Annotated in this window: 51 protein-coding genes; 21 read left to right on the top strand and 30 right to left on the bottom strand. The window is 33.1% G+C overall.

Annotated elements, in window-relative coordinates:
- The 4 genes from OO775_RS08345 to OO775_RS08330 form a co-directional block, all read left to right on the top strand.
- Nucleotides 1-236, top strand: a 236-nt coding sequence (locus tag OO775_RS08345) for a hypothetical protein (protein ID WP_264846626.1), incomplete at its 5' end; no start/stop codon positions are given.
- A gap of 431 nt (nucleotides 237-667) precedes the next feature.
- Nucleotides 668-1,333, top strand: a complete 666-nt coding sequence (locus OO775_RS08340; protein ID WP_264846625.1) for a DUF6261 family protein — start codon at nucleotides 668-670, stop codon at nucleotides 1,331-1,333.
- Nucleotides 1,334-1,347: 14 nt separating this feature from the next.
- Nucleotides 1,348-1,716, top strand: coding sequence for a DUF2834 domain-containing protein (locus OO775_RS08335; RefSeq protein WP_264846624.1), 369 nt, complete (start codon nucleotides 1,348-1,350; stop codon nucleotides 1,714-1,716).
- A 97-nt stretch (nucleotides 1,717-1,813) separates the two neighbouring features.
- Complete coding sequence (locus OO775_RS08330) at nucleotides 1,814-3,016, top strand: glycoside hydrolase family 57 protein (protein WP_264846623.1); 1,203 nt, start codon at nucleotides 1,814-1,816, stop codon at nucleotides 3,014-3,016.
- Nucleotides 3,017-3,217: 201 nt separating this feature from the next.
- Here OO775_RS08330 and OO775_RS08325 read toward each other — a convergent pair whose 3' ends face one another.
- The 3 genes from OO775_RS08325 to OO775_RS08315 all read right to left on the bottom strand — a co-directional run bounded on the left by OO775_RS08325 (nucleotide 3,218) and on the right by OO775_RS08315 (nucleotide 6,190).
- The gene (locus OO775_RS08325; RefSeq protein WP_264846622.1) at nucleotides 3,218-4,246 is read right to left on the bottom strand and encodes an endonuclease/exonuclease/phosphatase family protein; all 1,029 of its coding nucleotides are present in this window, start codon (nucleotides 4,244-4,246) and stop codon (nucleotides 3,218-3,220) included.
- Between the two features lie 42 nt (nucleotides 4,247-4,288).
- Nucleotides 4,289-5,734 carry an ATP-binding protein gene (locus tag OO775_RS08320; RefSeq protein ID WP_264846621.1) on the bottom strand — a complete coding sequence of 482 codons (1,446 nt, stop codon included), beginning with the start codon at nucleotides 5,732-5,734 and terminating at the stop codon, nucleotides 4,289-4,291.
- A gap of 99 nt (nucleotides 5,735-5,833) precedes the next feature.
- Nucleotides 5,834-6,190 carry an SPOR domain-containing protein gene (locus OO775_RS08315; RefSeq protein WP_264846620.1) on the bottom strand — a complete coding sequence of 119 codons (357 nt, stop codon included), beginning with the start codon at nucleotides 6,188-6,190 and terminating at the stop codon, nucleotides 5,834-5,836.
- Nucleotides 6,191-6,354: 164 nt separating this feature from the next.
- On the opposite strand from OO775_RS08315, the gene OO775_RS08310 reads away from it, so the two are divergent.
- The 3 genes from OO775_RS08310 to OO775_RS08300 are packed head-to-tail and all read left to right on the top strand — an operon-like array spanning nucleotide 6,355 to nucleotide 8,817.
- Nucleotides 6,355-6,960, top strand: coding sequence for a coiled-coil domain-containing protein (locus tag OO775_RS08310; RefSeq protein ID WP_264846619.1), 606 nt, complete (start codon nucleotides 6,355-6,357; stop codon nucleotides 6,958-6,960).
- Nucleotides 6,960-7,640, top strand: coding sequence for a tRNA (guanosine(37)-N1)-methyltransferase TrmD (gene trmD / locus OO775_RS08305; RefSeq protein ID WP_264846618.1), 681 nt, complete (start codon nucleotides 6,960-6,962; stop codon nucleotides 7,638-7,640). The genes OO775_RS08310 and trmD overlap by 1 nt, the downstream gene beginning before the upstream one ends.
- A gap of 40 nt (nucleotides 7,641-7,680) precedes the next feature.
- Nucleotides 7,681-8,817, top strand: a complete 1,137-nt coding sequence (locus tag OO775_RS08300) for an AAA family ATPase (RefSeq protein ID WP_264846617.1) — start codon at nucleotides 7,681-7,683, stop codon at nucleotides 8,815-8,817.
- A 69-nt stretch (nucleotides 8,818-8,886) separates the two neighbouring features.
- On the opposite strand, the gene OO775_RS08295 is transcribed toward OO775_RS08300, so the two are convergent.
- From OO775_RS08295 to OO775_RS08280, 4 genes are all read right to left on the bottom strand, one after another.
- Nucleotides 8,887-9,330 carry a DUF1573 domain-containing protein gene (locus OO775_RS08295; RefSeq protein ID WP_264846616.1) on the bottom strand — a complete coding sequence of 148 codons (444 nt, stop codon included), beginning with the start codon at nucleotides 9,328-9,330 and terminating at the stop codon, nucleotides 8,887-8,889.
- A gap of 32 nt (nucleotides 9,331-9,362) precedes the next feature.
- Nucleotides 9,363-10,307, bottom strand: a complete 945-nt coding sequence (gene nusB, locus OO775_RS08290) for a transcription antitermination factor NusB (RefSeq protein WP_264846615.1) — start codon at nucleotides 10,305-10,307, stop codon at nucleotides 9,363-9,365.
- A gap of 214 nt (nucleotides 10,308-10,521) precedes the next feature.
- Nucleotides 10,522-12,144 (bottom strand): RagB/SusD family nutrient uptake outer membrane protein, encoded by a 1,623-nt coding sequence (locus OO775_RS08285; protein WP_264846614.1) that lies wholly within the window; start codon nucleotides 12,142-12,144, stop codon nucleotides 10,522-10,524.
- A gap of 4 nt (nucleotides 12,145-12,148) precedes the next feature.
- Nucleotides 12,149-15,337: a SusC/RagA family TonB-linked outer membrane protein gene (locus tag OO775_RS08280; protein ID WP_264846613.1), complete on the bottom strand. Its 3,189-nt coding sequence runs from the start codon at nucleotides 15,335-15,337 to the stop codon at nucleotides 12,149-12,151.
- Nucleotides 15,338-15,700: 363 nt separating this feature from the next.
- On the opposite strand from OO775_RS08280, the gene fumC reads away from it, so the two are divergent.
- A complete protein-coding gene (gene fumC / locus OO775_RS08275) occupies nucleotides 15,701-17,098 on the top strand; it encodes a class II fumarate hydratase (protein ID WP_264846612.1) in 1,398 nt (465 codons plus the stop codon).
- A gap of 326 nt (nucleotides 17,099-17,424) precedes the next feature.
- On the opposite strand, the gene OO775_RS08270 is transcribed toward fumC, so the two are convergent.
- The gene (locus OO775_RS08270) at nucleotides 17,425-18,048 is read right to left on the bottom strand and encodes an L-threonylcarbamoyladenylate synthase (protein WP_264846611.1); all 624 of its coding nucleotides are present in this window, start codon (nucleotides 18,046-18,048) and stop codon (nucleotides 17,425-17,427) included.
- Between the two features lie 110 nt (nucleotides 18,049-18,158).
- Here OO775_RS08270 and bshC point away from each other — a divergent pair, with 110 nt between their 5' ends.
- The 5 genes from bshC (at nucleotide 18,159) to metE (ending at nucleotide 25,089) form a co-directional block, all read left to right on the top strand.
- Nucleotides 18,159-19,763, top strand: coding sequence for a bacillithiol biosynthesis cysteine-adding enzyme BshC (gene bshC, locus OO775_RS08265; RefSeq protein ID WP_264846610.1), 1,605 nt, complete (start codon nucleotides 18,159-18,161; stop codon nucleotides 19,761-19,763).
- A gap of 17 nt (nucleotides 19,764-19,780) precedes the next feature.
- The gene (gene ung / locus OO775_RS08260) at nucleotides 19,781-20,446 is read left to right on the top strand and encodes a uracil-DNA glycosylase (protein ID WP_264846609.1); all 666 of its coding nucleotides are present in this window, start codon (nucleotides 19,781-19,783) and stop codon (nucleotides 20,444-20,446) included.
- A gap of 38 nt (nucleotides 20,447-20,484) precedes the next feature.
- Nucleotides 20,485-21,516 carry a ferredoxin--NADP reductase gene (locus OO775_RS08255; protein WP_264846608.1) on the top strand — a complete coding sequence of 344 codons (1,032 nt, stop codon included), beginning with the start codon at nucleotides 20,485-20,487 and terminating at the stop codon, nucleotides 21,514-21,516.
- A 227-nt stretch (nucleotides 21,517-21,743) separates the two neighbouring features.
- Nucleotides 21,744-22,700: a methylenetetrahydrofolate reductase [NAD(P)H] gene (metF, locus tag OO775_RS08250; protein ID WP_264846607.1), complete on the top strand. Its 957-nt coding sequence runs from the start codon at nucleotides 21,744-21,746 to the stop codon at nucleotides 22,698-22,700.
- 85 nt (nucleotides 22,701-22,785) lie between these two features.
- Entirely contained in the window at nucleotides 22,786-25,089 is a 2,304-nt protein-coding gene (gene metE, locus OO775_RS08245; protein WP_264846606.1) for a 5-methyltetrahydropteroyltriglutamate--homocysteine S-methyltransferase, read from the top strand.
- Nucleotides 25,090-25,192: 103 nt separating this feature from the next.
- Here metE and OO775_RS08240 read toward each other — a convergent pair whose 3' ends face one another.
- From OO775_RS08240 to OO775_RS08220, 5 genes are all read right to left on the bottom strand, one after another.
- The gene (locus OO775_RS08240) at nucleotides 25,193-26,368 is read right to left on the bottom strand and encodes a class I SAM-dependent methyltransferase (protein ID WP_264846605.1); all 1,176 of its coding nucleotides are present in this window, start codon (nucleotides 26,366-26,368) and stop codon (nucleotides 25,193-25,195) included.
- Nucleotides 26,369-26,391: 23 nt separating this feature from the next.
- Nucleotides 26,392-27,468: an AI-2E family transporter gene (locus OO775_RS08235; protein ID WP_264846604.1), complete on the bottom strand. Its 1,077-nt coding sequence runs from the start codon at nucleotides 27,466-27,468 to the stop codon at nucleotides 26,392-26,394.
- 67 nt (nucleotides 27,469-27,535) lie between these two features.
- Nucleotides 27,536-28,855: a tRNA (N(6)-L-threonylcarbamoyladenosine(37)-C(2))-methylthiotransferase MtaB gene (gene mtaB / locus OO775_RS08230; protein WP_264846603.1), complete on the bottom strand. Its 1,320-nt coding sequence runs from the start codon at nucleotides 28,853-28,855 to the stop codon at nucleotides 27,536-27,538.
- Between the two features lie 447 nt (nucleotides 28,856-29,302).
- Nucleotides 29,303-29,803 (bottom strand): porin family protein, encoded by a 501-nt coding sequence (locus OO775_RS08225; protein ID WP_264846627.1) that lies wholly within the window; start codon nucleotides 29,801-29,803, stop codon nucleotides 29,303-29,305.
- Nucleotides 29,804-29,806: 3 nt separating this feature from the next.
- Nucleotides 29,807-29,938: a hypothetical protein gene (locus tag OO775_RS08220; protein WP_264846602.1), complete on the bottom strand. Its 132-nt coding sequence runs from the start codon at nucleotides 29,936-29,938 to the stop codon at nucleotides 29,807-29,809.
- Between the two features lie 119 nt (nucleotides 29,939-30,057).
- Between OO775_RS08220 and OO775_RS08215 the strand changes: the two genes are divergently transcribed.
- Nucleotides 30,058-30,399, top strand: a complete 342-nt coding sequence (locus tag OO775_RS08215) for a hypothetical protein (RefSeq protein WP_264846601.1) — start codon at nucleotides 30,058-30,060, stop codon at nucleotides 30,397-30,399.
- A 22-nt stretch (nucleotides 30,400-30,421) separates the two neighbouring features.
- On the opposite strand, the gene OO775_RS08210 is transcribed toward OO775_RS08215, so the two are convergent.
- From OO775_RS08210 to OO775_RS08160, 11 genes are all read right to left on the bottom strand, one after another.
- The gene (locus tag OO775_RS08210) at nucleotides 30,422-30,919 is read right to left on the bottom strand and encodes a hypothetical protein (RefSeq protein ID WP_264846600.1); all 498 of its coding nucleotides are present in this window, start codon (nucleotides 30,917-30,919) and stop codon (nucleotides 30,422-30,424) included.
- Nucleotides 30,920-30,946: 27 nt separating this feature from the next.
- Nucleotides 30,947-32,527, bottom strand: coding sequence for a M14 family metallopeptidase (locus tag OO775_RS08205; RefSeq protein ID WP_264846599.1), 1,581 nt, complete (start codon nucleotides 32,525-32,527; stop codon nucleotides 30,947-30,949).
- A 9-nt stretch (nucleotides 32,528-32,536) separates the two neighbouring features.
- Nucleotides 32,537-34,957, bottom strand: coding sequence for a YfhO family protein (locus tag OO775_RS08200; protein ID WP_264846598.1), 2,421 nt, complete (start codon nucleotides 34,955-34,957; stop codon nucleotides 32,537-32,539).
- 7 nt (nucleotides 34,958-34,964) lie between these two features.
- Entirely contained in the window at nucleotides 34,965-35,237 is a 273-nt protein-coding gene (locus OO775_RS08195) for a DUF4834 family protein (RefSeq protein ID WP_264846597.1), read from the bottom strand.
- A gap of 139 nt (nucleotides 35,238-35,376) precedes the next feature.
- Nucleotides 35,377-36,180, bottom strand: a complete 804-nt coding sequence (locus OO775_RS08190) for a leucine-rich repeat domain-containing protein (RefSeq protein WP_264846596.1) — start codon at nucleotides 36,178-36,180, stop codon at nucleotides 35,377-35,379.
- 53 nt (nucleotides 36,181-36,233) lie between these two features.
- The gene (locus OO775_RS08185; protein WP_264846595.1) at nucleotides 36,234-37,481 is read right to left on the bottom strand and encodes a tetratricopeptide repeat protein; all 1,248 of its coding nucleotides are present in this window, start codon (nucleotides 37,479-37,481) and stop codon (nucleotides 36,234-36,236) included.
- Between the two features lie 36 nt (nucleotides 37,482-37,517).
- A complete protein-coding gene (gene gyrA, locus OO775_RS08180; RefSeq protein WP_264846594.1) occupies nucleotides 37,518-40,055 on the bottom strand; it encodes a DNA gyrase subunit A in 2,538 nt (845 codons plus the stop codon).
- A gap of 248 nt (nucleotides 40,056-40,303) precedes the next feature.
- Complete coding sequence (locus OO775_RS08175; RefSeq protein ID WP_264846593.1) at nucleotides 40,304-40,600, bottom strand: hypothetical protein; 297 nt, start codon at nucleotides 40,598-40,600, stop codon at nucleotides 40,304-40,306.
- Nucleotides 40,601-40,729: 129 nt separating this feature from the next.
- Entirely contained in the window at nucleotides 40,730-41,152 is a 423-nt protein-coding gene (locus OO775_RS08170; protein WP_264846592.1) for a hypothetical protein, read from the bottom strand.
- Nucleotides 41,153-41,219: 67 nt separating this feature from the next.
- Nucleotides 41,220-44,288, bottom strand: coding sequence for a protein translocase subunit SecD (gene secD / locus OO775_RS08165; RefSeq protein ID WP_264846591.1), 3,069 nt, complete (start codon nucleotides 44,286-44,288; stop codon nucleotides 41,220-41,222).
- A gap of 159 nt (nucleotides 44,289-44,447) precedes the next feature.
- The gene (locus tag OO775_RS08160) at nucleotides 44,448-45,596 is read right to left on the bottom strand and encodes a cysteine desulfurase family protein (RefSeq protein ID WP_264846590.1); all 1,149 of its coding nucleotides are present in this window, start codon (nucleotides 45,594-45,596) and stop codon (nucleotides 44,448-44,450) included.
- An 84-nt stretch (nucleotides 45,597-45,680) separates the two neighbouring features.
- On the opposite strand from OO775_RS08160, the gene OO775_RS08155 reads away from it, so the two are divergent.
- Nucleotides 45,681-46,187 (top strand): hypothetical protein, encoded by a 507-nt coding sequence (locus tag OO775_RS08155; RefSeq protein WP_264846589.1) that lies wholly within the window; start codon nucleotides 45,681-45,683, stop codon nucleotides 46,185-46,187.
- Here the strand turns inward: OO775_RS08155 and cmk are convergent.
- The 5 genes from cmk to OO775_RS08130 form a co-directional block, all read right to left on the bottom strand.
- The gene (gene cmk, locus OO775_RS08150) at nucleotides 46,180-46,917 is read right to left on the bottom strand and encodes a (d)CMP kinase (protein ID WP_264846588.1); all 738 of its coding nucleotides are present in this window, start codon (nucleotides 46,915-46,917) and stop codon (nucleotides 46,180-46,182) included. The two genes, OO775_RS08155 and cmk, sit on opposite strands and share 8 nt — an antisense overlap.
- Nucleotides 46,918-46,948: 31 nt before the next feature.
- Nucleotides 46,949-47,710 (bottom strand): murein L,D-transpeptidase catalytic domain family protein, encoded by a 762-nt coding sequence (locus OO775_RS08145; protein ID WP_264846587.1) that lies wholly within the window; start codon nucleotides 47,708-47,710, stop codon nucleotides 46,949-46,951.
- A gap of 137 nt (nucleotides 47,711-47,847) precedes the next feature.
- Complete coding sequence (locus OO775_RS08140; RefSeq protein ID WP_264846586.1) at nucleotides 47,848-49,290, bottom strand: hypothetical protein; 1,443 nt, start codon at nucleotides 49,288-49,290, stop codon at nucleotides 47,848-47,850.
- A gap of 4 nt (nucleotides 49,291-49,294) precedes the next feature.
- Nucleotides 49,295-49,777: a 5-(carboxyamino)imidazole ribonucleotide mutase gene (purE, locus tag OO775_RS08135; protein WP_264846585.1), complete on the bottom strand. Its 483-nt coding sequence runs from the start codon at nucleotides 49,775-49,777 to the stop codon at nucleotides 49,295-49,297.
- A 797-nt stretch (nucleotides 49,778-50,574) separates the two neighbouring features.
- Nucleotides 50,575-50,991: a hypothetical protein gene (locus tag OO775_RS08130; RefSeq protein WP_264846584.1), complete on the bottom strand. Its 417-nt coding sequence runs from the start codon at nucleotides 50,989-50,991 to the stop codon at nucleotides 50,575-50,577.
- 62 nt (nucleotides 50,992-51,053) lie between these two features.
- Between OO775_RS08130 and OO775_RS08125 the strand changes: the two genes are divergently transcribed.
- From OO775_RS08125 to OO775_RS08100, 6 genes are all read left to right on the top strand, one after another.
- On the top strand, nucleotides 51,054-51,248 hold the full coding sequence (locus tag OO775_RS08125; RefSeq protein WP_264846583.1) for a hypothetical protein: 195 nt from the start codon (nucleotides 51,054-51,056) through the stop codon (nucleotides 51,246-51,248).
- Nucleotides 51,249-51,431: 183 nt separating this feature from the next.
- The gene (locus tag OO775_RS08120; RefSeq protein ID WP_264846582.1) at nucleotides 51,432-51,809 is read left to right on the top strand and encodes a DNA adenine methylase; all 378 of its coding nucleotides are present in this window, start codon (nucleotides 51,432-51,434) and stop codon (nucleotides 51,807-51,809) included.
- Nucleotides 51,806-52,006: a hypothetical protein gene (locus tag OO775_RS08115; protein WP_264846581.1), complete on the top strand. Its 201-nt coding sequence runs from the start codon at nucleotides 51,806-51,808 to the stop codon at nucleotides 52,004-52,006. Before OO775_RS08120 ends, OO775_RS08115 begins: the two co-directional genes overlap by 4 nt.
- Nucleotides 51,976-52,560: a hypothetical protein gene (locus tag OO775_RS08110; RefSeq protein ID WP_264846580.1), complete on the top strand. Its 585-nt coding sequence runs from the start codon at nucleotides 51,976-51,978 to the stop codon at nucleotides 52,558-52,560. The genes OO775_RS08115 and OO775_RS08110 overlap by 31 nt, the downstream gene beginning before the upstream one ends.
- On the top strand, nucleotides 52,560-53,060 hold the full coding sequence (locus OO775_RS08105) for a hypothetical protein (protein WP_264846579.1): 501 nt from the start codon (nucleotides 52,560-52,562) through the stop codon (nucleotides 53,058-53,060). Before OO775_RS08110 ends, OO775_RS08105 begins: the two co-directional genes overlap by 1 nt.
- Nucleotides 53,061-53,153: 93 nt before the next feature.
- Nucleotides 53,154-53,597 (top strand): hypothetical protein, encoded by a 444-nt coding sequence (locus OO775_RS08100; protein WP_264846578.1) that lies wholly within the window; start codon nucleotides 53,154-53,156, stop codon nucleotides 53,595-53,597.
- Between the two features lie 42 nt (nucleotides 53,598-53,639).
- On the opposite strand, the gene OO775_RS08095 is transcribed toward OO775_RS08100, so the two are convergent.
- On the bottom strand, nucleotides 53,640-54,329 hold the full coding sequence (locus tag OO775_RS08095) for a hypothetical protein (RefSeq protein ID WP_264846577.1): 690 nt from the start codon (nucleotides 54,327-54,329) through the stop codon (nucleotides 53,640-53,642).
- Nucleotides 54,330-54,720: the final 391 nt, after the last annotated feature.

The raw sequence follows: 54,720 nt of genomic DNA, 5'->3' as shown, positions 1-54,720 counted from the left end.
ATTTCCAAGCAATGGCTATTGCTAAAAAATATGTTGGGAGAAATATTAGTAAAACGCCTCATTGGAAAATCGGAAAAAATATCGTTAATAATCGGGATATGTGGTTTGTTTATTTTACTAACAGAAAAGGTAAAGCCAAAGTTCTGGTTATTGACCCTGTAACGGGCATAGTAGATAAAGAACTACGTGTAGTTTTGGCGTTGGACTGCGACCCAACGTATCCAACAAGTCTTTAAAATCATAAATTAACGTGAGTTCGATATAAAAAAGGTTAAAATCTATCTGAAATAATATATTTCATCGTATGAAAATAGTTTAATCTAGAAAAAATAACATATTTCATCGTATGAAAAAGGTTAAAATCTATCTGAAATAACATATTTCATCGTATGAAAAAGGCTAAAATCTATCTGAAATAATACTTTTCATCGTATGAAAAAGGTTAAATTCTATCTGAAATAATACTTTTCATTGTATGAAAAAAGGTTAATATAGAAAAAATAACATATTTCATCGTATGAAAAAGGTTAATCTAGCAAAAACAACATATTTCATTGTATGAAAAAAAGTAATTTCATATACTATTTTTTTTATTAAAAATGATTGATATTAAATATTTTATACGTATATTTGTTGCAAATATTTTAATGTATTAAATTCAATTTTTATGAAAGTAAATTATAGACAATTATCCACCAAAGATTTAGCAGCATTAGCCGAACGTGTTATACAGACTGCTAAACAATCAGAAATTAGCGAAGTACAAAATCATTTGTTTTTAAAGAAATTAGAATCATCTTACACTCCTTATTACGAAGTAGTTTCTAAACAAACATTTAGTGGAAAAGGACAAAGTGTTGCCAAAGCTGATAAAGAACGTGATCAAGCCTTTCGCTCATTGAAAAAATTCCTTGAAGGATATATACAGCTCGACTCTGCACCCAATAATATAGATGCAATAGCTCTTTTTGAAGAATTTAAACTCTATGGTCTTAAAATAGATAAACTTAGTTATGCTGAGCAAACTATTCAGTTAAGTAAATTGATTCAAGCTCTTAATTCTATTAAAAATCAAGAACGCATTAAGAATTTATCGATAGAAACAGCTTTTGAACAATTAAAGAAATCGCATCAAAATTTCATAGAAATCTTTGACCAACAAGCACAAGCCAATTCAGAACTTCGAGAAATTAAAAGTGCTACAGAACTACGCAAAAAATTAGAAAAAGATTTACGTCGTTTTCTTGATTTAGTAACCCTTATGTTCGATGCCGAACAATGGATTCCTCTCTATAATAAACTAAATGAATTTGTAAAAGCCGCTAAAAAATAAATATATATAAGCATATGAAACCATCAATGAAAAACACTTCACGTATTTTTAATTTAGTAAATCTGTATTATGTAATTGCCTTTATAGGATTGATAGTTACTTGGAAGTATAATCTACAATATATGTCTGAGGGAGGGAATTTCTTCTCAGAACAATTAATTACTGATTTATCTGCAAATGCTGTTACGACTTCTTTTGCTGTAGATTTAACAATTGTCAATATTGCTTTTATTGTATTTGTATTTGCTTCATCAAAAAAATATCATATAAAATATCCTTTATTATACATTATACTTGGTACAATAGTTGCTTTGGCATTTGCCTTTCCTTTCTATTTGGCAGTTTTAACCAAAGCACAGAATAGATTACGTTCAGATGTATAAATAATAGAATTATCCCGAAATTTTTATAATACAACCAAAAAATATATATTAAGTTATAAAATATAAGTAAAATATGTTTAATTAAATCTTTTTAATTATGAAAGCTATTTGTTTTTATTTCGAAATTCATCACCCAGAACAACTACGCAAGTATCATTTCTTTGATATAGGTAAGCGTACAGACTATTTTGACTATTATATAAATAAAGCAGATATTGAGAAACTATCTAAAAAATGTTATCTCCCTGCCAACAACATCCTGATGGAACTAATCAAAAAATATAAAGGACGTTTTAAAGTAGCGTTTTCCATTTCAGGTAGTGCGATTGAACTTTTAGAACTTCACGCTCCCGAAGTTATTCTAAGTCTGCAAGATTTAGCCAAAACGGACTGCGTAGAATTCCTCTGCGAACCTTATTCACATTCCCTATCATCACTTTCTGACAATACCGATGAGTTCGAACGTGATGTAAAACACCATATAAAACGAATTAAAGAGCTTTTTGGAAAAAAACCGGTTGCTTTTCGTAATACTTCACTCATTTATTCAGACAAAATAGGTAAAAGAATTGCTAAACTCGGGTTTAAAACAATCCTTACAGAGGGAGCTAAACACATTCTTGGGTGGAAAAATCCAAATTTTGTACATCATCACCCCGATAATGATAAAATTAAGATACTATTGAAGAATTCTAAGTTAAGTGATGATATTTCACTCCGATTTTCAGACAAAAATTGGAATGAATATCCACTTACTGCACAAAAGTATGCACACTGGCTCAAAAGTAGCCTAACCGAAGGCGATGTCATAAACCTTTTTATGGATTATCAAGCCTTTGGAAAATATAATAAACCCGAATCTGGTATTTTTGATTTCTTAAAATACCTTCCACAATATATTTTAGACGATAAAGAATATGCTTTTTTAACCCCTACGGAAGTAGCTAAGAAATTCAAAGCCGAAGAAGCCATTTATGTCCCCAATCCTATCTCTTGGACAGATGAAGAGCGTGATATTACATCGTGGCTTGGTAATGAACTACAAGAAAATGCCTTCGAAGAACTATTTTCTATTTATGAGAATATAAAAAAATGTAAAGATGAAGAACTTTTGCGTGTATATAGCCGATTGCAAGCAAGTAACCACTTTTATTATATGCGAACCAAGTTACTTTCTACCGAATACATTCCTAATAATGACTCACCCTACGCCTCTCCGTACGAAGCCTATATCAATTATATGAATATATTGAGTGATTTTCAAGAGCGCGTACGAAATAGTACTTCCAAAAGTTCATAAATTAGATTAAACAATTATTTTTTGAAAGAAAAACATACATTTTTATACCATGTATAAATTGATTTATAGTGTATCCTACTGCACTTTGACTTCGATTAGGGTAATATTTACTACACTTCGAGTTGGCTAAGTGTGAGAATTTACTGTATTTTAACTTGATTCAGCGTAACAAAGCGGTTGTGATAAAAATTGGAATAAAAATTATTCAGCAAAACGAAATGTTGCTAAAATAGGATAATGGTCAGAGTATTTTATATCTGAAAAAGTTTTAAAACTTGATAGTTGCAATACGGGGTCAGTAAAAATATAATCAATTCGCAACGGAAAATAGCTAAAATTGAACGTTTGTCCAAATCCTTTCCCACAAACAACAAAACTATCTTGAAGTCCCCCCGATTTTATACGCCGATACAAGTACGAAAAAGCCGTATTGTTAAAGTCACCGCAGAGAATAATCTTGTAAGGACATGCTTTATAGTGTGCTTCAAGTAGTTCAACTTGAGATTGTTGCAGTGCAAATCGTTTTCCCAAATTTAACAACAAGCGCTTAGACCCTTCTTGCGATAATTCTTGCTCTTCTGGATTGATATGAAACGACTCGAAGTGTAAACTATACAAGCGCAAAGTGTCTTTTTCAATCAAAATATCTGCAAATATCCCATTGTTTTTGGTATGAGGAAAATTGAGCGAACCGCTGTGAATAATCGGATAATCACTCAGTATAGCCTGCCCAATGTTATCTTTGGCATTTTTGTAAATAATCTTTTTATATTTATAAAAGTCAAAACTATTACTTTCTTTGCGATAAAATTCTTGAATGGCTATAATATTAGGGTGTTCTTGGTCAATAAAATCAACAATTTTGGTATGTAGTGTAGTGTCAGTGTGCCAATTATAATAATTGAATACGCGTGCATTGAATGACATGAGTTTTATATCCGTATCTTGGGGATTATTTTCGCCTGAAAACTGAATAAATCGATTCAAAAAAGGAATACCCAACACAAACAACACTCCTGAAAATAGCCAAACTTTCTTGCTTTTTACAATCCACAATACCATAAAAAAGATATTGATAATCAGAAGTAAAGGCGTAAAAAGGCTCAATGACGAAAATGCAAAGTATTTCGGAGGAATATAGGGCAAAACGTACCCAAACAAGAGCAATCCGCCCAAAAACAGATTGAGCACAAAGATACATTTTTCTATAAAATGAAGTGATTTCCACATACGAATTTGTTTTACTTACTAATGATTAACTTTCAGACCAATTTATAACGGAATGTAAATGACGAACATAGCGCCCTTATTGAGTTCCGAAATCAGTTCGATGCGTCCCTGATACGACTGAACAATGTTTTTGACCATTGCCAAGCCCAGCCCTGAGCCAGTGCTTTTGGTAGTAAATTTCGGTTCAAATATTTTTTCTTGTAACTCTGGGGAAATCCCCATTCCATTGTCTCTAACAGAGAGAACTAACTCTTTGTTTTCTACCCGAAGTAACACTTCAATATAAGGCTTTGCCAGATTACTGGTTGCTTGTAGCGAATTTTTCAGTAGATTGGTTACCACTCGATTGATTTGATTTTTATCAACAAAAGCGATAATTTTTTTGACTTCACTTTGAAAGAAAACACATTCTTTATCAAAAATATCAATTGTGTTTTGTACTATTTTGACTACATCGGTATATTCACGTTGTTGTTCGGGCATTTGAGTAAAGGTAGAGAAAGCCGAAGCGATACTACTGAGTGTATCAATCTGTTGAATGAGTGTTTGCGAGAATTCGGTCAATTTCTGGTGTGCGTTGGGCGAATTTGGGTCAAATTTTCGTTCAAAACTCTGAATAGATAAGCGCATAGGAGTAAGCGGATTTTTAATTTCGTGAGCAATTTGCTTTGCCATTTCGCGCCAAGCTCGCTCCCGTTCATTTTTTGCCAGTGCCTGTTTATTCCTTTCTATTTCATCAATCATCGAATTATAAGCGGTGATTAATTGCCCTATTTCTGCGGAAGGATTTTCTAAAATAATTTTCTCATTGTGTTCAAGAAACTGCGTTTGAGTAAGTCGCTTCTCAATTGTTTTTAATGATTTAGTAATATAGGTCGAAATAAAATACGCCAATACCACAGCGATAATCAGTAGTACTACATATACCATAGACAAATTATACAACGAATTTCGCAAAGAGCTTTCGTTGAACGAATCGTTTTCAAAATTAGGTATATGCAGTATCAGAATGGGTTTAAACTGATTATCATTCACATACGAATACGAAGATTGATAACCTTTCTTATCAATAATAGTATGCTCTATGTATCGTTTATTCACAGCCGATTCCAACGCATTGAGTATAGAGTCTGGAATACAAATGTGGGCAAATCTTTCATCTAAAACAGCACGTGAACTTTTAAGTAAAGTCCCTTGTAAATCGTACAGATTAAAATTTACATTCTGAATATTCGATATTCGATAGATTTCATCTTTGAATATCAGTGGGATATATTGTGCTTCAACCGGAAATGTTGTTTGCAACAATGTATATTGTATCTGGGTTTTTATTTGCTTCTCTTTGTGCAAAAGGCGTTCTTTGTGATACTTGACCGATTGCTTCTTGTACTGCATCGTTGTAACCAAGGCGATTACAGCAAAAGCTACCACCACAAATAGAATCATACTGACCATTATCCGAAACCGAAGTGAAGTCTTTCGTAACATATCACCAAGATATAAGTTAATAGAATATCTGTTGCAAACAAAGAAGTTTTGTTGAAAAAACGCCCTTCTAACTCTTAGAGATAATTGCTCTTGATTTCTTTAATAAGGAGAAATTACAAAACAAGCAGGATAGTGCGCGCGTACTTTTGTTTGTGCTTTTTCGGCTTCAATCCGCGAGCGAAATTTGCCAACACGTACTTTATAGTTAGGCGTTTCGAAAGTTATAGAAACAGGCATATTGAGTTTAGCCGAGGCATTTTTCATTTCGTTATTCGCATCGGTTACATTGCCATTATAAATTTGAATTTGGAAGGTTTTTTCCAATTGTCCAAATTCTTTTTTAACTTCCATAAGCTCTTTAATTTGTGCACTTTGATTGATTTTCATTTCTTGCGAAAATACTGAAAAAAAGCAGACACTACTCACAAAAAACAAGCAGAAATAAATCGTTTTCATCAATAAAATAATTTAATTGGGGCAAATATACTAAAAAAATCAAATCAAATGATGAAAAAAGTTATTTTTGTAGCAAAATAACATTTTATATTTTTTTTAATTGAATTTATTTTTGTCTTTTAAGAAAAAACGTTACTTTTGCTGTTCGTAAAAATATTATTGATATGAAATTAAAAATTTTTATCTCAACACTTGTACTAACAAGTATGCAAACTTCTTGGGGACAAGAATCAACAGATACGCTTGCTGTGGCTGTAAATCGACCCAATACAATTGAAAATCAGTTTGATGATGTTATAGAGAAATCGAATAGTTGGCAACAATTCAAGGTGGTTCCCAAAATGAAATTGTACACCTTAAAGAAAAATATACAAGATAGCTTAAAAGCTCAACAAAATCTACTGCTTGAAAAGACAAATGCAATTACTGGTAATGAGCAACAGATAAAAGAACTCAATCAACAAATAGATACACTTCAAAACAATCTTAATGAACTCAAAAACGAGAAAGATAGTATCAACTTCTTTGGAGCGCTTATCAGCAAAGGGCTTTATTCAGTTATCGTCTGGGGAATAATCTTTGTACTTACCTCTCTGCTGGCTTTCTATATCTTCCGTTTTTCTAAATCAAATATTGTTACCAAGCGCTCTATCAAAGATTTGGAAGAATTACAAAGCGAATACGAAGATTATCGTAGCAAAGCCATTGAAAGAGAACAAAAAGTTAGACGACAATTACAAGACGAAATCAACAAAAACAGAGGCATCTAATGCGAATAGACATTATTACATTGTTGCCTGAACTCTTAAAAAGTCCTTTTGAAGCTTCTATTCTGAAAAGAGCTATCGAAAAAAAACTAGTTGAGATTTATTTTCATGATTTAAGAGATTATGGTTTAGGGAATTATCGCCAAGTTGATGATTATCAATTTGGCGGTGGTGCAGGTATGGTACTGATGATAGAACCTATTGATACTTGCATCACACAACTTAAATCTCAACGCACCTATGATGAGGTAATTTATATGACACCCGACGGACAAACCCTAAATCAGAAAACAGCCAATACACTTTCAACTTTACAAAATATTATAATCCTTTGCGGACATTATAAAGGAGTCGATCAACGTGTGCGCGACCATTTTATCACTCGCGAAATATCTATTGGAGATTATGTCCTTTCGGGCGGAGAGTTAGGCGCTGCTGTACTCTGTGATACAGTTATTCGGCTTCTGCCTGGCGTACTCTCTGATGAAACTTCGGCACTTACCGACTCATTTCAAGATAATCTGTTAGCACCTCCTGTATATACGCGCCCTGCATTGTACAAAGAATGGCAAGTTCCTGAAATTCTTCTCAGTGGAAATACTCCCAAAATAGAACAATGGCGTGAAGAAAAAGCGTACGAACATACGCTAAATCGTCGTCCTGACCTCTTAAAAGACAAATAAAATACTATTCGATTTTTTCCTACTTTAATAAAATAAAAAAATGAAAATAATAAATTCAAAATATTATCGCCCCATCAAAATAATGGGGTTAGATGAACAGGAACATATTGAATTAGTTGATAAACACAAATTATTAGCTTTTACCAATCCGTTTCGCAATCTGTTAGATGATTTGCTTTCAGTGCTGTATCTGTACAATGACGATTTGGTTATTCAGATAGAAAAATTGAAAAATTTTGTCAAATGTACCGATTTTTATTCTATTGAATATGCATCAAAACAAAACAAACTTTTTGAGAGTGAAGCTTGTTTTTTTCATCCCGAATTAGAAATTTTCATACTGACAACCAGTAATTTATCTAATGAATATGATAATCAAATATTTGACGAAGGACTCTTTAAAGTCAATTATGTTTATTACGAAAATACCAATGCAAAAGCCAAAGAAAATCTCGAAATTCTTTTTTCAGAATATATTGAAAAATACATTTCCAAAGAATCAAAAGTTTCTCTTTTGCTAAAAACACAAACTGGTATTGAGCTAAAAACACATACTATAAAACCTTATCGTATTGATTTTGATACGATGTACAATGACGATTTTTTAGAAATTCACAACCGAGTGAAACACGCTATTACAGACGAAAACAAAGGCATTGTACTCTTCCACGGAATAGCTGGCTCTGGAAAAACTAATTATATCAAATGGCTTACAAGTCAAATTCCTAACAAAAAATTTATCTTTGTTCCAACTTCAATGATTGGTTCACTAACTGACCCAAGTTTTATCGGTTTACTTATTGATAACAAAAATTCGGTTTTAGTATTGGAAGACTGCGAAAATTATATCGCAGAACGAACGGCTTTTAACAGCAATACCGATGTGGTTTCATCTATTCTAAACATAGCCGATGGTATCCTTTCAGATGTTTTAGAATGCCAGCTAATATGTACTTTTAATTCTGATATTTCTAAAATAGACTCTGCCTTACTTAGAAAAGGACGCCTTATTGCAGAATACAAATTCAAAGAACTTTCGATAGAAAAATGTAATAAATATTTACAATTTATTGGAAAATCAGTTGTTGTTGATAAACCTTTTTCACTCGCTGAACTAACCAATATTGATTTGAAAGAATTAAAAAACCAAACTGATAACAAAATTGGTTTTTTATAATAAAAAATTAGTATTTAAATAAAAAAATCAGGGAAATCCCTGATTTTTTTATAATTATTCTATGACTGCTTAATCTTGTACTAAAGCTTTGATAGTAAGTAATTGTGAACCAGATTCTGTATTGGCAGTAACGGTAACTGTTTTGGTAACCAAATCTTTCCCAGAACCGTTAAAATGTACCTTAATTTCTCCCGAATCACCTGGCGCTATGGGCTGTGTTGGTTTTTCTGGAACTGTACAACCGCAACTACTTGTTGCATCTGTTATTACAAGAGGGGCATCTCCTGTGTTTTTAAATTTGAAAATTGTTTCAACGGCAGTCCCAGGTTTTATCTTACCGAAATCGTGTTCCAATTTTTCAAAAGTCATCTGCGGAAAACGATTAGCTTCTTGTGCTAATTTTTCAGCTTTTTCCAAATTCTGTTGATTTATTTTTGCTGTAGCATTAGTTCCTGTATTACAAGCTGAAAATAAAACACTCAAAAAAGCGGTAGTTAAAATTATTTTTTTCATTTTCTTATTATTTTTATTAAAATTTTATTCTTTTATAGAAGTCCTCGACCTATTTTTTGCAATAAGCCATTTTCTGAAAACTCTTTGGATAATTTGTCTAATATTCCATTGATAAATATGCTACTCTTGGGGGTTGAATATTCTTTGGCTATTTCCACATATTCGTTAATAGTTACTTTGACAGGAATACTTGGAAATTTCAAAAATTCAGTAATACCCATTTTTATAAGTATTACGTCTATTTCTGCCAGGCGTGTAATCTCCCATTGAGGTGTTTTTCCTTTCAGATATTTATTATATTTTTCATCATTCAGGACTGCCTTGCGCAACAAATCAATAGCAAATTCTTGGTCTACTACATCTTTGAATAATTTGGGAACAAAATACAAAGGTGGATTATCTTGTTTTATTCCTTTTAACAATTTAATTATCAATGTATTGACTAATGGAAAATCATCAAGCCAAGTCATTGCTCCTTCTTGCAGAAAATCGTACAATTTTTCATCAACAGCGATAATTTTTTTATACAAATCAATCAGAAAATTTTTATCTATCTCGAAGCTATTTTGCGAGTTTTGCATATAATATTGATACTCTTCACTTTGAATTATTTGATTATAAAGTAAATCAACGTATTCGCTATACAATTTCCAATTGATTGGATTTTGTTTATCTATCAAATCCACAAGTGGTTGATTATTAACAATATACAAAAGAACTTTGTTGGAAATCAATTTTTGATTTAATTGTTTATCTTTATCCGTTGCCAAATACTTTGCTTTTGAAATTTGTTGCAAAGTTTCGCCTCGTTTTAACAACTCTGTCCATAAACTCATCAAAGCTACATACAACAAGTACATATTATCCATACTTGATAATAAAAACTTTTCTTCTTTTTGTAAATTATGATTTTCCGTTTGATGCAATGCGTAAATAGACTGCATTACTTTGACTCTGATGTGCCTTCTTGTTAGCATTTTTTAAGAACTTTCGTTTATTTTATTTCAAGTGCAAAAATAATAAGTTATTTTGAAAAAAAGTATATTTTTCAAAATATTTTTTGACACAGATATAATTACATAAAAAATTTATAATTTTTACAAAAATATAGTATTTCGTATGATTTAGAAAACATAAATAAAACATAAAGCCACCTAAAAAGATGGCTTTATTACATTATAATGTATAAATTTAAAAATTACTTCCACCGGTATCCCACCATAGACGAGTACCTGGTGAGTCTTTCCCTTTTAAAAAAGAAACTGCTTTAAGTACTTCGCTTTTATTGCTACCTGTTTCTTCATTTTGAGGGAAACTCAAACGTCTGATTCTTATGTTAGAATCTATCTCTCCTGAGCTATAATTCTCTTCTATTGGTAAGAGTTTTGGGTATCCTGTTCTTCGAAATTCTGCCCAAGCCTCAGCTCCATCGGGAAACATAGCTATCCATTTTTGAGTAATGATTTTTTCTAATTTTTCTTCGTTGGAAGCCGAATCATTCCATTTAACAGTTACTTGTGAAGCTGCTGGTGCGTTGTATCTGGTATTTTTAGGGTCTGTATAATCGGCAGGTTTGCTTGTATCATCAGCAAGGTAGGTACTGGCTCCCGATACATCCCATTGTTCCATAGATGTTTCTACGCCTTTTCTGTAAAGATTTTCGGCTGTATCTCCCATAGATGACCAACCTCTTAGAACACCTTCGGCACGTAAGAAATATACTTCGGCGGCAGTCATTAAAATAACAGGAGTAATATTTCTTCTAGATATATCGTAACGACTACCCAAAGTTGAATATTTTACACGCAAATCTTTACTAACCAGATTGATGCCTTGTCGGATACCTTTATATTTGTTTTTTATATTAACATCTTCATCAGTGGCTTTTGAGAAATATTCTGACAGGCGTGGGTCGTTAAGTCCAGTCAAAATGGATTCCATATCGGCACTCATACGTGTATCCGTATAATCATTTGCTAAAACAATTAGTGGATGTCCCATATTGGTTGTAGGAACTAATACATTATCGGAGTTTGAATCAATAACACCTCCGTATTGACTATCTAAAGCTTTTTCGGCTTGTTGTTTAGCTAATGTAGGATTTACTTTACTTACGCGAATAGCCAATCGCAAACGTAAAGAATTAGCCCATTTGAGCCATTTTTTCACATTACCATCATAAATAAGGTCAACTCCTTTCAGATATTCAAGGTCTTCTTTATTAGTCGTTAAGAGATATTCATTCAAATATTTAACAGCTTCGTCTAATTCTTCAAAGAATTGTGTATAAATGGCTTCTTGCGAATCGTAAGGAGTTGTAGTTCCTCCTTTTCCATATTGAGAATAGATAATAGGACCATACAAATCGGTTGATTTATGCATACCAGCAATTTTTAGTATAAGAGCTACGGCATATGTTTCCAATGCTTCACCTTTGTCAAGAGTTTGAGCCTTTACATTGAACCAAGGCTTCATAATGTTATTATTATACATACCGAATGCATATTCATTCCAACCTTCCATCATAAAATAATTTGCATTATTTCTATCATTATTAAAAGCAGTAGGGGGAGTCAAATAGCCACTAAATATGTCTGCATTAAGATTTTGAGCTATTTGAAATTCCCAATTTCCACCACTATTATTATAATAAACAGATTGTTGCATTTGCGGAAAAGCACTTTTGATATATAGCCAATCGGCCTTTTTCAGATCATTTGTTAGTGCATATGGGTCTGCATTATATTTGTCAAAATCACTAGTACAACTTATAATAGTTAAGCCAACCCATATTGTATATAGAATCTTTTTCATTTTTTTAAAAATTAACGTTAATACTAAATCCTATACTTCTTGATGCAGGAATACTAAAAAGATCTGCATTAGAAAGTCCATTACTACTTGTAGAAAGTGTTATTTCGGGATCATAAGGAGCATCTCTGTAAAGGAAAGCTAAATTACGTCCAATAAGCGAAACTCGGATACTTTCAACCGATTTTAGTCGGTCTGTAAGTGATTTTGGCAAATTATACGAAAGGGAAAATTCGCGAAGACGTATATTAGTTGCCGAATATACTGAAGTTTCCCCCACAGGTGCAAGTTTGTAATAAGTTTCAGCATCAATTTTTCCATCGAAACTATCAGTAGTTGTTAAGTCAGGATTTCCTGTTTGTTTGATAATTGTAGTCAAGATACCTTTAACAGAAACACCTCCTTCATTACGAGCATCGGCAGTACGCTGACTACGTCCGTTTTTATCAAGGAAGTTTTGAGTAGAAGAAACTACATTTCCACCAAATCGTCCATCAATAAGAAATTCGAGCGAGAAATTTTTGTATGAAAATTCATTCTTCAAACCTAATAAAAATTTCGGGTTAATGCTTCCAATGTATTCAAAATCATCACTTTGTTGTAGTTGAACATCTTTGTCAATACCATTTTCGATAATACGAGTAAGTAAAATGTCTCCATTATCATTTCTTTTAAAGCGTTTTTCGTACATACGTCCCCATTCCTGACCTTCTTCAAGGCGGAATCGGTATGCTACAGATGAAAGTTCAAGCCCTTTATCTTGATATTGAGAAGGTAAAGATAATACCATATTTTCATTAAGAGAATAGTTCAAATATCCGTTCCAAGAGAAATCTTTTGTTTGAACGGGAGTAAAACCTAACGTAACTTCAAGTCCTCGGTTTTGGATTTTTCCAGCATTGATATAATATTGTGAGTATCCAGATCCCGAGGTATTATCAACTTTAAAATACTGATTTTCAGTAATTGTTTTATATACAGCAGCATCTAAAGTTAAACGATTTTTGAACAATCGAAGATTTAAACCCGCTTCAAGAGAGTTAGAACGTTCTGGTTTCAAATCTTCAAAAGGCTTTACGGTATTAGCTATTGCAATTCCACCCTTGTTAATTTTATCATAAGGTTCTGTAAGTCCCCAAGGCATATCATTTCCAACTTGTGTCCAAGAAAAACGTAACTTACCAAAATCAAGCCATGAAGGTTTTGAATCAGTTTTATTTAACATTTCAGTAAAAACAACGGATGTACCAACTGAGGGATAAAAATAACTTCGATTATTGGCAGGAAGTGTAGAAGACCAATCGTTACGCCCTGTAACATCTAAAAATACCATTTCGTCGTATCCCAAAGAAACGGTACCAAAAACAGATTGCAATTGTTTATGTTTCTTTTCATTAACAGTTCCTCCTTCAATACCCGAATAGTTTCTAAGGTCAAAAAGATTAGGAATTACCAAGTTATGAATTTGAACTTCATTAGTGTGTTCTTTAGTATCAGTAATACTTGTTCCCAAAGTAGCACTTACTGAAAAAACATCAAATGATTTGTTGACAGTCAAAAGCGCATCTCCGTACATTAGCGAATAATTTTGAGTTTTGTATTCATAACGTCCACCTTTACCTGCAATCGTTTTTATTCCTGAATGAACTTTGCGCTCCCCTATTGTAGCCGTCTTATCATAACTTCCTCGAAGTTGGAGGCTTAACCAATTCGTAAAATTGAATTTAGTATTCAATTTGATAATAGCCTTTTCAACTTCATATGAATAATTATGTCGATTAACTAACCAATACGGATTTTTAAATGTATCGCTTTCGTTATACCAATTCATTTGCATAAGTCCATTTCGAGTTGCATCAGGAATTTCGTAAGTATCTCTGTATTGATTAAAAGCAGTCGTTCCTGCTGGGAAAAGATACAATCCTGCAATAGGGTTGAAATATCGTCCAGGTGCTGCAGGAGCGTGGTCTGTATCTTGCTTAGTCAGAGCAATACTTCCGTCAATTTCCATAAATTTTTCAAAAAGAGAAGTAGTAGAACGTAAACTCAAATTATGTTTTTTGAATGTATTAGTAGGCATAATACCACTTGCTGAAGTATTTTGATATGATAAAAAACTCTTAGTAACATTATTTCCTCCACTAACAGATACACCATTTTGAGCCATAAATCCTGTATTGAAAAATTGATTAACAAAGTCATTACTTAGATCTTCTGTAGTACGTTTTGCTCCCCACGCTTCGATAGTTTGCTCATTAACGCCTTTTGTACCCATTGCGTATTGGTCTTGAAACTTATAAGTCATATATGGAATATCAGCCTGTACTGATGAGGTTAAAGAAACTGAAATTTTCTCTGTATTACCTCTTTTGGTAGTAATCAAAACAACCCCGTTAGCAGCTTGGCTACCATACAAAGCTGCAGCGGTAGCTCCTTTTAGTACGTTGATACTCTCAATATCTTCAGGATTGATACCAGCCATACCATCACCTGTATCAACTCCTCCTCCAAAGCCATCACCAATTGCTGTTCCAGAGAAAGCACCACTACTAATGGGAGTTCCATCAACTACGTAGAGCGGTTGGTTATTACCTTGTATAGAACGATTTCCACGTAGCACGATTTTAACAGAACTACCAATTCCTGAGCCTGAGCTAGAAACACTCATACCCGCAGTTTTTCCAGCAAGTGTGTTAAGCACATTACTTGAGGGGACTTCTGTAAGTTCTTTACCAGAAACAGATTGTGTCGCATAAGACAAACTCTTTTCAGAACGCTTAATACCCAATGCTGTAACTACAACTTGGTCAAGCTGCTGCGCTTCTTCTTGAAGAATAATTTTCACACCCGAACGCGATTGAGTTACTTTAATGGTTTGTTCTTTAAAACCTACGTAAGAGAAAACTAGTTCCGTTTTATTATTAGGAACATTGATTTCAAAATTACCATCAAAGTCAGAAATCATACCGATATTAGTACCTTTTACGATGATATTCACACCGGGCAATGGAGTACCCGTAGCATCTGTGATGGTTCCACTTACTTTTTTGTTCTTTTGCATTTGTTCCTGTGTATTGTACACAGAATTTGTTTTTGCTTCGAGAGAAAAACTCCAACACATAGCAAATAAAAAATTCAGCAAAATCCATTTACCCAAAAGAATTTTTTGTTTTGGTTTTCTTAACGAATTATTCATTTTTATTTATAAAATTTAAGTTAAATAACATACTTTTTTTCAAAATAAAAACAATATTATATATGATTTGTTTTAAAAAAAACTTATTGTTTTTATAATTCAAAGATAGAATAAAAAAATAGCTTGTACAATACAAGAACATAAATAAGTAAAAAAATCTAATCTATTATTTTTTTATATAAAAAAATATTTTAGATATCTTTTTTATCCTAAATAATAAACATAAAACAAATTATTCATAAAATATCATCTGGATTAAAACACCTATTTTGAGAAAAAAAATAACAATTTAAATTTTAATTTTACTTTTTTTTGTAACTTTGTTTGCTGAAAATTAAATTAAAGAATAAATACATAAAATATATGAGTTACAGAATTGAAAAAGACACAATGGGCGAGGTAAAAGTACCAGCCGACAAACTTTGGGGAGCTCAAACAGAACGCTCTCGCAACAATTTCAAAATTGGGCCAGAGGCATCAATGCCTAAAGAGGTCATCTACGGATTTGCTTATTTGAAAAAAGCAGCAGCTTACGCAAATTGCGAATTGGGAGTACTTTCTACTGAAAAAAGAGATTTGATAGCCAAAGTTTGTGATGAAATTTTGGAGGGAAAACTCGATGATCAATTTCCATTGGTTATTTGGCAGACAGGGTCTGGTACCCAATCCAATATGAATGTAAATGAAGTTATTGCCAATCGAGCTCACCAGTTGGCAGGTAAAAAAATTGGTGAAGGCGATAAAACCTTACAACCCAATGATGATGTTAATAAATCACAATCATCAAACGATACATATCCAACTGGTATGCATATTGCTGCTTACAAAATGGTTGTTGAAACAACAATCCCTGGTGTGGAAAAACTTCGTGATACACTCAAAAAGAAATCAGAAGCATTCAAAAATGTAGTCAAAATTGGGCGAACACACCTAATGGACGCTACACCGCTTACTTTGGGGCAAGAATTTTCAGGATATGTTTCACAACTTGACCATGGATTAAAAGCACTCAAAAATACACTATCGCATCTTAGTGAATTGGCATTGGGTGGTACTGCCGTAGGAACAGGGATAAATACTCCCAAAGGGTATGATGTACTGGTTGCTAAGTATATAGCACAATTCACAGGACTTCCCTTTGTTACTGCTGAAAACAAATTTGAAGCACTTGCTGCACACGATGCAATGGTTGAAACCCATGGAGCATTGAAACAATTAGCCGTTTCATTGAACAAAATAGCTAATGATATTCGTATGATGGCATCAGGACCTCGAAGTGGAATAGGAGAAATTCTAATTCCTGAAAATGAACCTGGAAGTTCTATCATGCCAGGTAAAGTAAATCCTACTCAGTGTGAGGCAGTTACGATGGTTGCCGCCCAAGTAATGGGGAACGATGTGGCTATTTCGGTAGGTGCTACACAGGGACATTATGAACTCAATGTATTTAAACCTGTTATTTGTGCTAATTTCTTGCAATCAGCTCGACTTATTGGTGATGCTTGTGTAAGTTTTGAAGAGCATTGTGCCGTAGGCATTGAACCTAATTATACACGTATCAAAGAGTTAGTTAATGGAAGTCTGATGCTTGTCACCGCTCTTAATACCAAAATAGGATATTACAAAGCTGCCGAAATAGCAAATACAGCTCACCGAAACGGAACAACACTTCGTGAAGAAGCTATCAACTTAGGATATGTAACTCCTGAAGAGTTTGATGCTTGGGTATGCCCCGAAGATATGGTTGGAAGTTTAAAATAATTCTTTATTTAAAATAAAAATTTATATTCCCAAAAACTCGCTATGTATTGTACATAACGAGTTTTTACTATTATAAAGCTTGTGTATTATGAAATCGAAATAGACAATATTTTTATCTATTCAATTGATTTGGACAACAATTATAAATAAACTATTGAGAGCAAAGATGTAAAAAAAATTTATATAATATTTCAAAATTTACTAAAAATCAAACCTTTATACTTTATAAAACTTAGAATTTATTCAATTTTTCAGTTCAGACTTATTTCAACAAATAGGTGAAAAATTTCAAAAATATATTGACAAAAAATTCCTTTTTGAATGTTTTACAATATTTCTTCAAATGAACCTTTACCTTGCCGAACAAGTACAGGAAAACCTTGCGAGATATCTATCACTGTCGAAGCGACATTATCTCCATAACCTCCATCTATGATAACCTCTACTCTGTTTTGCCATTTTTCAAAAATAAGTTCTGGATCGGTGGTATATTCAATAAGTTCGTCTTCATCATAAATAGATGTTGAGACTATCGGATTTCCAAGTCGTTCGGCTAACATACGAGCAATATTATTAGCAGGAATACGTATTCCTACGGTTTTCTTCTTTTTAAACATTTTAGGTAAATTGGTACTTCCTGGTAGGATAAAAGTATAAGGGCCAGGTAGGGCTTTTTTAAGTATCTTAAAAACTGATGTGTCTATCTGTTTTACATAATCGGACAAATTGCTCAAATCGGCACAAACAAATGAAAAATTAGCCTTTTCAAGTTTTACTCCCTTTATTTGGGCAATGCGTTCAAGAGCCTTCACATTGGTAATATCGCATCCTAACCCATACACCGTATCAGTAGGATAAATAACCAATCCACCATTTTTAAGAATTTCTACAACTTTTTGTATTTCTTTCTTATTGGGGTTTTCTTCGTAAATTTTAATAAATACTGCCACTTTTTATTTAATTTATTGTACAAAGATACAAATTTTTACTAATAAAATTTCTTTTTATACCAATATTTTTAAAAGAAAATCGTATTTTTGCCTATAAATTTTATATTGCTATGACTACTGAATTTATTCCTTTTGAAAAAACAGGCTATTTTTCTAAATTCATTTGTGATTATATCAATGAAAATCAATTACTTAAATCATTGTATAACCATTTCCCAAGTATTGAGAATTTCAAAAAACAAATTCAAGAAAAACAAGAAAATTATAACTTTGCTCATCGTGATATTTTAGTAAAAAGCCTTGAAAATCAGTATAAAAACACGATTATTTCTGAGCAAACACAGCAGAATATTCAAGCGCTACGTAATAAAAACAGCTTTACCATTACCACAGGACATCAGTTAAGTCTCTTCACTGGTCCTTTATATTTTATTTACAAAATCATCTCTACCATTAAGGCGTGTCGTATTTTGAATCAAAAACATACTGATTATCAGTTTGTTCCTGTATATTGGATGGCTACCGAAGACCACGATTTTGAAGAAATAAATCATTTTTATTTATATCAGAAAAAAATAGTGTGGAATAGTGAACAAACAGGTATGGTCGGCAATTTTTCTACACAAACTCTTGAACCTATTGCCAAAATGTTAAAAACGGAGTTAGGTGCAGGCATACAATCAAAAGAATTATTTCAATTATTTGAAAATAGTTATCTGAAAAACAATGATTTAGCTTCTGCTACACGATATTTGGTTAATACTCTTTTTAAAGAATACGGACTTGTAATTATTGATGGGAATGATACTGAATTAAAACAGCTTTTTATTCCATATTTTGAAAAAGACCTTTTTGAACATTTGGCTGAAAAACAGGTAAATAAAACAATTACTGAAATAAAAAACATAGACAAAAACTATCCTACACAAGTAACTCCTCGACAGATAAATATTTTTTATTTACAACCTAATATTCGAGAACGTATTATAAAAACCTCGACAGGCTTTGTTGTGAATAAAACAAATATTATTTTTTCTGATAGTGAAATTCGAGCCGAATTACAACAATTTCCAGAACGTTTTTCACCCAATGTTTTGCTTCGCCCAATGTATCAAGAGGTTATTTTGCCCAATTTATGTTATATTGGTGGTGGTGGCGAAATTGCATATTGGTTAGAACTTAAAGCCTTTTTTGAACAATCAAACGTTACTTTTCCAATGCTTTTACTACGAAACTCTGTCCTTTTAATTTCTGAAAAACAATATAAAAAAATTGAAAAATTACAACTTTCTCTTTCCGATATTTTTCTGGAAAACAGACTTTTAGAAAATAAATTAACTCAAAATGTAACAGATATTCCACTTAATTTTATTCCTTTGAAAAAACAACTGCAAGACCAATTTGCATCATTATATCAAGTAGCTCAAAAAACAGACGTTACCTTTTTAAATATGGTTAAAGCACAAGAAATCAATCAATTAAAAGGATTAAATGCTTTAGAAAAACGACTCTTGAAAGCTCAAAAACGGAAATATAAAGACCTGATAGAAAGAGCAACTTATATCAAAGCAAATCTGTTCCCCAACCGAACATTGCAAGAGCGAACTAATAATTTCAGTGAGTTTATGATAGCTACGCAAAGTAGTCTTATTGAACAACTTATGGAACATTTAAACCCTTTTGACCTACGTTTTATACTATTAAAATACAATTAAATTTAATCTTTTTACCAATGAATGTACAAATTAACTCTACATGGAAAACTTATTTACAAGACGAATTTGAAAAGCCGTATTTTCATAATTTAGTACAATTCGTAAAAGAAGAATACAGCACGCATGCGTGTTACCCAAAAGGAAGGCGAATATTCGCTGCTTTTGACCATTGTACCTTTGACAATATTAAAGTAGTTATCATAGGGCAAGACCCGTATCACGGTGTAAATCAGGCAAATGGGCTTTGTTTTTCAGTTTATGACACCATACCACACCCACCTTCATTGGTTAATATTTTCCGCGAAATTGAGCAAGATTTAGGAATTCCTTATCCGCAGAGTGGCAATTTGGAACGCTGGGCTGACCAAGGTGTCTTGCTACTCAATGCTACTTTAACCGTACGTGCTGGTGAGGCGGGAAGTCATCAAAACAAAGGATGGGAAACTTTTACTGATGCTGTAATAAAATCTGTTTCTCAACATTGCGAAAAAGTTGTTTTTTTGCTTTGGGGTGGGTATGCGAAAAAAAAATCAATTTTAATTGATAGTAACAAACATTGTATTCTTACAGCAGGGCATCCTTCTCCGCTAAGTGCCAATAGAGGTTTTTGGTTTGGAAATAAACATTTTAGTAAAACAAATGATTACCTACTTTCTGTAGGGAAAAAACCAATTCAATGGTAATATACTTAACTGAAATTCAATTATTTACCTAAAAAATTATGACTCCTTTCTCATTACTTATTTCTGATATTGAAAAAATCACTTCCGATTCTGTTAAAATTTCATTTAATATCCCTGATAATCAAAAAATTACATTCGATTTTTTTGCAGGACAATACATTACCTTAGAATCTACTATTGAAGGAGAGATCGTGCGGCGAGCTTATTCTATTTGTTCTGAACCTAATAATGAACCACTTAGCATTGCTATCAAACAAATTCCTAATGGGAAATTTTCGACTTTTGCAAATACAGAATTACGTAAAGGACAAACTATTTTTGTATATCCTCCTGAAGGAAAATTTGCATACATACACGAAATTTATACTGAAAACTTAGCTTTATTTGCCGCAGGAAGCGGAATAACTCCTTTGCTTAGTATCATAAAAGTTGCCCTGCACAAAACTTCGCAGAAAATAGTACTTTTGTATGGAAATAAAACCAAAGAGAGTACTATGTTTCTATCTGAAATAGAAACACTTAAAGAAAAATTCCCTGACCGATTTTTTGTGCATTATATTTTCAGTCAATCCCATGAAAAAAATGAATTTTTCGGAAGAATAGACGAAACCATCATAAATCATTTGCTCAAAAACAAATACAAAGACATTGATTTTCAACGATTTTATATCTGCGGACCTCAGGCGATGGTGCAAATGATAAAAACAATGCTTACACAAAGTTATAATCCGAAAAACATTCATACAGAATTATTTGTCATTCAAGAAGTTAACCATAAAAAATATGAGGGTACTACTCGCCTTAGCGTACAATTTCACAGTAGCGTTAAAACTTTTGAAATAGCACGCGAAAAATCCATTTTAGAATCTCTTTTGCAGCACGGATTAGATGTGTCTTACTCATGTAAAGGAGGCGCTTGTAGTAGCTGTATTTCTAAAGTAACCGAAGGAAAAGCCGAAATGGAAAAGAATCAGGTTTTGTCTGACACCGAAATAGAAAACGGACTAATTCTTACCTGCCAAGCGCACCCAATTACTGATATTTTGACACTAAATTATGATGAAGTGTAAAAAAGTTTTTTTTCTATAATAAAATCTTTTACAAAAAATAAAACTAAAAAGACTTTATTAAAATAATCCACTTAGAAAAAATTTCTGAAAAATACATTCAATACATATTGTCATATCCATAAAAAATCGATTATAATTACATTTTTTCTTATAAAATTTGGAATAACAAAAAAAATATCATATTTTTGTACCCTTTTAAAAAGAAAATTTGCTAAAACATCGTACGAATGAAAGTAACCGAACATATCGCCAAAGCCAAAGGGAAAACATTATGTTCTTTCGAAATTATTCCGCCTAAAAAAGGGAATAATATTGAAGAGCTTTACCAGAATATTGAACCACTTATTGAGTTCAAACCTCCTTTTATTGACGTAACAACCTCTCGTGAGGAATATTTTTACAAAAAACACGCAAACGGTCTGTTGGAGAAGAAAATTACGCGTATGCGCCCTGGAACTGTTGGAATTTGTTCAGCTATTCAATATAAATATGGTATAGATACTGTGCCTCACGTGCTTTGTGGCGGATTTACCAAAGAAGAAACAGAACACCTGTTGATTGATTGCTTTTATTTAGGTATTAACAACGTAATGGCACTTCGGGGTGATGCTCGAAAAGAAGAACGTTACTTTCAACCAACCAAAGATGGGCATCGTTATGCGGTAGATTTAGTCAAGCAAATCAAGGATTTAGGTCGAGGAAAGTTTCTACACGATATAATTGAAACCGACTATGGCACGAATTTTTGCGTGGGTGTAGCAGGCTATCCTGAAAAGCACTTGGAATCGCCTTCAATGGCTTTCGATTTGGCTCGATTGAAAGAAAAAGTAGATGCAGGTGCTGATTATATTGTTACACAGATGTTTTTTGATAATCAAAAATATTTTGAATTTGTTGAAAAAGTCCGACTTACAGGAATTAACATACCTATCATACCTGGTATCAAACCCATAACAACCAAACGACACTTATCGTTGCTTCCGCAAGTGTTCAAAATTGACCTTCCTGAAATATTAGTAAGTGAGCTTGAAAAATGCCAAACAAACAATGATATTCGACAAGTGGGTGTCGAATGGGCTATCGAACAAAGTAGAGAACTAAAACGCTGGGGGGTGCCAACATTGCACTATTACTCTATGGGAAAATCGGATAATATTGTAGATATTGTTTCAAAGGTATTTTAGGGTTAGCAGTACTGACAGACAATTTTTTATACAATAAATAATAAACTCCTCTCCTTCGAAAAGAAATAAAATAAGATACAAACATATGAAAACCAATCTATTAGGCTATCCTCGCATTGGGGAAAAACGTGAATTAAAGAAAGCTTCTGAGGCTTTTTGGGCAGGAAAAATATCTGAAAAAGAGCTATTTGATATGGCTAATACTATCAGAATTCATAATTGGAATTTACAAAAAGAAGCGGGTATCGATTTGTTGCCTTCAAACGATTTTTCGTTCTATGACCAAGTGTTAGATTTTTCATTTTCAGTTGATGCAATTCCAAGCAGATTTACTCCTATCAATCAACTTTCAGATATGGAGCTTTACTTTACATTGGCTCGTGGATACCAAAAAAATGACATTGATATCACAGCAGTTGAAATGACCAAATGGTTTGATACGAATTATCACTATTTAGTTCCTGAATTTACTAAAAATCAATCGTTTAGCTTGCGATATAACAAAGCTCTTGCCGAATACAAATTTGCAAAAGCCAATGGTTTTGAAACCAAACCTGTACTTTTAGGATTAGTAACCTATCTTCTCCTTGGAAAAGAAAAAGAGGAAGGTTTCCACAGAATTGAATTGGTTGAAAATTTATTACCTGTTTATAAACAAATCGTACAAAGTTTGGTAGATGCTGGGGCAAAAACTATTCAAATTGACGAACCATACTTGGTGCTTGACCTTTCTGACAAAGAAAAAGAGGCTTACAACCAAGTGTATAGCTCGCTAAAACAAGCATTTCCAATCACGGAATTTATTTTAACAACTTATTTCGGAGCATTGGAAAACAACATTGATTTAGCGTTGAACCTTCCGTTAGATATATTACACATCGACTTGGTTCGTGCTGAAAATCAATTAGATGAAGTACTTACAAAACTTCCAAAAGGTAAAAAATTGTCGCTTGGTATTGTAGATGGACGTAATGTTTGGATTAACGATTTCGAAAAATCAGTTGCTTTGATTAAAAAAGCTCAAAAAGTTTTGGGTAATGACCAAGTGTTAATCGCTTCATCTTGCTCTCTATTACACTCTCCTTGTAATTTAGAACGTGAAAATAACGAAAAAGTACTTACGCCTGAAATCAAACAATGGTTAGCTTTTGCAAAACAAAAATTATCTGAAATAACAACGCTTAAAGCCTTAGCTTCTAATTCATTGACCGATGCTGGACGTCAAGCTGTGATTCAAAATAAAATAGCTAATGACAATCGAAAAACATCTAAACTGATTCACGATGAAGTAGTAAAAGCGCGTGTGAATGCCATTACTGAAAAAGATGCACACCGCAAGAGCAAATTCGCTGAGCGTCAAACTATTCAACAAAATGTATTGAAATTACCTTTGTTTCCAACAACAACCATCGGTTCATTCCCTCAAACTCAGGAAGTTAGAGGTTGGAGAGCGAATTTCAACAAAGGTATACTTCCGCTAGAAGAATATGAAACTTTATTGAAAAAAGAAATCGAAGAGTCTATCCGTTTCCAAGAAGATGCAGGAATTGACGTATTGGTTCACGGAGAATTCGAACGCAACGATATGGTGGAATATTTCGGAGAGCAACTCAAAGGATATACTTTCACCAAATTCGGTTGGGTGCAAAGTTACGGTTCGCGTTGCGTAAAACCACCGATTATTTACGGAGATGTTTCTCGTCCGAATGCAATGACAGTTCGTTGGTCAAAGTTCGCTCAATCATTGACTTCATTGCCTGTAAAAGGAATGCTTACAGGACCTGTAACCATTTTGCAATGGTCATTCGTTCGTGATGACCAACCTCGTTCAGTAACGTGTATGCAAATTGCATTGGCTATTCGTGATGAGGTGGTAGATTTGGAAAAAGCAGATATCAAAATAATCCAAATTGACGAGCCAGCAGTTCGCGAAGGATTGCCTTTACGCCGTAAAGATTGGCAAGCATATTATTACTGGGCTATTCGTGCGTTCCGAATTTCAGCATCAGGGGTGGAAAATAGCACTCAAATTCATACGCATATGTGTTACTCTGAGTTCAATGATATGATTGAAGCTATCGCTGATATGGATGCTGACGTAATCACTATCGAGTGCTCTCGTTCACAAATGGAATTGTTAGATGTGTTTGCTAATTTCAAATATCCAAATGAAATTGGACCTGGTGTGTATGACATTCACTCACCTCGTGTACCATCGGTTGAGGAAATGAGTTTCTTGATGGAAAAAGCTATCAACGTAATCCCAAAACGCAACTTATGGATAAACCCAGACTGCGGACTTAAAACCCGCCACTGGAAAGAAACCAAAAAAGCACTCGTCGCAATGGTAAAAACAGCCAAAGATTTGCGTAAAAAATATAATGCTTAATTTTCGAATACTTTATAATGCTATAAAATTACATTAAAATATAATTTTAAAACCTGTGGTAATTTGAAGCAAAATCTTTAAATCACCGCAGTTTTTTATAAAATCATCGGTTTTTTTCGCAGAAAATAATTATTTTTTGTCCCAAAGCATCGGTAGTGAAAAATAAATACAGCTCCCCTCCTTCTTTTATTTTGAATTGTTTACGTATTTGCGATACGGACAAAGGAAAATTACGTGTTGTTATATTGGCTTGCGATACAAGTTTTCTAAGTGATTTATTAAAAGGTACAACCTTTTCTATACGGAAAATTCGCCCTTGAAAATCATCTACCAAGTCTTCACTTGTATATAAATGTGTGTGTTGTGCTAATTTTTTCACAGGAAATTGTTGAGGAATTACTCCAAACCCTCCTGATTTTAGTATTGCCGCATTAGGCTCGTACAAAAAATGTTCAGGGGAAGCATATTCCGTATCCTCCATATTTTTTTGATTGAGGTCAAAGTGAAACGAATCTGTAGAATGAGCGTGGATATGAACTGCATGGATATGTATATCGGCAGTATAGTCTTTTTTCAACAAAAAAAGCAATTCTTTTACTTCATTATTTAGTGCAACTATATGAATATCAGTCACGTTAGAAAGTTCTCTTATTCCTTGCTGAATATCGAGCATCGGAGAAGTTTTCAGTAAAATAGTATCGGTAAATTGCCAAAGAAAATCCAAATTATCGGGTACATTAGGGATACAATCTTTTAAGAAGAAAACTTTGTTTTTGTCAAGGTCTCTACGTGCTGGATCAAGATAAATTATATCAAATTTTAATTTATTATTAGCTAAAAAAACAAATGCATCTTGCGCTATACACTGAATGTTTTTCTGTTTGAATACACCAAAATTATGAGCTGCTATTTGAGATAAATCTTGCTGTAACTCGCAGTGAATAACACTATTACATTGCTTGGCAAAATAATACGTATCAACTCCGAAGCCTCCGGTCATATCAAGTACATTGCCTTGTACTAAAGTCGATTTGTAACGAGCTACTTGCTGCGAAGAAGATTGTTCTATTGCTAGCTTATCTGGAAAATATATTCCTTTGGTAGAGAACCACTTAGGGAGCTTATTTTTGCATTTATTTTTTCCAATTATTTGAGTAGCTAATTCCGAAAGAGATACTCCTTCAAAAAGTGATTTCCCCAGCAATAGCTTTGTTATATCTTTTGCCAAATGTTCTTCAATGAAGGCTTGAACTTCAAGTTGTAATAGAAGCGTGTTCAAAATAAATGCTTTGTAATGATATTTTATATATTTTTGGTCAAAAGTTTTACAAATTTGTTATCTGCGAAAATAGCTTTGAGAATTACCTTGATAACTGTATAAGCAGGTACGGCAACAACCATTCCTACTACACCAAAAAGCGTTCCACTAATTAAAATAATCAAAAAAACTTCTAACGGATGAGACTTAACCGAATTAGAAAAAATAATCGGCTGACTGAAAAAATTATCAACCAATTGCGCTATCAAAAAGCCAATAAGTACATAAATCATTTTGGGCAATACCACCGAGGCAAAATCTTCTTCGATAAAGCTTGACATAGTAAGTACGCTAATAAGTACCCCTCCAATAAGCGGTCCCAAATAGGGAATTAAGTTCAGAAGTGCACACAAAAAGGCTATCATCACCGCATCTTGTACGCCCAGAATAAGTAGTACGATGGTAAGAATAACAAAAACAACTGTGATTTGTAATAGCAATCCTACAAAATAACGAGAAAGCAAATTCTTAATTGCTTCTATGGATTGTCGCGTTTTTCCTATATATTTTCTATTTATTAAACCAATAAACGCATTGCTTATTGCTGTTCCGTCTTTCAAAAAGAAAAAAACAATAAATACTACCGAGAAAAACCCAATACCAATATCGCTTAGCAACGTCATAAGTCCATTGACAATACTAGAAATGTCATTCACATCAAATAATTGTGAAAACATAGTTATATCAACCGAGAAATTTTTTATCCCAATAAGTCGTACACCTTGGTTAATATTTTTGACAATACCACTGGTAAGTGTTTCAAAATTGATAGAGGACAAATTGCGCCCCTGTGAGAGCAAAAGCGGGATAAACATACTGATAATACCTCCTAAAAGCAGTAATATTAGTCCCATAACAGACAAAACTGCTATGGTATTAGAGAAACGTAAGCGTTGTTTTAACAAACGTACTAAAGGACGCCCCATAAGAGAGATAACCATTGCTATGACTACATAAACAAGGATTGTTTTGAGTTCATAAATCGCATATGCTACCAGTACAATGACAAATAAAATACCCACTGCGCGAAGTATTCCGTTTGATATTATTTTTGCATTCATATTTTTTTATTTTATTAGAAAGACAAAGTTACATAAAATATGTAATTTAATAGAATGACAATTCATTTTATTCTAAAAATTCGATTCGAAGTATTCCATCATTGTCAATTCGGGTGAGTTTTACTCGGTGCAATGTATTGACTAATTCGGGATTCCAAGTAGCTTTCACCTTTACATAATTTTCTGTAAATCCGTGAATGTATCCCTTTTTGTTTTCACCTTCAAAAAGTGCTATATGCTCAGTTGCTAACTGACTTTGATAGAATGCATTTCTTTTTTTTGCAGAAAGACCTCGTAACATTCGACTTCGTTTGGCTCTTACGGAGTGTGGCACAATTCCTTCCATTTGAATAGCTTCCGTATTATCACGTTCTGAATATGTAAATACATGCAGATACGAAATATCTAATTCATTCAAAAAATGATACGTCTCTAAGAACAATTCGTCTGTTTCACCAGGAAAACCAACAATAACATCTACCCCAATACAAGCATCGGGCATCAACTGACGAATTTTCGCCACTCTATCTACATATAATTCACGCATATATCGGCGTTTCATCTTACGAAGAATGGTATTGCTTCCGCTTTGCAAAGGAATATGAAAGTGCGGAACGAACGTTTTACTCTGTGAGACAAATTCGATAATTTCGTCTTTGAGCAAATTAGGTTCAATTGACGAAATACGCAAGCGCTCAATTCCTTGTACTTTGTCCAATTCTTTTATCAGTTCCAAGAACGTATGTTCGTGCTTTTTATTACCCAATTCGCCTTTGCCATAATCGCCAATATTCACACCTGTAAGAACAATTTCTTTAATTCCTTTCTTGGAAATTTCATACGCATTGTTCAACACATTTTCGAGTGTATCACTACGTGAAATACCACGAGCCATCGGAATGGTACAATACGTACACTTATAATCGCACCCATCTTGTACCTTCAAGAAAGCGCGTGTTCTATCACCAAACGAATAACTTCCTACGTAGAAATCAGCTTCGTTAATATCGCACGAATGTACTTGACCTTGATTAAGCTTGGTCAAATCATCAATATATTGGGTAATGTTGAATTTTTCTTTAGCTCCCAGCACCAAATCTACGCCATCAACTGCTATAAGCTCTTCGGGTTTAAGTTGAGCATAACAACCAATAGCTGCTATAAAAGCATTTTGATTGGTTTTAAGGGCTTTACGTACAATTTGTTTAAATTGCTTGTCGGCATTATCGGTTACCGAACACGTATTGATAACATATATATCGGCTACTTGGTCAAAGGCTACTTTATCAAAGCCTTCATTCTCAAAACTACGCGCTATGGTCGATGTTTCTGAAAAATTCAGCTTACAACCCAGTGTATAAAAAGCTACTTTTTTATTTTCTGACATTTGTTTATGAATAAAATATAAACTCTTACTTATGTGCGTGCAAAATTACAAATAAAGTTCAAAGAAACAACAAACAGGCATTGTGTTTTTCTTCGATTATAGTTTTCTTGTTGGCTTGGCAAAAGTAAGAATTCGTATAATATATTTCAGAGCTTGCCTCTACCCTTCTCTATCTGCATTTTCCTTATAAAAACAAGGATTTGCCACCTTATTTTACAAAAATTCCTCTCTGACTTCTGTAAAAAGAAATGAGAGAGGAACTAACCCCCAACTTTTGTTTTTCAAAACTTCATTGAGTATCATTTTTTCCAGTAACAATCCCTGTTTTTGCGTCAAAAAGTACGAATTTTATACGAATAATATCTCAACTAATGATATATAAACTACTTATTATAATTTATTGTAAGGTATCAAAATCAGTAAATAATAATAAGTGGATTCCATTCGTTAAAATTTATATCCGATACTAAGTTTAAAAGCATCTACATGTATCTGGTTATCTATATTAACATTGATAATTCCACCAGAAACTACGTTTGAATTTCCAAGATTGGAAAGCCCTAAGTCATACCCTGCACCTATTATAAATCGGTTAATCTCTATTCCTGCACCAAAATTTATTCCATAATTCACACGCTTCATTTGGCTTGGATTACTAGAACCAAATTCAACATCATAATCTACACCTTTCTTACGAGATTTACCACTTAATCCGATATTAGCATATGGACCAACACTTGCAAAAACAAGCAATTTATCACTTATAGCAAATTTCCCTTTAGCAAGTACTGGAATGGTAAGTCCTATTATATCTATCTTGCTATCTGCACCCTCTATTTTAAATCCTCGAGTATCTAATAAAATACCTGGCTCTATAGCAAAATATTTTAACATTCCTATTTCGTAAGCTACTCCTGCATGAAAACCTACAAGCCCCTCTGTCTTTATATCTTAACTCGAAACTAACATTGTTCCTTGATTTATATTTAATCCTGCTTTTAGAGAAAGTCCTAAACCTTCTTGTGCTTGCATTGTAAAAATAGTAACTGTTGTAACTACTAATGTTATAATAAACTTTTTCATCTTCTTATAATTTTATAGGTTATAAACTAATTTTAATAATATGATACCTTTATTTTTATTTTTTTAAAACAAATTATATTATTTTGCTTACTTTCTCAAAACTATTTTAATGTATTTTGGTGCTTTTTGCTTATCTAAATGAGCATTCTGCTTATTTTTTGGTGCTTTTTACTTATCCAGATGAGCATTCTGCTTATTTTTTGGTGCTTTTTACTTATCTAAATGAGCAGTTTGCTTGTTTTTTAGTGCTTTTTACTTATCCAGATAAGCATTCTGCTTATTTTTTAGTGCTTTTTACTTATCCAGATAAGCATTCTGCTTATTTTTTAGTGCTTTTTACTTGTCCAGATGAGCAGTTTGCTTGTTTTTTGGTGCTTTTTACTTATCTAAATGAGCAGTTTGCTTATTTTTTGGTGTTTTTTGCACATATAAATAAGGAATTTATCTATGTAGATAGATAAATTCCTTAGTAAAACTTACTTTTTATTCGTTGATAAGTTTATCGGTTGTATTTTTATCGACATTTTTACGAGTTTTTGCAAAAAATTGCTTCAATTCTTTGTATTTCTCTTCAAATCCGACTCCACGAGAGCCTGCCCGATACGAAGTATACGCATAATCTTCTAGTGCTTCTTGATAATTATCAAAATCATGCAAGATTTTAGAATTATTAGCACGAGTCGAAAGACTATTAAGCCTATTGATAAGCCCTTCTAAAAAGGTACGACTTTTGTAATCACGCGCAAACTCGTCCCAATCAACATCAGGTGATTTCAATTGCGGTTGCAAACTCGCAAAATCATTCACTCTGTTAATAAAAAGTTTGTTCTGTTCATTCACTCGCCCATACCGATGTCTCGCTTCGGGAGTAAGGTTAATCTGTAATGGCGCAAGCGCTTTTTCCAAAGCCTCCATAGCTTGGTTAATAGCTGTGATTTGCTCATCGGTCAAATGCACATTATTCAAATTAGATATACTCATAATTTATAATATTAAATTAACATTCTTTTATTTTTTCTCGACCCGATATATCGGGTACAAAGGTTGTTTGTTTATCGTATCTTGCTTGAAATAAGACCTGTAATCTTGCCTGTCTTCCGAGAGAATTTCGTCAAAGAAATTCCAACTGAAAAAAGAATCCGAAGCCTCTGGCTCCAAGGTTTCTAACAGATACGCAATTCCCAATTGGTCGGTAGAAACCCAATAATCACCCTTTTGAACCACAATCGAATCTTGTACAGACTTAATTTGTGTCTGTTTATGACGATAATGACCCGAGAAAGGCTTCAATAACGTTGTATTAGATGCTATCCAATACGAAGTTACCTTCATTATAGTGTCTTTTTCAAAAGTTTCAAGCTGTATTTTATTAGTTTCAAGCCGATGTACTACGTTGGTAAGCCACTTAGGAATAATATATCCTTGGGGAACCGACACACACACCGAAGCCTGATGACGCATCGGGTATTGAATAATTTTTTTCTGCAAATTCAATAACGCAAGACTATCTGATTGCATACTATCTTTTTCGTAATCTGTTATCAGAACTGCCTGCATCGATTTGGCATCAACCAAATACGAGAGTACATATTCAGATTCTTTTTGCAACGCTTCACTTTGCGACTTGCGTAAGCGCTTGATTGTTGCCACATCAGTATCGCACACCGAAATAATTGTTTTCAGTGCATTATACATACCTTCAACCCGCTCTTTATAAGGTTTTTCATACTGCGAAGCGATATTAAGCGAAAGTGTATTCCAAAGAGATGCATATCCAATAATAGAACTCGGGGTACGATACGGAAAAGCTGTATCTGGATAGGGTAAAAAGAGTTGGCTATATGTCGGTATCGAGTCGGCTTGTAGCTCTTTGGAATGAATAGAAAGCGAATCGGCAATACGAGGTACAAATACACTTTGCAAATATCCTTGTAAGTGCCCCATTTTCTCAGGAATAATCGTTTGATAAAAAATAGTATTTCTGTCATTGTGCTGAGGCACCGAGCGCGTATCTATGAAAATATCAGGCTGTACCAAATGAAATATTTCGCTGAAAACTTCTGTTGTTTTATATTCATTTTTTATAAAATCTGAATATAATAATTTGTTTTTTCCCTCATCGGTCGAGTATAATTGTAGCGTATCGAGTTCTTTTACCTGTTGAGGCATAAGGGTTGGTATGGCTACAATAACCAAGTTTTCGGGCAAACGTATTTGTTTCTGTGCCAGATTTCTCATAAGTAACATCGTAGCATCTATTCCTTCACTCTGACCTACCTGTAAGCCATTGGCTATCAAAAGAATGGCTTTTTCTTTACCTATACGATTGAAATCAAATCGCCCTTCCGGATTGAATATTACCAAATGTAACGGCTTACCCGTATCTGTTTCTCCCATAGTACGCAAAGATATACTTGTATATTCTGACGAAAGCTCTTTATAAAAAGACAACAAATCATCATACGAAGTACTTTCATTTCCGTTCGATTTTTCAAAATGAGTAACAAACCCTTCTTTTGACGAAAAAAACGGCGAGTCGCAACGTACAAAAAGAATACAAAATACTATGTACAATCCTACTTTTTTCATCTATTTTACTTAATTAGCTTTCTTTTTTATCAATATTTGCACACTAGCACCTATCAAAAGCAGTATCAAAGCTATATTGGCACACAACGTTATATAACCTCCCTTTTTCACTACCGAAGAAGTAAAACGGAATTCTACTCGATGTACTCCTGCCGGAATTTCTATCCCACGCAACGCATAATCGGTACGATAAATCGGTGTTGTTTTCCCATCAATTGTTGCTTTCCAATCATACGGATAATACATCTCAGAAAATACAGCAAATCCCTTATTTGAATTCGTTGATTCATACACCAAATAATCGGGTTGATAACTCACAAGACGAATGGTCGATAGACTATCAACCACATATGTTGATACAGATTTTTCATTTGTCTGATTTTTTGTTTGAAATAATGCCACCGAAGCCAGATTAAGCGTATCAAGCGCTTTCATTGTCGCATCAGCAGAAGGCATTTGTATTCGTTTTTTGACAAACCAAGCATTGCCCAGTGCTTCCTGATTTTCAACAACTTGCAGTTTTCGTTGCTCATCAGTCTGAACAATGTATTTAACATTCAACATATTAAGAATATTCCAATTGTTCTTATATATTTGATAATCAAACAACTCTTGAATTGCTTTGGGTTTAGCCGCATGATATCCCCCAATAGAATGAAAAAAATAAGATGTACGCGCACCATTAAGACCTTCGTGTGTAGTAAAAACACGATAATTTCCCGTATCTTGTCGTATTTTCTCTTCTTGCGGGGAAAGCTCAAACGGACGTTCTGCCTGTGAAGGAGCTACAAAACTATCATTACTTACATATCGCTTGGCTACTCCTACCATATCCCATAAAACCAGTACAATTAGCAACGGAAATACCCATTTTTCAGACAACTTTTTAGTAAGAAACGCCCAAAGTATTCCTGCCAAAATACCCACCAAAAGCATACCTCTAAAAATATCTGCCGTATAAATAACCTTGCGATCTTGCACAATAACCTGTACTAATTCGTCTCCATACATTTGAGAATAATAGGCATCATTTACTCCTTCAAAAGAAAATGCTCCTTTGAAAATATATAGCAAAAGTAATATTCCCCCCACAATCCCCATTGTATAATAAAGAGGTTTTGTATAATTTTCATTCTTTTTATTGGTCAAAAAATGATACAAAGCCAAGATAGCAAGTACCGGAATACACAATTCTAAAATAACTTGCACAGACGACACTGCTCTGAATTTGTTATACAAAGGAAAATAATCAATCATCAAATTGGTTAGCACAGGAAAATTCTTCCCCCACGAGAGTAACAACGAGAGAACTGCTCCAATCAAAAGCCAATATTTGGTACGTCCCTTAACAATAAAGATTCCCAATACAAACAAGAAAAATATAACAATTCCAACATAAGCAGGCGCCGCAACAATCGGTTGTTCTCCCCAATAAGTAGGCAAGTTTTCAGCAAAACTTTTGGCTTGTGAAGCAGATACATTGTGCATTGTCAAGAATTCAAATGTTTTTGAATCTTCACCTATATTTTCATTATTCGAACCCCCAAAAAGTCGTGGAACTATCAAGTTAAGCGACTCAAATATTCCATAACTATACTCAGTTATATATTCTTTAGAAAGTCCATTCTGATTAGCTTTCGATAATCCTTCGGGAGTAAAAGTAAGTTCCGACTTGCTTCGCGTACTAAATTGGGCATATTCATTCGTTGCCAAAAGCGATGTCGCATTCAGCAATAAAGAAAAAAACAACGCCCCAAACAATACTCCTATTGATTTGACAAAAGACAAAATTTTCTTTTCTCGAATTGCTCTAACCAAATAAACTACGCCTATACCAAGTACCAAAAAGAGCAAGTAGTACGTCATCTGAAAGTGGTTCGCATTGATTTCAAGTGCCAAAGCAATGGTCGTTAACAGAAACCCCCACAGATATTTCCCCCTCAGAGTAAGTAAAATCGCTGACAAAACAAAAGCAAAATATCCTATCGCATGTGCTTTGGCATTGTGTCCAACTTGCAAAATAATAATTAAATATGTAGAAAAACCATACGCCAATGCTCCCAAAAAAGCATATCTATAATTTACCCCCAAGACCAATAACAACACATAAAATCCTACAAAATATAAGAATAAATAATCGGCTGGGCGTGGCAAAAACCGAATGGTCTTATCTAGCGATTTTATATAATTATGCGGATACTCTGCCCCCAATTGATATGTTGGCATTCCTCCAAAAGCACTATTTGTCCAATAACTTTCGCGTGTTACACGAAAATCATTGCGCTCTTTCGCCATTCCTGTATATTGCACAATATCACTTTGCAACATTTTTTTACCTTCTAATACTGGTGAAAAAAAAGCTAAGGCAATAGCTATAAAAAGAATAATTACCCCAAAATGAGGTAGTATTTTTTGCCAAGATGTTTTCATATAATAATTATTCAAGTTCTTCAAAATCAATATATTCTCCTACTTTTTTCTTTTCTCTTGGGCGATTATTTTTATTTGATTCGTACGCCCCATACGTTTGTTCTTGTTGCTGCCCTTGTGCCTGCTGAAACTCTCGCTGCAATCGTTTTTGAAATCTACGTCCAAAATATCTTAAAATATACGGAAATGACCATCGAATTATCCAACCTAACAATATGAATATGAGGATAATAGTGAATAACATTCCAAAAAAATCTTCAAAAGATGCTTGTTGTATCATATTTCATAAAAATTTGTTCAAAAATACAACATTTTTTACAACTAACAACCTTTAATTTTTATTTTTATTTTACGTCGTTATAATACAAACAAAAAAGCTATACAATTGTATAGCTTCCTTGTTTTTTAGTCATTATATTTTACTTACTTTTTATTATTGAAATATACATTGACCAACCTTCCCTTTGTTTATAGTTATCAACACTTTCTTTAGGTACAAAAATATTCTTTATTCCTTGATTATAAAAAACACCTGCTCCTAAATTCGGAGGATTTATAGCTTCTACTGTAACTGTCTCTAATTTTGTACAACCTGCAAAAGCCTCATTATGAATATCTGTAGTTGTTTTAGGAAGCGTTATCTGTGTCAAACCAGTGCAATTCTTAAAAGCTCCACCTGTCAAGGTAGTTATTCCTTCTGAAATAGTTACCGATTTCAAGTTTTTACAACCTTGAAAAGTAGACTCTGGAATTACATTGATAGAATTTGGAATACTTATTGATTGCAAATTAGACGCAACAAAAACTCCTTTGCCTAAACTATTCAATCCTTTGGGTAAAACAACTGATGTTAATTTTAGACATTCTCTAAAAGCATATTCTGAAATAGTTTTGACTCCATCAGGAATTACTATATTTTCCAACGAAGTTTGACTAAAAGCAGCTCTACCTATCGTTTCCAATCCGTTCGGTAACACCACTGCCGTGATATTTTCCTTACCTGAAAACACATCTTCATCAATAACAGTTATTTTACGCAATACAGGGTCTGATTGCATATCAATTGTTGAGATTGTTGTATTTTTCCATTTTTTCAATGTTGTGCCTTCTATTTCATAATCAGAAGGTTGAATAGAAGATACTGCTGGGTTGGAGTCTTTACGACAATTTATGATAGTCATTATTGAAAATAATGCTACCATTGTTTTTAAAATGTTATTCATTGTTATTAAATTTGTATTTTTATGTATTTAAAATAATTATCTTGTCATTTTATTTACAACATATCTTTGATACGTTTAAAATTAGCTGTATCTCCTAAAGCTGCATAAATATTTTTTAGCTGTTCTAAAATATCTGCATTTTTACCTTGTTTTTTTATAAAATCTTCCAATACAGAAGCTGCTTGCTTGAAATATCCATCTTTTTTTTCTTTCAATTCATCGTATTTTTGAATATCAGCTTTCGTATTGCCCAAAGCATTCATTTGTTCTACCAACGCATTTCCCTCATTGATATATGTAGTTGAAATATTCAGTGCTGCATCTGAGTAATCTGGTTTAATAGATAGTGCTTTTTGAAATGCTTTGCGAGCATCTTCATAATGATTTTGTTGGAGGTTAATAACACCTATATTATACTGAATATCAGCATTATTTGGCTCTAATGAAGCGGCTTCTTGCATCAATTCTTTGAACTTATCTTTGTTCTCTAATTGCAAGTAAATATAAGCCTCTTGAATTACCAAATTAGCATCTTTCGGATATGATTTTCGAGCTTCAACAAATGCTTTCAACGCTTCTTCCTTTTTGCCCTGTTCTACATAAATTAATGCAATATTTTTGATAATTTCCGCTTTTTTCGATGGTGTTTTTTCTTCTTTTGGAGTAATATAAGCTCCTGATTTTACCATCAAATCACGTTGTTGCTTACTTGGAAAAGTTTCTACTTGTCCTGTTTCTTTGTTTTTGGCTGTATAATTAGTTTCTGCTCCATCATATCCCAATTTTTTAAGTTCTGCATAGTGTTTTAATGCTGTATCATAATCTTTGTCTTGAACAGCAATTACGGCAGCATTGTACAAAAATACAGTATCTTTTGGACTCAAGCGATAGACTTGTTCAAAGGCTGGAGCTGCTTTTTTATAATTATTTGCTTTATATGCTTCTTGCCCTTGAGTAACAGCAATATTAACAGCTTCTTCTTTTAATTTTGCTATCTCTGCGCTATATTTTTTGCTTAGTTTCTCCGATTCAGCAAAAGACTTAGCTGCTTCTCCCAAAGATGTAAAAGTTTCTTGATTTTTCTTTGCTTTTCCAACAAAAAGTTGTCCTCTCAAAAAATGATATTCAGGGGCAATTTTCGGGTCGGCAAGAGCTCCACTTTTAGCTTGTTCTAATAGAGATTGTGCTTGCGAAAAATCTCCTTTAGCAATAGCTTTACTTGCTTCTTTCATTTCTTTCTTTTGAGCGAAAGCATTCATTGTCAACATCAATGCTGATGCTATTAAAATTTGCTTTTTCATATGCTAAAATTTTTAAATTATTTTTATGTTTACTTTTTAATTATCAATTTCAATGCCATTTTCATCAAAACTTTCATTGATATCAACATCATTTTGATCCTCATCGTTTTCTTCTTCTCTCATTACTTTGGCAACCGCTGCAATAGAGTCATTTCCTTTAATATTGATAAGGCGAACTCCTTGTGTAGCGCGCCCCATAGTACGAAGTTCATCAACTGACATACGAATAGCAACTCCCGATTTGTTAATAATCATCAGGTCTTCTCCTTCCATTACCGATTTAATAGCTACCAAATTACCTGTTTTTTCAGTAATTGAAATGGTTTTAACTCCTTTACCTCCTCTGTTAGTAATACGATAAATGGCATCGCCTGTTTCTGGGTCATCAATAAAGGTTCGTTTTCCGTATCCATTTTCTGAAACAACCAATACGGTTTCTTCTTTCGGATTTTCAATAGCGACCATTCCGATTACTTCATCGTTATCACTTTCAAGCGTAATTCCACGAACTCCCGAACCGCTTCGTCCAATAGCTCGTACTTTTTCTTCTTCAAAACGAATTGCTTTTCCAGATTTAACAGCAAGCATTACTTGGCTATTGCCTGTTGTTAGTCGAGCTTCAAGCAATTCGTCATCTTCACGAATTGTTATTGCATTGATACCATTTTGTCTGGGACGAGAATATTGCTCCAAAAGCGTTTTTTTAACAATACCTCGTTTGGTTGCCATCATTACATAATGACTATTGATATACTCTTGGTCTTTAAGGTCTTGCGTACAAATAAAGGCTTTTACATTATCATCTTGTTCTATATTGATAAGATTTTGAATAGCTCGACCTTTGGCTGTACGGCTTCCTTCGGGAATTTCATACACTCGAAGCCAAAAACATTTTCCTTTTTCAGTAAAAAACAACATATATTGATGATTTGTTCCTACGAAAAGATGTTCCAAAAAGTCTTTATCTCTTGTTGTGGAAGCCTTCTGCCCTACTCCACCTCGAGCTTGAGTTTTGTATTCATTAACCGAAGTACGTTTGATATATCCTGCGTGCGAAATGGTAATAACTACTTGTTCGTTCGGGATAATATCTTCAATGCTGATGTCGCCACCTGCGTATTCAATAACTGAACGACGCTCATCTCCATATTTATTTTTTATCTCCAACAATTCATCTTTAATTATTTGCATTCTTCGGTCTTTATTTGCCAAAATATCTTTACAATCTTCGATGAATGCCAATACTTCTTGATATTCAGCTCGAAGTTTATCTTGTTCTAAACCTGTAAGCTGACGCAAACGCATTTCAACAATTGCTCGCGATTGAATTTCAGAGAGATTAAAACGCTCCATTAACCGCGTACGTGCTTGCTCTCCATCATTAGACGAACGTATAATCTGAATTACCTCATCAATATTATCCGAAGCAATAATAAGTCCTTCCAAGATATGCGCTCTTTCCTCTGCTTTACGAAGTTCGTATTGAGTACGGCGAACAACTACCTCGTGCCGATGCTCTACAAAGTGAAAAATGAGTTCTTTGAGATTTAATTGCAGAGGACGACCATTGACTAATGCAATATTATTCACACTGAACGATGATTGCAATGCCGTGTGTTTGAACAAATTGTTAAGAACAACATTAGGAACCGCATCGCGTTTCAGTTCATAAACAATACGCATACCTCCTTTTCCTGTTTCATCACGAACATCTGAAATTCCTTCCAATTTTTTCTCATTGATAAGGTCTGCGGTTTTCTTAATCATTTCCGCTTTGTTTACCTGATAAGGAATTTCAGTAACGATAATACATTCGCGTCCATTAACTTCTTCAAAATGAGCTTTTCCTCGAATAACTACTCGACCACGCCCTGTTTTAAAAGCCTCTCGTACACCATCGTATCCATAAATAATTCCTCCGGTAGGAAAATCAGGAGCTTTGACATAATCCATCAATGTATCTATCTCAATATCAGGATTATCAATATAGGCAATTGTTCCATCAACTACTTCTGAAAGATTATGTGGTGGCATGTTAGTTGCCATACCTACGGCAATTCCAGAAGTTCCATTCACTAATAAATTAGGAATACGTGTTGGTAGCACAGTGGGTTCTTCAAGTGTATCGTCAAAATTAAGTTTATGGTCAACTGTTTCTTTTTCAATATCAGCCAACATATCTTCAGCAATTTTCCGCATTCTTGCCTCTGTATAACGCATAGCTGCGGGACTATCACCATCAACTGAGCCAAAGTTTCCTTGTCCATCAACGAGCATATAGCGCATACTCCAATCTTGAGCCATACGCACCATAGTATCATAAACTGACGAATCACCGTGTGGGTGATACTTACCGAGTACCTCCCCTACGATACGCGCTGATTTTTTATATGCTGTGTTGCTTTTTACACCCAATTCGTGCATACCAAATAACACACGTCGGTGTACAGGTTTAAGTCCATCGCGTACATCGGGCAATGCTCGAGACACGATTACCGACATCGAATAATCAATGTAGGCTGACTTCATTTGCTCTTCAATATTGATAGGAATGAGTTTTTCTCCTTCTGTCATATTTATTATACTTATATTTAGCGTGCTAATTTACAGCTTTTTTTTGACCTACACGACAAATTTTTACAAAAGTTTTGCTAAAAAATCATACGGAGTAGATTTTGTTCATAATTTTTTAATTTTTTACCCTGATTTACAAATAAATATATCCTGATTTTATATTCTGAAAAGAAGCTATTTAAAAATAAAAACCATTACAGATTTATCTTTATCTATAATGGTTTTTAAAAATTCTTTTTTACTTAATACTAATCTCCATATACATTTTTCATTTGTATAAGCGATTTGTACATAAAAGTATCAAAATTGGTTGTTTTTTTATTAAATGTAAGCCAACGAATGCCTCTGCCTGGATGAGCTTTCCCTCCTTCTGCACTAGCATACACAACTATATCATCTTTTACCCCTATAACAATGGCTATATGTCCAGGAAACCAGAGCAAATCACCTGCACGTATTACATCTATCCCTTCTTTAAGGCTAATTTCAGTCGAAGAAGGGAAGGTTCTATATTCGTCAGCATAAGTTCTTTCTAACAAATTCAAATCTTGAACAGCACCACCATTGAACAAACACCAACCAACAAACGAAGAACAATGTAATCCATTTTCATAAGTATCTCCTAAATTTTGTACATTCTACATTCTCACGAGGATAATTCTTGTGTGTTTTTATTAAACACCCCAAGGCAAATGTTCTCCTTTTTCATCTGTAAAACGTTGCAAATGAAATCCTTTTCGAGTAAATCTCCCTACATATTCATAGCTTGGTTTTTCTTGAGTTTTCGTTCTAAATTCAAATCCATAAGGGACAGCATAATCCAGACTGACAAGGAATGCAGCAGATGTTATTACTTTGCCTCGTTTATTCGGAGCTTTATTGATTGCCTGCTCAAGAGCTTTATTTAAATCGTCTGCTTCTTGCTTGTTATAAACATCACATTTCATAAGAAGTGGACGAGTGTCTTTTCCTTTTGTATAATCAAAAGTAAACTCAACATCAAAATCTTTCACGAATGTGGTATTATCATTATTTTTGTTACAAGAAAACATCAAAATAGTAATTGTGCTAACTAACAAAATTTTTACTTTTTTCATAGTATAAAAATTATTTAAATTAAAAAACAAGGAATTAAAAAATTCCTTGTTTTAACTTTATAAAAAATTAGTCTTCATCATTTGCTTTAAGCCCTTCATTACTATTTTTCAATGTATCATATACAAGAGGTGTAGCAATAAAGATTGAAGAATATGTACCCATTATAATTCCTACAATCATAGCAAACATAAATCCACGCAAACTATCTCCTCCAAAAATAAAGATAGCAAATAAAGTCAATAAAGTTGTCGCAGAAGTATTGAGTGTACGAGTGAGCGTGGTACTTAGTGCAATGTTCAAATTATGACGACTCCAACCCTTTTCTTTGACCATTTCACGAATTCGGTCATAGATAACCACTGTATCATTCAACGAATATCCTATTACAGTCAGTATAGCTGCAATAAATGATTGGTCTATTTCAAGACTAAAAGGCATTATTGAGTAAAGAAGCGAGAATACTCCCAATACAATAATCACATCATGAGCTAAAGCAATTACAGCTCCTAATGAAAATTGCCATTTTCTAAATCGTAATAATATGTACAAGAAAATGATAATAAGAGAACCAAGAATTGCATACACGGCACTACTTTTGATATCTTCAGCGATACTTGGTCCTACTTTATCTGATTTCATAACCCCAAGACCTTCTCCACTCATAAACTCTTGATAAGAAATATCTTGACCCATAAATGGTTTAAGGTCTTTGTATAAAATTTCTTGTATTTCATTATCAACTTCGGTACTTTCTTCTTGTACTTTATATTTCGTAGTAAGTTTCACCTGATTGACAGCACCAAAAGTTTTTACCTCTACATTACCCAATGATTCTTTTAACGCTGCTACAATTTCTGTTGTTTTTACAGGATTTTGGAAACGAACTTGATACGAACGACCTCCCGCAAAATCAATTCCTTGGTCGAAACCACGAGTAAGAATTGTTCCTACTGAAATAATTATAAGAATAGCTGAGAAAATATACGCTTTTTTACGTACTCTGATAAAACGAAAATATACATTTCTCATAAAATTCTTGGTCATAGGAGTTGAAAACGTCAAATTTTGATTTTTTTCAACCGCTCTATCTATAAACAATCGAGTGATAAAAATAGCTGTAAATAAAGATGTTAGAATTCCTATGATAAGTGTAGTGGCAAATCCTTTGATAGGACCACTACCGAAGATAAGTAATACAACTGCTGTTAAGAAGGTAGTAATATTTGCATCTAAGATAGATGATAGTGCGTTGCTAAATCCATCTTTTACGGCTTCAGCTAAGGATTTTCCTTTGAAAAGTTCTTCTTTAATTCGTTCAAAAATAAGAATGTTAGCATCAATAGCCATACCTATAGTAAGTACAATACCTGCAATACCTGGCAATGTAAGTACAGCCTTCATACTAACTAACACTCCAAAAATAAGTATCACATTGAAAGCCAAAGCTATATCTGCAAAAATACCTGCTCTTCCATAATAAAAAACAAGCCATACAAAAATAATCGCACCTGCTATTAAGAATGATAAAAATCCGCTATCAATGGCTTCTTGCCCCAATGAAGGACCAACTACCTCTGATTGAATAACATCAGCTGATGCTGGTAATTTACCTGCACGAAGTACATTGGCCAAATCTTGTGCTTCTAAAACAGAGAAATTACCTGTAATTTGGGAACTTCCGCCAGAAATAGGTCCAGAGGTAACTCCTGGTGCCGAATAAACAACATTATCTAAAACAATCGCAATATTACCTTTTTCAAGATACGCTTTTCCAGTGAGAGCCTCCCAAATCTTGGCTCCTTTTGCGTCCATTGTCATTGATACGCACGGATTGTTGTGTTCATAGGTCTGTACAGCATCAGTAATTACTCCTCCTGTCAGAGGAGCCTGATTATCTCTATTTCCTTTAAGAGCATACAATTCTATAAGATCCGATTTTCTGAAAAGCGAAAGCAATTCATCTTTGAATTTTTTAGCTTCTGCAGGTTGTGTTCTTTCATATTCCATTGAAATGAAAGAATTATATAATTTGGTAAAATCTTCACGAGTATAAGGTTTTCCAAAATCAAATTTGACATATTTCATTTCGGCAGGAAGCAATCTTTTAGCTTCTTCCGAACGAAGATAGTTCATAAGTTTCGTAGTATCAGATGTAGAGAAATATCCCAACGAAGGAGAATTAACCCCTTGACTTAACTTAATAAGATCATAAAATGGATTTACTTCATTTGGAGTTTGAACAGAATCTTTGGCTACATCGACCAATAAAGAATCTATCTCACTCTGGAGAGGAGCTTCTATTTGTGTTTCTTTTTGATTATCTTTTACTTGTGTTTTCAGATAATTGTTCAATGTATCGAAATAAAGCGCCAAATCACTTGCTTTGTAAGTTTCCCAAAACTCTAATTGTGCTGTACTTTGTAATAATTTTTTGATACGAGTAACATCTTTGGCTCCTGGCAACTCGACTAAAATACGTCCCGAATTCCCCAATCGCTGAATATTAGGATTCGATACACCAAACTTGTCAATACGTTTACGCAATACTTCAAAGGCAGAAACAATAGACTCATCTACTTTATTACGAATAATTGGACGTACTTCATTGTTGGTCATTTGCAAATTAACAATTCCACTAAGTGTCTTATTTCCAAAGATATCGGGGGCTGATAATTTACCTCCGTTTTTTTCAAAAGCCTCGAAGAACAAATCTAAATAGGTTCTGTCTGTTTCACGAAGTCCTTTATCAGCTTCTACTAATGATTTTTCAAAAATTGGATTTTTGGAATTATCAGCTAATCCTTTCAAAATATCTTTTACTGATATTTGTAAGGTTACGTTAATTCCTCCTTTGAGGTCAAGACCTTGATTCAATTCTCTGTTTTTCACCTCTTTATAGGTATATTCGGTAATACCTAAATTATACACAACTTCATTGCCTATCGAATCCAGATATTGTGCTTGTACTTGTTCTCGTTTTTGATTGTAATCGGGAACAGAACTTGACACTTTCGACTGAGCAAATGCTTGTGCTTTACGCTCTTCTCTGCCTGCTATGTAGGTAAATGACAACTGGTAAATGCTGACAAGACCAAACAAAAGAGCAAACAACTTAACTAATCCTTTGTTTTGCATTTTACATTATTTTTATTTTTTCAAAAAGTTCGGCAAATATACGGATTTTATCAAAAACAAAGTATATTTTTTTGTTTTTTATTTTAAAAATTATAATTACAATTTTTTTAATCAATATTGCCTCAATTTTTTATTATTTATCTTTGATTTCAAATTCTTTTAACTTTCAACAAATTCCTTCAATACTTGAATCGTATAATCTATTTCTTCTTTGGTATTAAAAATAGAAAATGAAAAACGTAAATTTGTCATTTTCAGATGATTTTCTGACAAAAAAGCCTTCAATACGTGTGAAACTTGATTACTTCCACTCTGGCAAGCACTTCCTTTAGAACAAGCAATACCTTTCATATCTAAATACAGAAGGACGATGTCTGCTTTTTGAGGGTCGGTTTGTAGTCTTATGTTAATTATATTGTAAGAGACATCTTCTGTGGCTCCATTAAAAACTACATTGGGTATATATTTTACAATTTCTTCTACAAAATATTTTTTTAGTTGAACAATATATTCGCGTTCCTTGTCCAAGTTTTGGTACGAAATCATAAATGCTTGTTCAAGCCCTACAATATTATGCAAAGGTTCAGTTCCTGCACGCATCCCTCTTTCTTGTTCTCCGCCAAAAATAAGAGGACTTATGTTTATATCTTTGCGAATAAATGCAAATCCTACACCTTTTGGTCCATAAAATTTGTGCGCTGATGCTGTGATAAAATCTATTTTAATTTCGGATAAATTCACTTGAAAATGCCCTATTGATTGTACCATATCCGAATGAAAATACGCATTATATTTCTGACATAATACAGCAACTTCTTCCAGAGGTAAAATATTTCCAATTTCGTTATTGATATGCATTAAACTAACCAGAATCTTTTCTTTGCTCGGAAAATCAGAGAGAAGCTTCTTCAAATGATATAAATCAACTGAGCCATCTGGCATTAGTTTAACATATGAAACCATCGTACCATACTCATTTTCAAGCGATTGAACTGTATGTAAAACCGAAGGATGTTCTATCAAAGAGGTTACAATTTGTGTGATTCCTAAGTTGCGAATAGCGCCTCGAAGTATCATATTATTGGCTTCAGTTCCTCCCGAAGTAAAAATAATTTCAGCAGGAGATACAGCAAGTTCTTTGGCGATATTCTTACGTGCTTTCTCTATAATTGCTTTTGTTGCTCGTCCAAAACTATGTGTAGACGAGGGGTTACCTGCGTATTGAAAACTTTCTTTTATTTTTTTTATTACTTCGGAACGTAAAGGTGTTGTGCTAGCGTTGTCTAAATATATTTTTTGTAAAGACATTAGAATCAATTTTGCGACAAAAGTACTATATTTTTTTGCAAAATCAAAAAGTAAAAACTATCTTTGCCACAAATTTTTTATTTTATGAAAAAATTCGTTGTTACAATAATTATCTTTTTTATGCTTTTGTGGGCATGTAGTGATGGTGATTTAACTATCGAAGCTATTTCTTTTGATGGCACGCAAGTTTATTCTTGTACAAGTGATACTACAACCAATTTTTTATACAAAACACAAGGCAATCAAGCTTTTATTCTTTCGTTTGCTAAAAGTAAATTGACAAACAAAGTCGATACCATTATGGGAAATATTCCAACTGATTTTCAGCTCGAATATCGTAGTTTTACAGCTCCGCCTTCCAGTACTTATTTTTGTAGTTCTCCTCCCGGCACAACTCCTGAGGTTACATCACAAATACAAGCACGAGGTGGTTTGGTTCGTATCATTACACAAAAAGTTGTTGATACTATAGCAAAAACTACCAAATACAACCATATAATAACTGTTTCTGATTTAGTTTTGGTCAATGACAATAATGAAGGATTAGTCAATCCGAACTTAAATTTTGGAATTTATCAAACTTCTAAATAGTTTGTTGTAATTTTTGTCGAGCAAGCGCTACAATTTGTTGTACCATCTGCTCAATAGTTGTGTGAGTATTATCCAATTCTATCGCATCATGAGCTTTTCTAAGAGGTGATTGTGAGCGAGTTGTATCTAAAAAATCACGCTGTTGTACATTTTTCAAAACTTCATCAAACGTAATTTTTTCTCCTTTGGCAATTAATTCGTCATAGCGACGCTGAGCTCGTACTTGTTCAGAGGCCGTCATAAATATTTTGAGTTCTGAATTAGGAAAAACAATAGTCCCTATATCACGTCCGTCCATTATGATACCTTTTTGTTTTCCCATATTTCGTTGTAAATCAACCAAATATTTTCGTATTTGAGGCAATTGAGCTACCATACTAACTTTATTGGCTACTTCAATACCTCGGATTTCTTTTTCAATACTCTGATTGTCCAAAAACATTTCTGAAAAACCTAATTTCTCATTATATTGAAATGATAATTGACTGTTTTTCAGTACTTTTAACAATGCTTCTTCGTCAACCGTCTCATAACATCGAAATGATTTTGTTTTTTCATCAAAAAAACTTGTAGCGCAACACAAATCATTCTGAATAGCTATATAAGTTACTGCTCGATACATCGCACCTGTATCTACATAAATGTATCCTAATTCTTTGGCTACTTGTTTAGCAATAGTGCTTTTCCCTGTTGAAGAAAAACCATCAATAGCAATTATTATTTTATTCATTTATATTTTAAAAATATTTCTATTTGAAAATTTATAGATATAAAAATTCTATTATTTTATTAACATTCAAATACTTAGACGTCATTAAATACTTTTCATCATTATAATATGCAAAAATAAGTGTTTTGTTTTTAATAGTTTCAATAACTTGTTTGTAGATATTTTCAGGCAGGACAGGACAACCAAAACTACGTCCCAATCGTCCATTTTTAGCTATATATGCTTCGCTTACATAATCGGCAGTATGTATGACTACTCCCCTTTTTGCCATATTACTATTATATCCTTTTTCATCTCCATAAAGTTGCAAACTAAATCCGTTACTACCATTATATGTATTGCCTGTTATATAAAATCCTAAACTACTTTTATGAGATTCAAAAACATCTGAAAATGAATCACATACACTATCTCCACTTTTTTTCCCATGAGAGACATATGTATTGTAGATTATTTTTTTCTGCTGTAAATCAATCGTATAAAATCGTTTTTCATTGCTTTTTTTAGTAAAATCAATTATTGAAAAAAGATTTTTTTCGTTTAACCGCTGCTCTATTCTCAAAGTTAGATATCCTATGTAAGCATACCGAAATACTTCATAACTAAGATTATAACTTGTAGCATCTATTTCTTGGTACAAATTTTTCACTTTATTCTCAAAAAGAAAAAATTTTATTGAAAGCATTGTCGCTGTACTAATACTATCGGTTAGTCTATTTTTCTGAATATTTTCAGCACGAAATTCGCAAAAAAAACTCAATGCAAACAAAGTTAAAAAGAATTGTATTCTCATAAAACCAAAATTTGAAGTCAATATTTAGAATTTGGGCAAATTTCTATCAAAGAATAAAAAAAAGCAAGTATTTAATTTATAAATTTATCCCAATTAACGCTTAAAATAGTATTTTTTTATATTGATATGCTACAAACTCACTTAGTTTCAGTAAGTTCCACCACAGGGTCATATAATTGTTCTATTTTGAAATGAATCTCATCAAATAGAGGGTCGTTTGAGCGAATATCAGCATTGGCTTGAATTTTTTTAATTATTTTTCCTGAATTATCAAAATAATCTTTGGTTATAACATCTCCCTTTCGACTATATTCGACCAAATTTTTTCCTTGATAAAATTTTATTCTTCCTTTGGTAATAAGGTCATTTAATAATGAAGCTTTGGCGATAACTCTATTTTTGCGATATGAAATAATTTCTACTTCATTTTCTTTAATATTTTTATCAATATCAATCACATAAGTATAAGCTAACTTTCCTTTGGAATCATATATACGATATTGGGTTCGATTTTTCTTTTCGTCAAAATCTTCTGATTGGCGCAATATTCCATCAAAATAAAATTGTTTCTGAATCAATTGTCCTTTTTTAAAACCAATTCGACTTTTAGGTAGCAAAATATTATCATACAACACGCCTTCATATGGATTTTCATTCAAATCATACACTAATTGTTCTGGTTTTTTCTTATTCGAATAATAAAGTGTACTTGATTTTCGTCCATCAATAAACATATCTTCTTGACGAAGAATCCCTTTATCATCATATTTATACTCACATTCTTTCTGATAATCAATATATTGTGTTTTATTTAAAATTATTCCCGTTTTCCAATCAATATATAATTGTGTGCCACTATAAGGTTTATAACGCTGTCCTTTCTGAGCAATTAGTTGTAATTCTGCTATTTTTTCTCCTTCTGAATTGAGGTAAATTTCACGCCCTTGTGTATTACTTTCTCTTTGAAATTTGTAATAAACATAACCATCTAAGGTATATTTACTTTCCAATATTAGATTCTGTTCTTTGTCATATTGTTCAACTTTAGCTACTTTCATCTCTGGAAATCGGTATTGAACTGTTGTTCCATTGCCTCGATTTTCTGAAGAAAAATAAAAAGTTCCTATATAAACCCCTTCCTCATCATAAAACAATTTAAATTTTTCTTGCCCTTTTTCGTCAAAAACAGTTTCTATTTTGGCTTGATTAGGTTTTCCTGTCTGATATTCAATCCGAAATGTTGGAAGATTATTATAATAATATTCTTCCAAAGTACGTTGTGTCAGAGCATCAAAAAAATTTCCATTTCGTTTTCCATCAAGCGAATACATTTCTTTTCTTACCAAAGTGGAATCCGACATTGTGTAATCACTTCGTTCAATAATTGTATCTTTTGTAATTATTTTACGAAAATATACCGCTCTGTTCGGTTGCGACCTGTTCCAAAGTGAATCATAATACACAATAGGTTTTTCTATCTGTGTAATTTGTTGTTTTTGAGAGTCTTGTTTACAACTCTCTATCAGCAAGCCTAAACAAGCAAATATATATGAAAAATATTTTTTTTGAGGATTTTTCATCATCTTATTTTTTTAAATTCTCTGATGCTTCTAAAACTATTTGTTCCAATTTTTTTTTATAAATAAGTATGCGTTCTTGTAAATGTTTGTCATTCACACCAAGTATTTGTGCAGCCAATATTCCTGCATTTTTGGCACCATTAAGCGCCACAGTCGCCACAGGAACACCAGCAGGCATTTGTAAAATAGAAAGTACAGAATCCCAACCATCTATTGAGTTGCTACTTTTGATAGGAACTCCTATAACAGGCAATGGAGACATCGAAGCTACCATCCCTGGAAGATGAGCTGCTCCACCCGCTCCTGCTATTATGATACTTATCCCTCTTTTATGAGCATTTTGGCTAAAATTCACTAATTTTTCGGGTGTTCGATGAGCCGAAACAATATCAATTTCAACTTCAACTTGTATTTCTTGGAGAAAATGTATCGCTTCTTGCATTACTGGCATATCACTAATACTCCCCATAATAACCGCTACTTTCATTTCAAAATATTTTGGGTGTAAATTTATAACTTTATTATTTAATAAATTATTTTTTTATAATTTTTTTTTTTAATATTCTATAAAAACTATGACATTACTATATTTTAATTTATCACTTTTAAAAAATATTTATGATAAAATAACCAAAATTATAATACAAACAATTTAAAATTGTATTATGGACAGTAAAATGAAATGTACAAAAACAGATAAAACAAAAAAGCCCAAAAAAGCCTTAAAATAAAGGGATTATAACAAAAAAAGCCTGATTTTTAAGGTAAAATGAAATGTACATTATCCGTAATTATGCATATTTTTACCGAAAGATTTTAAAGAAAAAAACATCTATTAAACCTTTACCGTAATTTAACCCCTTAAAATGTACTTAAACCCTTATAAAATAGCCCCTTTTTGGGCTTTTTTTATACCCAGAAACCAAGTTAAAAGTACCTATAAAATTACCATTTTACTGGAGTTAGCAAAAAGGGTTGACTTACCCCAAAAATTACCATTTTAAAAGTTGGGTATTCAGTTGGGTACGCATTTATGTATTTTTTTAAGCGTGGGTTGGTTATGTTTTTTAGTTAAATTCAGTTAAAATGATATACTTCTGCTTTGAGTTTAACCCATTTTGCAAGTTCTTAAATTGTGTATATTATTGATTTTCAATAACTTAATATAAAAACATTAAAAAAAACATATATATTAAGCTGTATATTTACTCATTATTATGTGTGATGCACTGCACAATAACTCCACAAGCAGGGCAATAATTAACGACTGGTTGGTTGTGTTGGCTAGCTTGGTTGAATGGCACGCATACTTTGAGATGATGACTTTAACGCCTGTACCTCAGCCTCTAACTTGGCTACTTTTTCTTGTAACAACGCTTTGTTTTCTTCTAATAAAGCGTTTTTTTCTTTTAAAAAGGCGTTTTCTTGCTCTAATAAAACATTATTAGCAGGTTGAGTCTCATTTTTTACCTCACTTTTAAACATTTCGCCCTTTCCTGTGAGTAACCAAGTCGGATTTACATCAGGAATTAGAGTTAATATATTAACTATTGCATCTGAATTTATAGGTCTTTTTTTGTTTTGTCCTTTAAAATTTCCGTAACTCATTCCAATTTCATCAAAAAATTTTTCAAATGAAAACCCTTTATTTTTAGATAATTGTAAAATTCTTTCTTTAATATTAGAAAAATTATTGTCCATAAATTTGGATATTAGTAAATTTATTAACTATATTTGCACCATCAATTTAAAAGGACAAAATAATGAAAAAAATACGAGTACACCCAGAGTTAAAGAAAGAAATTGCAAAAGAATTTTCTGTAACGATGCAAACGGTGGATATGAGCCTTAAATATGTGTTCAATTCCGAACAAGCAAAAGAGATTCGCCAGCGAGCAAAAGAGTTGTTACAGGCTGAAAGTGAAGATGATCTATGTTGTCGTATATTTTACCTTTAATTCCTGAACATCAAGTATATCATCAATCGAGAGATTTACAAATCAGCATTAGTTATTTATCATTCGTCTTATATATTTGATAGAATTACTCGTGCGTGGGCATTTTGGTACGTAACCAATAATGGGTTTTCTAATGAAATTGGAAATTGTCGCTTTTTGAAGTCAGGAAAAAATCAACGAAATTTGAGTAACAAAATACGAAGTTTTGACAAATTATACTCGGAAAGACTACAAACTGTTCAGATAGAAAACAATGATGCCTGTGTTGTTGTCAAGGCACACGATAGTGAAAATACATTTGTTTATTGCGACCCACCGTATGTTGGAGCTCGACAAGGTCATTACGGAGGATACGAACAGATACATTTTGATGAACTTTTGGAAACATTATCTCAGATTAAAGGAAAATTTTTGTTGAGTTCGTACCAAAACGAAGAACTCACAAAATATGTTGATAAAATGGGTTGGTATCAAAAAAGAATTAAATTAAACTTGGGAAGCTCGAATTTGAAAGGAACAACGAAAACAGAAATATTAATAGCAAATTATCCCATAGAATGAAAATCACCATACCAACAAAATGGAAAGAACTTACCGCTTGGCAGAAAAAAGAAATTGCTTTTTTGCTTCTTTCTGACAAAATAAATGATTCGCATCTGGTTATCAAATTATTAAAAATACTGATAATGCAGAAAAAACATTTTGGGCAAAAATACGTTGGTATCGAGTGTTATATCAAGTACCTATTTCGGTATTAACGCCGTATGTGGAAACGTTGCTACAACAGCGAGACTTGCATACGTTTCCCGATATTTCTAAACGACTAAAAACTCCTGGTGCAAGAATCAAGACTTGCACTATCAAGCAATTTTCGGTTTGCGATGCTATTTTTTATAAATATCGTACGTGCAAAAATCCGAAAGACAAAAAGCTATACGCACGGCAGTTGGTGGCTTCGCTCTACACGTTAAAGAGCGGTTTTGATACGTTGAATTTACCAAAAGTAGCAGAAATTACGGATAAAATCAATGAAAAACTACGTTGCCAAATCATCTTTACTTTTCTTTGTGTTCGAGAATATATCACCGAGCGATATTTGAAGATTTTTCCAAAAGCAAAAAAAGAAGATGAAGCATTAAAACCAAATTTTAGAAGTCAAAAATACGTTTCTTTCTCTAAGGTTATTTATTCGATGGCTATGGACGAGCGACAACCATTAGGAAATTTGCATCAGTGCAATGATACTTTGGTGTATGATTTCTTAGATATGTTACAAGAATCAATCATTAGAAACGAAAAAACAAGCGCATAATGAAAAATAGTTACTTACAATTAAAAGAATACTTTAAAGATATTGCACAGAAACACAAAAGTATTAAAGATTTTACAGGATATTTTGCTCGTGAAGTACAGCAAAAAATGGGTTCGTATGCAGGAATTGGTTCGCCCTTTTTGACCATTTTCAACTACGAATTAGGGCTGGACAGCGGCGAAATGAACACCATTGGTACGAGAAAACTAACATTCAGCGTGCTTTTTCACAATCCTGCTTTTGATAATTTCGAAGCGCAACAACAAGCTATTGACAAAGCAGAACAGATTGCTTTACAGATTTTGGCACGTATCAAAAAAAATCATAACACCAAAACGCATTTTCTGTACGGTTCATTTGAAAAAGATATGACAAAAATATATCCGGTGGAGGACCCGAATATACAAGTATATGGAGTAGATGTAGTGGTGCATTTTCGCAATAAAGAACCACTTATTGTTGATAGCAATGTGTGGGAAGATGGAATAACGAATTGTTAGTCCCCCAACCCCACGAAGGGGGCTTTAATAAGTGCGAACCCCACGACAACGCACGTCACCCCTCTCTTTCGGAGAGGGGCTGGGGGTGAGGCTATGACAGAACAACAAATAGGACGCAAAGCGGCACAGATGCTTGAAAGCTCTTTGCGAGGCAAAATGTCGCAGTTTTCGGCACACATTTCGAGAGGAGATAAAGAATCCATTCGAGAAGTTAAAGGTACATATCAAACGAGACTGTACGGAGGAAAAAATTTCCCTAAGATTCGTTATTTACGCAAAATCAGTATCAAAATGGAGCAACACGGCTTTGTGCAACACTACGGCGTGGATACCCTCCGAGCCGGTAGCGAACGCACACGCACCAAACCACGTTCATTTACGTATCGATACAAAGTGCATAAAATGAGAATGACCGCTAAACCATTTATTGACAAAGCAGTAGAGCAAAGTGGCGTTGTGCCATTCGTGTTGGAAAACATTACAAAAATACGCAACGAGCAGGTTTTTGCACATCTGAAAAGTTGGTTGGAAAAATAAAACACCCTGCAAATTGCAGGGTTTTATTGATTATATTTTTTATTATTTCTTTTTATACGTTCTCGGAATAATTAAGTTTAAAAATTCCTGTTCGGTAATTCCTTTGAGGTTTTCAAACGTAAAATTCGTTGTTTCTTCAACAACTACTTGTTTTAATTTCACGTTGTTTTCTGTAATATTCGTTTCTCTTTTAGTAGTTCCATTTTTATATACGATATTACTTTCTTCCGATAATGCGCCATTAACCAAAAACGCTCTAAAATTTACATTACTACCTCTTTTTGTATAATGACTTTTAAAGAATTTTGCCGAATGTAAAGGGTTGTAGTCTTTTTTATCTATTGTAATTCTATCATTCCCTTTGCTATCTTTTGCTACCGTACCATCTTCATTGTATATAGTCGTAGTGGTAGTTATCGTATATTTAGTTGAAACTTCAAGAGACTGTTTAAGTTCGTACGTATAAATGTACTGGTCTTGTGAGTATTTAAAAACATCTTCAAAAATAATCCGTTGCCCTTGCATTACTTCTTTTTGATTAACACCATCTTTGATGATGTTGTCTGCTGAAACAACCAACCCTAAGTTCGTGTTCCCGTCAGTGCTTACCCAATCTCCCTGCAGCCATTCAGGAGGGTTTATTGCTCCTATTGTTACAGAGTATTCAGGAGCTTCTGTTTTTGTACAAGCAATCATTATAATTGCAATTGTCATTAGTGCTATTTTTTTCATTTTTGAAAATTTTAATTTAATAATGCAAATTTACAAATAAAATTAAATTTTCAAAAAAATTTCAAAAAACTTGGTAGTTTAAAAATTAGTCGTATATTTGCAGTGTTGAAATCAGAGCAATAGTTGTATTGATTATTGCCAAATAAAAAATATAGCAACTTTATACAGGTGTTGCACTTGTATATAACATTGCCCCGAAGGAGTCGTATAGTAGTAATACTATACAAATCAATAGCGTTAGCTCTGGTTTCAACAGCTCCCACTTGGGGCTTTTTGTATTTAGATATTTTTAATTTTTTTGTATATCCGTAATTAAAAATAATTTTGTATATTTGCCTCAAAATCAATAGTTATGAATATTTTCAGTTTCATGGCGCATTTCGGTACAGAA

Source organism: Capnocytophaga catalasegens (genome assembly GCF_026005215.1).
Taxonomy (GTDB): domain Bacteria; phylum Bacteroidota; class Bacteroidia; order Flavobacteriales; family Flavobacteriaceae; genus Capnocytophaga; species Capnocytophaga catalasegens.
This window is presented reverse-complemented; position numbering and strand designations above follow the sequence as displayed.

Excerpts from the sequence above, each read along its gene's own strand:
- cmk (WP_264846588.1), bottom strand. The coding sequence starts at position 46,917 with ATGAATAAAATAATAATTGCTATTGATGGTTTTTCTTCAACAGGGAAA.
- OO775_RS08235 (WP_264846604.1), bottom strand. The coding sequence starts at position 27,468 with ATGAATGCAAAAATAATATCAAACGGAATACTTCGCGCAGTGGGTATT.
- mtaB (WP_264846603.1), bottom strand. The coding sequence starts at position 28,855 with ATGTCAGAAAATAAAAAAGTAGCTTTTTATACACTGGGTTGTAAGCTG.
- bshC (WP_264846610.1), top strand. The coding sequence starts at position 18,159 with ATGACTACTGAATTTATTCCTTTTGAAAAAACAGGCTATTTTTCTAAA.
- OO775_RS08295 (WP_264846616.1), bottom strand. The coding sequence starts at position 9,330 with ATGAAAAAAATAATTTTAACTACCGCTTTTTTGAGTGTTTTATTTTCA.
- OO775_RS08335 (WP_264846624.1), top strand. The coding sequence starts at position 1,348 with ATGAAACCATCAATGAAAAACACTTCACGTATTTTTAATTTAGTAAAT.
- metF (WP_264846607.1), top strand. The coding sequence starts at position 21,744 with ATGAAAGTAACCGAACATATCGCCAAAGCCAAAGGGAAAACATTATGT.
- OO775_RS08190 (WP_264846596.1), bottom strand. The coding sequence starts at position 36,180 with ATGAATAACATTTTAAAAACAATGGTAGCATTATTTTCAATAATGACT.
- OO775_RS08330 (WP_264846623.1), top strand. The coding sequence starts at position 1,814 with ATGAAAGCTATTTGTTTTTATTTCGAAATTCATCACCCAGAACAACTA.
- metE (WP_264846606.1), top strand. The coding sequence starts at position 22,786 with ATGAAAACCAATCTATTAGGCTATCCTCGCATTGGGGAAAAACGTGAA.
- OO775_RS08200 (WP_264846598.1), bottom strand. The coding sequence starts at position 34,957 with ATGAAAACATCTTGGCAAAAAATACTACCTCATTTTGGGGTAATTATT.
- ung (WP_264846609.1), top strand. The coding sequence starts at position 19,781 with ATGAATGTACAAATTAACTCTACATGGAAAACTTATTTACAAGACGAA.
- OO775_RS08170 (WP_264846592.1), bottom strand. The coding sequence starts at position 41,152 with ATGAAAAAAGTAAAAATTTTGTTAGTTAGCACAATTACTATTTTGATG.
- OO775_RS08300 (WP_264846617.1), top strand. The coding sequence starts at position 7,681 with ATGAAAATAATAAATTCAAAATATTATCGCCCCATCAAAATAATGGGG.
- OO775_RS08280 (WP_264846613.1), bottom strand. The coding sequence starts at position 15,337 with ATGAATAATTCGTTAAGAAAACCAAAACAAAAAATTCTTTTGGGTAAA.
- OO775_RS08115 (WP_264846581.1), top strand. The coding sequence starts at position 51,806 with ATGAAAATCACCATACCAACAAAATGGAAAGAACTTACCGCTTGGCAG.
- OO775_RS08125 (WP_264846583.1), top strand. The coding sequence starts at position 51,054 with ATGAAAAAAATACGAGTACACCCAGAGTTAAAGAAAGAAATTGCAAAA.
- OO775_RS08145 (WP_264846587.1), bottom strand. The coding sequence starts at position 47,710 with ATGAGAATACAATTCTTTTTAACTTTGTTTGCATTGAGTTTTTTTTGC.
- OO775_RS08195 (WP_264846597.1), bottom strand. The coding sequence starts at position 35,237 with ATGATACAACAAGCATCTTTTGAAGATTTTTTTGGAATGTTATTCACT.
- purE (WP_264846585.1), bottom strand. The coding sequence starts at position 49,777 with ATGAAAGTAGCGGTTATTATGGGGAGTATTAGTGATATGCCAGTAATG.
- OO775_RS08315 (WP_264846620.1), bottom strand. The coding sequence starts at position 6,190 with ATGAAAACGATTTATTTCTGCTTGTTTTTTGTGAGTAGTGTCTGCTTT.
- OO775_RS08210 (WP_264846600.1), bottom strand. The coding sequence starts at position 30,919 with ATGAGTATATCTAATTTGAATAATGTGCATTTGACCGATGAGCAAATC.
- OO775_RS08310 (WP_264846619.1), top strand. The coding sequence starts at position 6,355 with ATGAAATTAAAAATTTTTATCTCAACACTTGTACTAACAAGTATGCAA.
- secD (WP_264846591.1), bottom strand. The coding sequence starts at position 44,288 with ATGCAAAACAAAGGATTAGTTAAGTTGTTTGCTCTTTTGTTTGGTCTT.
- OO775_RS08320 (WP_264846621.1), bottom strand. The coding sequence starts at position 5,734 with ATGTTACGAAAGACTTCACTTCGGTTTCGGATAATGGTCAGTATGATT.
- OO775_RS08205 (WP_264846599.1), bottom strand. The coding sequence starts at position 32,527 with ATGAAAAAAGTAGGATTGTACATAGTATTTTGTATTCTTTTTGTACGT.
- trmD (WP_264846618.1), top strand. The coding sequence starts at position 6,960 with ATGCGAATAGACATTATTACATTGTTGCCTGAACTCTTAAAAAGTCCT.
- OO775_RS08130 (WP_264846584.1), bottom strand. The coding sequence starts at position 50,991 with ATGGACAATAATTTTTCTAATATTAAAGAAAGAATTTTACAATTATCT.
- OO775_RS08340 (WP_264846625.1), top strand. The coding sequence starts at position 668 with ATGAAAGTAAATTATAGACAATTATCCACCAAAGATTTAGCAGCATTA.
- fumC (WP_264846612.1), top strand. The coding sequence starts at position 15,701 with ATGAGTTACAGAATTGAAAAAGACACAATGGGCGAGGTAAAAGTACCA.
- OO775_RS08160 (WP_264846590.1), bottom strand. The coding sequence starts at position 45,596 with ATGTCTTTACAAAAAATATATTTAGACAACGCTAGCACAACACCTTTA.
- OO775_RS08220 (WP_264846602.1), bottom strand. The coding sequence starts at position 29,938 with ATGAAAAAGTTTATTATAACATTAGTAGTTACAACAGTTACTATTTTT.
- OO775_RS08185 (WP_264846595.1), bottom strand. The coding sequence starts at position 37,481 with ATGAAAAAGCAAATTTTAATAGCATCAGCATTGATGTTGACAATGAAT.
- gyrA (WP_264846594.1), bottom strand. The coding sequence starts at position 40,055 with ATGACAGAAGGAGAAAAACTCATTCCTATCAATATTGAAGAGCAAATG.
- OO775_RS08255 (WP_264846608.1), top strand. The coding sequence starts at position 20,485 with ATGACTCCTTTCTCATTACTTATTTCTGATATTGAAAAAATCACTTCC.
- OO775_RS08100 (WP_264846578.1), top strand. The coding sequence starts at position 53,154 with ATGACAGAACAACAAATAGGACGCAAAGCGGCACAGATGCTTGAAAGC.
- nusB (WP_264846615.1), bottom strand. The coding sequence starts at position 10,307 with ATGCTAACAAGAAGGCACATCAGAGTCAAAGTAATGCAGTCTATTTAC.
- OO775_RS08105 (WP_264846579.1), top strand. The coding sequence starts at position 52,560 with ATGAAAAATAGTTACTTACAATTAAAAGAATACTTTAAAGATATTGCA.
- OO775_RS08285 (WP_264846614.1), bottom strand. The coding sequence starts at position 12,144 with ATGAAAAAGATTCTATATACAATATGGGTTGGCTTAACTATTATAAGT.
- OO775_RS08155 (WP_264846589.1), top strand. The coding sequence starts at position 45,681 with ATGAAAAAATTCGTTGTTACAATAATTATCTTTTTTATGCTTTTGTGG.
- OO775_RS08095 (WP_264846577.1), bottom strand. The coding sequence starts at position 54,329 with ATGAAAAAAATAGCACTAATGACAATTGCAATTATAATGATTGCTTGT.
- OO775_RS08140 (WP_264846586.1), bottom strand. The coding sequence starts at position 49,290 with ATGAAAAATCCTCAAAAAAAATATTTTTCATATATATTTGCTTGTTTA.
- OO775_RS08325 (WP_264846622.1), bottom strand. The coding sequence starts at position 4,246 with ATGTGGAAATCACTTCATTTTATAGAAAAATGTATCTTTGTGCTCAAT.